The 57,120-nt window shown below is 68.9% G+C and carries 47 protein-coding genes and 3 pseudogenes (1 of these 50 only partly in view); 21 read left to right on the top strand and 29 right to left on the bottom strand.

What is annotated here, in order from left to right:
* The 3 genes from ASC76_RS04790 to ASC76_RS04780 all read left to right on the top strand — a co-directional run.
* Positions 1–76, top strand: partial view of a D-glycerate dehydrogenase gene (locus ASC76_RS04790; protein ID WP_056466868.1) — the 3' end only. 914 nt of this gene lie to the left of the window's left edge; only the last 76 of its 990 coding nucleotides appear in the window; the start codon falls outside the window, past its left edge; the stop codon is at positions 74–76.
* Positions 77–144: 68 nt separating this feature from the next.
* Positions 145–2,271, top strand: coding sequence for an AsmA family protein (locus ASC76_RS04785; RefSeq protein ID WP_056463357.1), 2,127 nt, complete (start codon positions 145–147; stop codon positions 2,269–2,271).
* Between the two features lie 108 nt (positions 2,272–2,379).
* A complete protein-coding gene (locus tag ASC76_RS04780; RefSeq protein WP_056463354.1) occupies positions 2,380–2,931 on the top strand; it encodes a hypothetical protein in 552 nt (183 codons plus the stop codon).
* A 77-nt stretch (positions 2,932–3,008) separates the two neighbouring features.
* On the opposite strand, the gene ASC76_RS04775 is transcribed toward ASC76_RS04780, so the two are convergent.
* Positions 3,009–3,245, bottom strand: coding sequence for a hypothetical protein (locus tag ASC76_RS04775; protein ID WP_056463351.1), 237 nt, complete (start codon positions 3,243–3,245; stop codon positions 3,009–3,011).
* Between the two features lie 128 nt (positions 3,246–3,373).
* On the opposite strand from ASC76_RS04775, the gene ASC76_RS04770 reads away from it, so the two are divergent.
* The 4 genes from ASC76_RS04770 (at position 3,374) to ASC76_RS04755 (ending at position 5,369) form a co-directional block, all read left to right on the top strand.
* Positions 3,374–4,111, top strand: a complete 738-nt coding sequence (locus tag ASC76_RS04770; protein ID WP_157615312.1) for a Crp/Fnr family transcriptional regulator — start codon at positions 3,374–3,376, stop codon at positions 4,109–4,111.
* Between the two features lie 148 nt (positions 4,112–4,259).
* Positions 4,260–4,460: a hypothetical protein gene (locus ASC76_RS04765; protein ID WP_056463348.1), complete on the top strand. Its 201-nt coding sequence runs from the start codon at positions 4,260–4,262 to the stop codon at positions 4,458–4,460.
* 28 nt (positions 4,461–4,488) lie between these two features.
* Entirely contained in the window at positions 4,489–5,106 is a 618-nt protein-coding gene (locus ASC76_RS04760; RefSeq protein WP_056463344.1) for a hypothetical protein, read from the top strand.
* Positions 5,107–5,129: 23 nt separating this feature from the next.
* The gene (locus ASC76_RS04755) at positions 5,130–5,369 is read left to right on the top strand and encodes a hypothetical protein (protein WP_056463341.1); all 240 of its coding nucleotides are present in this window, start codon (positions 5,130–5,132) and stop codon (positions 5,367–5,369) included.
* A 44-nt stretch (positions 5,370–5,413) separates the two neighbouring features.
* Here the strand turns inward: ASC76_RS04755 and ASC76_RS04750 are convergent, their stop codons facing one another.
* From ASC76_RS04750 to ASC76_RS04730, 6 genes are all read right to left on the bottom strand, one after another.
* Positions 5,414–6,631 carry an AI-2E family transporter gene (locus ASC76_RS04750; protein WP_056463338.1) on the bottom strand — a complete coding sequence of 406 codons (1,218 nt, stop codon included), beginning with the start codon at positions 6,629–6,631 and terminating at the stop codon, positions 5,414–5,416.
* A 111-nt stretch (positions 6,632–6,742) separates the two neighbouring features.
* Positions 6,743–7,057 carry a BON domain-containing protein gene (locus ASC76_RS04745; protein WP_056463335.1) on the bottom strand — a complete coding sequence of 105 codons (315 nt, stop codon included), beginning with the start codon at positions 7,055–7,057 and terminating at the stop codon, positions 6,743–6,745.
* A gap of 72 nt (positions 7,058–7,129) precedes the next feature.
* Positions 7,130–7,702 (bottom strand): bacterioferritin, encoded by a 573-nt coding sequence (locus tag ASC76_RS04740; protein WP_056463333.1) that lies wholly within the window; start codon positions 7,700–7,702, stop codon positions 7,130–7,132.
* Positions 7,703–7,730: 28 nt separating this feature from the next.
* Positions 7,731–7,904 carry a DUF1328 family protein gene (locus tag ASC76_RS24300; protein WP_082548777.1) on the bottom strand — a complete coding sequence of 58 codons (174 nt, stop codon included), beginning with the start codon at positions 7,902–7,904 and terminating at the stop codon, positions 7,731–7,733.
* A gap of 155 nt (positions 7,905–8,059) precedes the next feature.
* The gene (locus ASC76_RS04735) at positions 8,060–8,434 is read right to left on the bottom strand and encodes a VOC family protein (RefSeq protein WP_056463330.1); all 375 of its coding nucleotides are present in this window, start codon (positions 8,432–8,434) and stop codon (positions 8,060–8,062) included.
* Between the two features lie 3 nt (positions 8,435–8,437).
* Positions 8,438–9,109: a DUF4256 domain-containing protein gene (locus ASC76_RS04730; protein ID WP_235580357.1), complete on the bottom strand. Its 672-nt coding sequence runs from the start codon at positions 9,107–9,109 to the stop codon at positions 8,438–8,440.
* A gap of 104 nt (positions 9,110–9,213) precedes the next feature.
* Between ASC76_RS04730 and ASC76_RS04725 the strand changes: the two genes are divergently transcribed.
* Positions 9,214–9,465, top strand: coding sequence for an Arc family DNA-binding protein (locus ASC76_RS04725; RefSeq protein WP_200947108.1), 252 nt, complete (start codon positions 9,214–9,216; stop codon positions 9,463–9,465).
* 5 nt (positions 9,466–9,470) lie between these two features.
* On the top strand, positions 9,471–9,857 hold the full coding sequence (locus ASC76_RS04720; RefSeq protein WP_200947107.1) for a type II toxin-antitoxin system VapC family toxin: 387 nt from the start codon (positions 9,471–9,473) through the stop codon (positions 9,855–9,857).
* 254 nt (positions 9,858–10,111) lie between these two features.
* Here ASC76_RS04720 and ASC76_RS25065 read toward each other — a convergent pair whose 3' ends face one another.
* Complete coding sequence (locus ASC76_RS25065) at positions 10,112–10,540, bottom strand: hypothetical protein (protein ID WP_157615310.1); 429 nt, start codon at positions 10,538–10,540, stop codon at positions 10,112–10,114.
* 120 nt (positions 10,541–10,660) lie between these two features.
* Between ASC76_RS25065 and ASC76_RS04715 the strand changes: the two are divergent.
* Positions 10,661–10,959, top strand: a pseudogene (locus ASC76_RS04715) (IS110 family transposase); the annotation flags it as partial.
* Between the two features lie 335 nt (positions 10,960–11,294).
* Here ASC76_RS04715 and ASC76_RS24295 read toward each other — a convergent pair.
* The 8 genes from ASC76_RS24295 to ASC76_RS04685 form a co-directional block, all read right to left on the bottom strand.
* On the bottom strand, positions 11,295–11,657 hold the full coding sequence (locus ASC76_RS24295; RefSeq protein ID WP_162247057.1) for a transposase: 363 nt from the start codon (positions 11,655–11,657) through the stop codon (positions 11,295–11,297).
* Positions 11,658–12,008: 351 nt separating this feature from the next.
* Entirely contained in the window at positions 12,009–20,546 is an 8,538-nt protein-coding gene (locus ASC76_RS26035; protein WP_056463316.1) for a GH36-type glycosyl hydrolase domain-containing protein, read from the bottom strand.
* A gap of 10 nt (positions 20,547–20,556) precedes the next feature.
* A complete protein-coding gene (locus ASC76_RS25060) occupies positions 20,557–20,799 on the bottom strand; it encodes a hypothetical protein (RefSeq protein ID WP_157615307.1) in 243 nt (80 codons plus the stop codon).
* A gap of 204 nt (positions 20,800–21,003) precedes the next feature.
* Positions 21,004–21,543, bottom strand: a complete 540-nt coding sequence (locus ASC76_RS04700) for a hypothetical protein (protein WP_056463311.1) — start codon at positions 21,541–21,543, stop codon at positions 21,004–21,006.
* Complete coding sequence (locus ASC76_RS04695; protein WP_056463309.1) at positions 21,540–21,920, bottom strand: hypothetical protein; 381 nt, start codon at positions 21,918–21,920, stop codon at positions 21,540–21,542. The genes ASC76_RS04700 and ASC76_RS04695 overlap by 4 nt, the downstream gene beginning before the upstream one ends.
* Positions 21,921–21,955: 35 nt before the next feature.
* A complete protein-coding gene (locus ASC76_RS04690; protein ID WP_056463306.1) occupies positions 21,956–22,348 on the bottom strand; it encodes a hypothetical protein in 393 nt (130 codons plus the stop codon).
* Between the two features lie 53 nt (positions 22,349–22,401).
* Positions 22,402–22,566, bottom strand: a complete 165-nt coding sequence (locus tag ASC76_RS24285) for a DUF1328 domain-containing protein (protein ID WP_082548774.1) — start codon at positions 22,564–22,566, stop codon at positions 22,402–22,404.
* 186 nt (positions 22,567–22,752) lie between these two features.
* Positions 22,753–24,096 (bottom strand): CHASE3 domain-containing protein, encoded by a 1,344-nt coding sequence (locus tag ASC76_RS04685; RefSeq protein ID WP_056463303.1) that lies wholly within the window; start codon positions 24,094–24,096, stop codon positions 22,753–22,755.
* A 65-nt stretch (positions 24,097–24,161) separates the two neighbouring features.
* Here ASC76_RS04685 and ASC76_RS04680 point away from each other — a divergent pair, with 65 nt between their 5' ends.
* On the top strand, positions 24,162–24,794 hold the full coding sequence (locus ASC76_RS04680; protein WP_056463301.1) for a response regulator transcription factor: 633 nt from the start codon (positions 24,162–24,164) through the stop codon (positions 24,792–24,794).
* Between the two features lie 10 nt (positions 24,795–24,804).
* On the opposite strand, the gene ASC76_RS04675 is transcribed toward ASC76_RS04680, so the two are convergent.
* Positions 24,805–25,212 carry a response regulator transcription factor gene (locus tag ASC76_RS04675; RefSeq protein WP_056463298.1) on the bottom strand — a complete coding sequence of 136 codons (408 nt, stop codon included), beginning with the start codon at positions 25,210–25,212 and terminating at the stop codon, positions 24,805–24,807.
* Positions 25,213–25,402: 190 nt separating this feature from the next.
* Between ASC76_RS04675 and ASC76_RS04670 the strand changes: the two genes are divergently transcribed.
* Genes ASC76_RS04670 through ASC76_RS04660 form a run of 3 tightly spaced genes read left to right on the top strand, consistent with a single transcriptional unit; the run spans position 25,403 to position 29,539 of the window.
* Complete coding sequence (locus tag ASC76_RS04670; protein WP_235580356.1) at positions 25,403–26,902, top strand: glycine betaine ABC transporter substrate-binding protein; 1,500 nt, start codon at positions 25,403–25,405, stop codon at positions 26,900–26,902.
* Positions 26,903–26,937: 35 nt separating this feature from the next.
* A complete protein-coding gene (gene rmuC, locus ASC76_RS04665) occupies positions 26,938–28,317 on the top strand; it encodes a DNA recombination protein RmuC (protein ID WP_056463295.1) in 1,380 nt (459 codons plus the stop codon).
* Positions 28,310–29,539: an MFS transporter gene (locus ASC76_RS04660; protein ID WP_235580355.1), complete on the top strand. Its 1,230-nt coding sequence runs from the start codon at positions 28,310–28,312 to the stop codon at positions 29,537–29,539. Before rmuC ends, ASC76_RS04660 begins: the two co-directional genes overlap by 8 nt.
* Positions 29,540–29,621: 82 nt before the next feature.
* Here ASC76_RS04660 and ASC76_RS04655 read toward each other — a convergent pair whose 3' ends face one another.
* The 5 genes from ASC76_RS04655 to ASC76_RS04635 form a co-directional block, all read right to left on the bottom strand.
* Positions 29,622–30,263, bottom strand: a complete 642-nt coding sequence (locus ASC76_RS04655) for a glutaredoxin family protein (RefSeq protein WP_056463292.1) — start codon at positions 30,261–30,263, stop codon at positions 29,622–29,624.
* Positions 30,264–30,372: 109 nt separating this feature from the next.
* On the bottom strand, positions 30,373–32,427 hold the full coding sequence (locus ASC76_RS04650; protein ID WP_056466850.1) for a M3 family metallopeptidase: 2,055 nt from the start codon (positions 32,425–32,427) through the stop codon (positions 30,373–30,375).
* Positions 32,428–32,451: 24 nt separating this feature from the next.
* Positions 32,452–33,306: a bifunctional methylenetetrahydrofolate dehydrogenase/methenyltetrahydrofolate cyclohydrolase gene (locus ASC76_RS04645; RefSeq protein WP_056463289.1), complete on the bottom strand. Its 855-nt coding sequence runs from the start codon at positions 33,304–33,306 to the stop codon at positions 32,452–32,454.
* Positions 33,307–33,367: 61 nt separating this feature from the next.
* Positions 33,368–33,991: a response regulator transcription factor gene (locus ASC76_RS04640; protein WP_056463286.1), complete on the bottom strand. Its 624-nt coding sequence runs from the start codon at positions 33,989–33,991 to the stop codon at positions 33,368–33,370.
* Complete coding sequence (locus tag ASC76_RS04635; protein WP_056463284.1) at positions 33,988–36,537, bottom strand: PAS domain-containing sensor histidine kinase; 2,550 nt, start codon at positions 36,535–36,537, stop codon at positions 33,988–33,990. Before ASC76_RS04635 ends, ASC76_RS04640 begins: the two co-directional genes overlap by 4 nt.
* Positions 36,538–36,712: 175 nt before the next feature.
* Here ASC76_RS04635 and aceE point away from each other — a divergent pair, with 175 nt between their 5' ends.
* The 4 genes from aceE to lpdA are packed head-to-tail and all read left to right on the top strand — an operon-like array spanning position 36,713 to position 43,480.
* Positions 36,713–39,421, top strand: a complete 2,709-nt coding sequence (gene aceE, locus ASC76_RS04630) for a pyruvate dehydrogenase (acetyl-transferring), homodimeric type (RefSeq protein ID WP_056463281.1) — start codon at positions 36,713–36,715, stop codon at positions 39,419–39,421.
* Between the two features lie 21 nt (positions 39,422–39,442).
* On the top strand, positions 39,443–41,116 hold the full coding sequence (gene aceF, locus ASC76_RS04625) for a dihydrolipoyllysine-residue acetyltransferase (RefSeq protein WP_056463278.1): 1,674 nt from the start codon (positions 39,443–39,445) through the stop codon (positions 41,114–41,116).
* A gap of 7 nt (positions 41,117–41,123) precedes the next feature.
* Positions 41,124–41,696, top strand: coding sequence for a hypothetical protein (locus tag ASC76_RS04620; RefSeq protein WP_056463275.1), 573 nt, complete (start codon positions 41,124–41,126; stop codon positions 41,694–41,696).
* A gap of 2 nt (positions 41,697–41,698) precedes the next feature.
* Positions 41,699–43,480: a dihydrolipoyl dehydrogenase gene (gene lpdA, locus ASC76_RS04615; protein WP_056463272.1), complete on the top strand. Its 1,782-nt coding sequence runs from the start codon at positions 41,699–41,701 to the stop codon at positions 43,478–43,480.
* Between the two features lie 81 nt (positions 43,481–43,561).
* On the opposite strand, the gene ASC76_RS04610 is transcribed toward lpdA, so the two are convergent.
* Complete coding sequence (locus tag ASC76_RS04610) at positions 43,562–45,052, bottom strand: TolC family outer membrane protein (RefSeq protein ID WP_082548771.1); 1,491 nt, start codon at positions 45,050–45,052, stop codon at positions 43,562–43,564.
* A gap of 389 nt (positions 45,053–45,441) precedes the next feature.
* On the opposite strand from ASC76_RS04610, the gene ASC76_RS04605 reads away from it, so the two are divergent.
* Both ASC76_RS04605 and ASC76_RS04600 read left to right on the top strand, forming a co-directional pair.
* Positions 45,442–46,077: a transglutaminase-like cysteine peptidase gene (locus ASC76_RS04605; RefSeq protein WP_235580354.1), complete on the top strand. Its 636-nt coding sequence runs from the start codon at positions 45,442–45,444 to the stop codon at positions 46,075–46,077.
* Between the two features lie 21 nt (positions 46,078–46,098).
* Positions 46,099–48,030, top strand: a complete 1,932-nt coding sequence (locus tag ASC76_RS04600; protein ID WP_056463265.1) for an EAL domain-containing protein — start codon at positions 46,099–46,101, stop codon at positions 48,028–48,030.
* Positions 48,031–48,039: 9 nt separating this feature from the next.
* Here the strand turns inward: ASC76_RS04600 and ASC76_RS04595 are convergent, their stop codons facing one another.
* Complete coding sequence (locus ASC76_RS04595; protein ID WP_371262122.1) at positions 48,040–50,364, bottom strand: type I secretion C-terminal target domain-containing protein; 2,325 nt, start codon at positions 50,362–50,364, stop codon at positions 48,040–48,042.
* A complete protein-coding gene (locus ASC76_RS04590; RefSeq protein WP_235580433.1) occupies positions 50,330–51,166 on the bottom strand; it encodes a Calx-beta domain-containing protein in 837 nt (278 codons plus the stop codon). Before ASC76_RS04590 ends, ASC76_RS04595 begins: the two co-directional genes overlap by 35 nt.
* Before the next feature lie 83 nt (positions 51,167–51,249).
* Between ASC76_RS04590 and ASC76_RS26415 the strand changes: the two genes are divergently transcribed.
* Positions 51,250–51,549: a hypothetical protein gene (locus ASC76_RS26415; protein ID WP_056463257.1), complete on the top strand. Its 300-nt coding sequence runs from the start codon at positions 51,250–51,252 to the stop codon at positions 51,547–51,549.
* Positions 51,550–51,794: 245 nt separating this feature from the next.
* On the opposite strand, the pseudogene ASC76_RS26030 reads toward ASC76_RS26415, so the two are convergent.
* The 4 genes and pseudogenes from ASC76_RS26030 to ASC76_RS26495 form a co-directional block, all read right to left on the bottom strand.
* Positions 51,795–52,931, bottom strand: a pseudogene (locus ASC76_RS26030) (Calx-beta domain-containing protein); the annotation flags it as partial.
* Between the two features lie 301 nt (positions 52,932–53,232).
* Positions 53,233–56,193: pseudogene (locus ASC76_RS26505) on the bottom strand (VCBS domain-containing protein); the annotation flags it as partial.
* Between the two features lie 14 nt (positions 56,194–56,207).
* A partial coding sequence (locus ASC76_RS26500) for a VCBS domain-containing protein (RefSeq protein ID WP_371262121.1) occupies positions 56,208–56,606 on the bottom strand: 399 nt, incomplete at its 3' end.
* A 10-nt stretch (positions 56,607–56,616) separates the two neighbouring features.
* A partial coding sequence (locus tag ASC76_RS26495) for a VCBS domain-containing protein (protein ID WP_371262120.1) occupies positions 56,617–57,107 on the bottom strand: 491 nt, incomplete at its 3' end.
* Between the last annotated feature and the right edge of the window lie 13 nt (positions 57,108–57,120).

Here is a 57,120-nt window from a genome sequence, read left to right as displayed (position 1 = left end):
CAACCTGATCGCCGCGCTCGGCTTCGGCCCGCACGCCGGTCACCCGCCGACCGCGCTGAATCCCGAAGCGCTGTAGGAGCATCCCCACAGCCGGAGGCGCGCCTTCCCGATGAGCGCGCCGGCGCCCTCATGCGAGCATGGGACATGAATGAAGCGACCGTCAGGCCTGCACGCTGGGGCCGCATCGCGGGTGCCGCGGTGCTGGTGCTGGTCGTGGCCATCGGCGTCTGTGAAGCACTCGGCTGGCCCTTCCTGGCGGGGCCGATGCAGCAATGGCTGGGCAGCGCGCTGCAACGCCGGGTGAGCCTGAGCGCCGATCCGGCCACCGCACCGCGCGTCAAGATCCACCTGCTCGGCAGCGTCGACCTGAACGCGGCGTTCATCGAGATCGGCGCGCCGGCCTGGAGTGCCGAACCTTACATGCTGCGGGCCCGCGACGCGCGCATGAAGCTCGGGTACGGCGACTTGTGGCGGGCGCGTGGCGGCGAGCCGCTGCGCATCCGCGAATTGCGCGCGGCCGAACTGGACAGCCACATCGAGCGTCGGGCCGACGGCCGGGCCTCGTGGCAGTTCGGCAATCAGACCGACACGCCCGACACCGCCGACACACCGCAGCGCCTGCCGGTGTTCGGCCGGTTGCAGGTCGACGCAGGCCGCCTGAGCTACCGCGACGCGCTGATCGTCGCGGACCTCGATGCGAACTATTCGCTGGTCGAAGGCGAGAGGGTCTCGGCCGCCGGCGTGCAAGGCAGGGCGACCGGGCTGCAGTTCGTCGGCAAGGGCTCGTACCAGAAGCAACCGGTCCGCATCGAGCTCAAGACCAACGGCGTGCTGCCGGTGATCGCCGAGGACGCCGCCCAGATCGCGCTGCCGGTCATGCTGGACGCGCGCATCGGCGGCGCGGCGCTGAGCTTCAACGGCACCGCAACCGATGCCTTGCACCTGACCGCGCTGAAAGGGCGCTTCAGCGTCCGCGGTCCGTCGCTGGCCTCGCTCGGCGATCCCCTGAACGTGACGCTGCCGACGACGCCGCCGTTCCGCGCCCAGGGCCTGGTCGCGAAGGAGGGCGTGGTGTGGAACGCGGTGTTCGAGCAGGCGACGATCGGATCCAGCCGTCTCGCCGGTGCCTTCACCTACGACCCGCGTCCTGCGCGCCCGGTGCTGGCAGGTCGGCTCAGCGGCACCAAGCTGCTGCTGGCCGACCTCGGGCCGAGCGTGGGCGCGCCCGCGAAGAAGTCGCCTGCGGTGCCGGAGGTGACGCCGACCGCCGCGGCGCAGCGCGACACCGCCGCACCCGGCCACGTGCTGCCGAACCGCGAGTTCGACCTGCCGTCGCTGCGCGCGATGGATGCCAACGTGCTGGTCGACATCGACAACCTGGACCTGGGCAGCACTTTCCTCGAGCCGCTGAAGCCCTTGCGCACCCACCTCGTGCTGATCGACGGTGTGCTGACGTTGCGCGAGCTCGAAGCGCGCACCGGGCAGGGGCGCCTGTTCGGCAGCGTCGGGCTGGACGGGCGCGCTGCCGTCGCCAAGTGGACCGCCGATCTGCGCTGGAGCGGCGTCCGGCTGGAGAGCTGGATCCGCCAGGCAAGAGCCGACAACGGCCCGCCGTGGGCCACGGGCCGACTCGAAGGCCAGGCGCGCGTCGCCGGGGAGGGCAAGTCGACTGCCGCGATCCTCGGCAGTCTGCGCGGTGGTGTGCGGATGCAGGTGAAGGACGGCACCGTCTCGCACCTGGCGGTCGAGGCGGTCGGCCTGGACATCGCGCAGGGCCTGGGCATGCTGATCAAGGGCGACGACGCCTTGCCCGTGCAGTGCTCGGTCGTCGACCTGGTGGCCGATCGGGGCCTGCTGAAGCCGCGCGCGCTGGTGGTCGACACGCGCGATTCGACGCTCTGGGCCGACGGCTCGCTGTCGCTCGCGAACGAGTCGATGGACCTGCGTGTCGTGGCCAGCCCGAAGGACTTCAGCCCGCTCGCCCTGCGCACGCCGGTGCACATCCAGGGCACATTCGCCAAGCCGTCGTTCTCGCTCGAGAAAGGCCCGCTGGCCAAGCGGGTGGGCGCGGCGGCGCTGCTGGCACTGCTGAGTCCGATGGCGGCGATCCTGCCGCTGATCGACACCGGCAGCAGCGACGACGCGAAGCAGGGCGCCGACACCTGTCGCGCGCTGTCCCAGCGCATCGCCGCACGCCCCGCGCTGGGTGCGCCGCCGCCGCCGAAGGCCCCGGCGAGGGCCGCGCCCAAACCCGCGGCGCCGTTGCGGTAGGACAAGAACTACGGGGGCCTGCGGCAGCGTCCGCTGGCTCGTGACGGGGGCTGTTTCGATACTTCGTTCACCGCGGGAACACGCCGCAAAAACGAAAGGGACAACTCCATGATCACGCTCCAGCACTGCAAGACCGGCCTGGCCATTGCCGCCATGCTCGCCGCCGGCGGCTCGTTCGCCGCCACCGGCAACCGCGCCGACTACACGGCGGCGAAGGACCGCATCGGCGCCGAGTACAAGGCCGACAAGGCGGCGTGCGACTCGCGCTCGGGCAACCAGAAGGACATCTGCATGGAGCAGGCCAAAGGCAAGGAAAAGGTGGCCCTGGCCGAAGCCGAGTACAACTACACCGGCAAGCCGGCCGATGCCAACAAGATCGCGGTCGAGAAGGCCGACGCCGGCTATGCCGTCGCGAAGGAAATGTGCGACGAGAAGGGCGGCAACGCGAAGGATGTCTGCGTGGCCGAGGCCAAGGCCGAGCACAAGAAGGCGCTCGCCGATGCCAAGATGAGCAAGAAGGTCGGCGAGGCGCGCAACGACGCGATCGAAGACAAGCGCGAGGCCGACTACAAGGTCGCGACCGAGAAATGTGACAGCCTGGCCGGCGACGCGAAATCGGCGTGCATCAGCGCTGCCAAGTCGAAGTACGGCAAGACTTGAGCCGCTTCGGCGTCCGCATGAACAAAAGCCGGCAGATGCCGGCTTTTGTCGCTGAGGGCGGGCCCGACGGGCTCGACCTATGGCTTGCGGGCGTCCGGCGGCGCAGCCCGGTCCTCGCCCTTCGAGTGCGATTTGCCGATCTCTTCGGCGCGCTTCATCTCCTCGGCTTCGGCCGCATTCTCGGGCGCGGCTGCCGCGGCGGCGTCGTCGACGCTGCCCGATTCGACGAACTCGCGTACCGACTTGTCGTAGCGCCGGGTCGCGTCGTAGTTGCCCTCGCCTTGGAGGTCCTTGTCGCGGGGTGGGTGGGCCATCGTCGTCTCCTGGGATTGCGGTGGTCCGACAATAGAAACTCCGCCGCCGTCCCGCGAGCGGGCGACACCGCTCGCCGCGGTAGGTCGAGTCCGACAGCCGCGCTCGCGCGCCGAGTCCTGGAGGAGCCATGAAAGTCGTGCCCTGCGCCACCTGCCCGCTGCGGCCGATGCCGTTGTTCATCGCGCAGACGGATGCCGAGAACGCGCTGATCGAGACCCTGAAGCGCGACCAGGTCGTGGTGCTCGCCGACCGCACGCTGATCCACGAAGGGCAGGCCGATGCGCCGCTCTACACCGTGCTGAGCGGCTGGGCGTTCCGCTTCAAGACCTTGAGCGACGGGCGCCGCCAGATCCTGAATTTCCTGCTGCCCGGCGACTTCATCGGCGTGCAGCAGAAGATGGGCGATGCCGCGGCACACGGCGTGCACACGTTGACCGACACCGTGCTGTGCGTGTTCCAGCGCGACGCGCTGTGGGAACTGCACCGCTCGGCCCCATCGCTCGGCTTCGCCGTGACGTGGCTGACGGCGCACGAGGAATCGGTGGTCGACGACACGCTGCTGTCGGTCGGCCGACGCAATGCCGAGGAACGCATCGCGACGCTGCTGATCCTGCTGTACAAGCGCGCCGCCGCGCTGCTGCCGGATGCGGACATCAACGGCGTGCCGTTCCCGCTGACGCAGCAGCACATTGCCGACGGGCTCGGGCTCTCGCTGGTGCACACCAACAAGACCCTGCGCAAGCTCGAGCGCCGCGGGCTGCACCGCATCGAGGACGGCCGGCTGCACCTGCTGGACGTGAACGCGCTGGCACGCATCGCGGACCTGTACGGCGACGGCAAGCCCGCGCCGCGTCCGCTCATCTGACGCGCTCGGCGCACGCGCGACGCGTTCCCGTCCTACGCGGCTTTCGGTGCGCTCCGACCGAACGCTCACGCGCGCCTGGATACGCTTGCAGCATGGTCAGGCGCACGGAGGGGCCGCAGCGCCGCCAGATCCCTCGTAGGAGTGCCACATGCACCGCGATCGCCAGCACCAGGCCGGGTTCAAGTCGGAACGTCATCCGGGCCGCCGCGAATGGGAACCCGCCGAGCAGGACGTCCACCAGCTCGAGGCGCGCGAGCATGCCCGCCAGCACGACAAGGGCCACAAGACCCACGCGCTGCGCTCGGCCGAAGCGGAGCGCCAGATCCGCGAACTGCGCAGCCGTTACTGAACCGGATCGCCGGCCGGAGACAGGCACCATGCAGCGCACCGCTCCCCTGATCGCCCTCGTCGCGGCGCTGGCGCTGGCGGGCGGGGCGCGGGCCGACGACGATGTCGAGGGCAGCGCCGCGTCCCTGCGCAGCGTGGCCGCGCTCACCGGTGCGGCCGGTGCGGGGCAGAACGACTCGCCTCGCTTCGTTCGGGACGACGCGGTGCCCGAGCCGTTGCGGACCGCACCGAACTTCCGTGGCGAGGCGACCGAAGTCGGCTACCGCTTGTGGATCTCTCGCGGCCGCGCGGACCTGGGGCTGGGGCTCGGCACGCTGGCGTATTCCGTGCGGCCGATCACCGGCGCCGCCGGGCTGCTGCCGGAGGCGCCGGCCAATGTCGTGGGCTCCGGCACCGTGCTGACGCTGGGCATGCGCTACCGGACCTCGGACCGTTCGTCGCTGTTCGCCGACGCAGCGAGCTGGCGCGGTGCCGGCATCGGCGGCGGCGACGCCGTCGCCGGCAAGGTCGGCATCGAATTCAAATCGGCGCAATCGCGCTTCAACATCGCGTACGGCGGCCTCGGCCTGAAGCTGGCCGGCGATGCCCGCATGACGCTGCGGATGCGCCGCGGCGGCCTCGCGCTGTTCATGCGCAGCACGTTCTGATCCCCATCACTCCGAAAGCCCCGATGAACCTGCCCGCACAGCGCAAGCCGCGCCGTTCGCCACCGAGCGTCGACCTCGTCGATCCCGGCGATTCGACCAACCCGCACATGCCGCACGACCGCGACGAGCGCGTCGGCATGACCGACGGGAAGCCCAGCGAGGCGATCAAGAAGGCGCACGACGACGTGGAGCGCGGCGTGAAGGACACCACCCGCGCCCCCGAGGCGGACGCCGCCTACAAGAAGCTCAAGACCGGTCGCTGAGCGACCACGCCAGCGGCGCGTCACCCTTGCGCGCCAGCGGCGCGTCACCCCTGCATCAGGTGCGCGAGCCGCTGTCCCGGTCGGGTGTGTTCGGCCACGACCTTCAGCAGCACGACCAGCGCCGGGCCGAGCAACAGGCCCCAGATGCCCCAGATCGCGCCCCAGAAGACCACGCCGATGAAGACCGCGGCCGGGTTCATCTTGGCGGCCCGGCCCTGCAGCCAGGCCGTCACGACGGTGCCGATCAGCGTCGAGAGCACCACCACGAAGCCGGCCATGCCGAGCGCCGCGCTCAGCGTGCCGTGGGCCAGAAACGCCTCGGCGGCACCGAGGCCCGTCAGCAGCGCCATGCCGAGATAGGGCACCACGTGCAGGATCGCCGCGGTGAGCCCCCAGCCGCCGGCATCGGGGAGCCCGGCGAGCATGAACGCGGCCCAGACGGCCAGGCCGACGACCGTGTTCGTCACCAGCAGCACGCCGCCGTAGATGTGGATCTGGCGCACGCACTCGCCGGCCGCATGCTCGGCGCGCAGGCGCAGGCCCGGCCGCTCATCCCACAGGTCGAGCACGCGCGTGGCCAGCGGCTCGCCGCCCACCAGCACGAAGAACGCGATGAAGAAGATGATGGTCAGGTCGGCCGCCAGCTTGAACAGCACGCCGGAGCCGCTGACGGCACTGTCGCGCAACGCCACCGTCGCGGTCTGGGAGATGGACACCGCGGGCTCCGAGGCCGCCGATGCCGTCGCAGCGGCGCTCGCAGCGGCTGCCGCGGCGGCACTCGCAGCGGCCGCCTGGCGTGAAATGGCGGCCTTGCTGCGCACTGGCGATGTCGTGATCGGCCTCGGCCGCGCGCCCGCCAGGCGATCGGCTGCGCGGTCCAGATCGCGGAATGCTTCGCGGGCGCGCTTGAGCACCGACTCGGCGCCCGGCTCCGTCTCGGCCACCTGCTGGGCCACGAGCGTGATCATGTCCGGCACGCGGCCGGCAACGCGGGCCAGCTGTTCGCCGAAGGCCGCGCCTGCCATGCCGATGGCGCCCATCACGATCGCCAGCGTGACCGTCACCGCGATGATGCGCAGCCGCACGATGCGCGTCAGCAGCGCGGTCAGCGGCATCACCAGCAGCGCCAGCATCAGACCGGCGGTCAGCGGGATCAGGAACGACCGTCCGAACCACAGCGTCGCGACGATCGCCAGTGTCGCGATGACGGTCGCGGCGACGCTGGAGTTCGGTCTGGTGGTCTCGGCGGGCACAGCGCTCATGGCGGTCCTGGTGGGGGTCGGTCGGGCAAATGAAAGCCCCGCGATTCGCGCTGAATCCGGGGCTCGTTGTCGGGCCGACTTGCTGCCGGCCCCTGGATCGCTGCGCGCGAATTATGGGCGCACGGCAACCGAGTTCTTGACGCTCTTGACGCCCTTGACCTTCATCGCGATGTCTTCGGCCATGTTGCGCTCGGCCGAGTTCTTCGCGAAGCCGGACAGCATCACGGTCCCGTTCAGCGTCTCGACCTTGATCGACGCCGCGTCGACCGTCTTGTCCTCGACGAACTTGGCCTTGACCGCGGTCGTGATCGCCGCGTCGTCGACATAGGCGCCGACGGTTTCCTGGCCGCGCGTGACGGCGCAGCCCGAGGCCGTGATCAGCGCGAAGACGCAAAGGGCCGAAGCGAGGGTGGTGCGTGCTTGCATGGTGTGTTCTCCTGATTGTTGAGCAGAGTTATGACGTGTGAGGTGGCTGGGGCCCGCCACCGTGGGCGAACGCTAGTTGTCGGTCATCCAGTCGCTGAGTTCGTCGGCGTGTTCCTGCTCCTGACTCAGGATCCCTTCGAGCATGCGGCGCGTCGTCGAGTCCTTGTCGCCGATCAGGTGGATCATCTGGGTGTACGCCTCGATCGCCACGCGCTCGGCGATCAGGTTGGCCTTGATCATGGCCTTGAGGTCGGTCGAATCGTCGTAGTCCGCGTGGCTGCGCGAGAGCAGGGTGGCCGGCGAGAAATCGGGCTCGCCGCCGAGCTGCACGATGCGCTCGGCGATCTGGTCGCCGTGCGCCGTTTCCTCTTGCGCGTGGACCAGGAACTCCTCGGCGATCTTGGGCGACGACAGCCCCTTGGCCGTGAAGTGGTGGCGCTTGTACCGCATGATGCAGACGATCTCGGTGGCGAGTGCGTCGTTCAGCAGCTTGATGATGTCCTCGCGCCAGGGCCCGTAGCTCGGCACCACCGCGCCTTGATCCAGCGAGCGCTTGGCAGCGTCGAGGCCGGCTTCGTCGAGCGCCAGGCGCTCGACGCTGGTGGGCAGTGTGGTGACGTTGCCGGTTTCGGTGTTCGCACTCATGAAGACTCCTGGAGAAATGTGAGGTGGCTCAGCTGACGGCGCCGATGCCGAGCAGCGCCAGCAGCACCACGACGACAAACAGCACCAGGAACACGACGAACAGGATCTTCGCGATGCCGGCCGCACCGGCCGCAATGCCGGTGAATCCGAACAGGCCCGCCACGATCGCGATCACCGCGAAGATCAGCGCCCACTTCAGCATCACATCCTCCTGCGCACGAACCCTGGCAATACGCCCGAGCTCGCCTTGTTATCGATGCTGAACTGTAAGAAGGCGTGGCGCTGCAGCCCATCGGAGCGCCACGCGGGGCGCTGTAGGACGGAACCGCGGAACGCGGCGGCCGTGCCGCGAGGCCCTCAGCCCTCGGGCGTGTGGCAGACCGCCTCGAGGTTGTGACCGTCGGGACCGATCACGAAGGCCGCGTAGTAGTGCGCGTGATAGTGAGGCCGCAGTCCGGGCGCACCGTTGTCCCGGCCGCCGGCCGCGAGCGCCGCGCGGTGGAACGCATCGACCTGCTGTCGCGTGGCGGCGCTGAAGGCCAGATGCAGATGCGCGGGCTTCTCGTCGGTCTGGAACAGGCACAGCGAGGTCGGGCCTGCCGCGCAGAGTTCGACACCATAGGCCGGCTCGCCCTCGGCAACGATTGCCACGCCCAGCGGTTCGAGCGCGCGCGCGTAGAACGCCTTGCTCGCCGCGAAGTCGCTGACGCCGAACTTGACGTGGTCAAACATTCGTCACACCCGCAGCAGACCGCGGAAGCCGCGCGCGGCGTAATAGGACTGCACGCCGTTGTGATAGACGAACACCCTGCCGTAGCGCCGATCGCAGAACAGCGCACCGCCCAGCTCGCGCACCTCGGCGGGCGTGGCGATCCAGCTCGACGCCTTCAAGTCGAACTCGCCCAAGGTTTGCAATGCACGGTACTGCGCCTCGTCGAGCAGCTCGATGCCCATCGCCGCCGCCGCATCGACCGCATTGCCTGCCGGCTTGTTCTCCTTGCGCGCGTCCAGCGCCTCGCGGTCGAAGCACAGGCTGCGGCGGCCGGGCGGGCTCTCGGCGGCGCAATCGTAGAAGAGGAATTGGCCGGTGGCCTCGTCGCAGCCGATCACGTCGGGCTCGCCGCCCGACGCTTCCATCGCCTGCAGCGTCGCCAACGCTGCTGCACTCTTCGCGAGCCGGGCTTGCACCTTCGCCCAGTCGAGACCCCGATGCCGGTGCATGTGCTTCTCGAACCGGTTCTGAAGCAGGCGCAGGAACGTATCTTTCTCGGTGGAATTCATCAGCGGACCAACCCAGTCGAAGTGGCGCAGCGGGTGCAACTGTAGCGCGGGGACTGGCGTGCAACGGGCGTGCAACCTGCGTCGAAGGCTTTCGACCACAGCGCGGCGCCGCGTGGCAGGCCACACGGAGCTTGTTTCCATCGGGGTCTCTGAAGTAGGCGCCCTGGTAGTGCGACCACGGTTTGACGCAGTGACTGGTTGGAACCATAATGGTTCCATAATGGTTGGAGATGGAAATGCCCACGACACTGACTCTGAAGAACATTCCGGATGACGTGTACGCGCGACTGAAGGCTTCGGCAGAAGCGCACCGACGAAGCATGAACAGCGAGGCGCTCGTGTGCCTCGAGGCAATGCTGCTGCCGGCCAATATGTCACCCACGGAGCGCCTAGCGCGCGCGCGCGCGCTGCGCGATACCTTGCCGCAAGGGAAGTTTCGCGCGCGCGACATTGATGCGCTCAAGAGGGATGGTCGCCCGTGATAGTGGTGGACTCCAACATCTTGGCCTATCTGTACTTGCCGGGTGACAGGACTGCGGCCGCCGAAGCACTGCTCGAGCAAAATCCAGAATGGGCTGCGCCGGTGCTCTGGCGAAGTGAATTTCGCAACATCCTTGCCGGTTACATGAGGCGAAAGACGATCACCCTTGGCCAAGCGTGCAGCTTGCAAAGCGAAGCCGAAAGCCTGCTTGCAGGGGCGGAATTCGAGGTGGACTCCAGTTCCGTGCTTGAGCTTGTGCGTGACAGCGACTGCTCGGCGTATGACTGTGAATTCATTGCACTCGCGATCAAGCTCAACACCAAACTTGTGACGATGGACAAGAAGCTACTTCGGGAGTTCCCGACACGGACCGTTGTTCTTGCTGCGGGCTAACGTTTGAGTTCACCCGCGCGCGCAGGCCGCGTGGGCAAGGCCAGCCTGTGCGGCATCACCAAGCGCGGCGACACCTACCTGCGCACGCCGCCGATCAGAGTGGCAGTCTGTTCTCTGTCTCGACAGCAACATCCACCGACGAACTGGCGAGTCACGAAAAGGTCAAATTCGGCTTTGCAATATAAAGGAGGCGAAAGAGTGCTGACTTCAACGAAAGTCCATTTAAGACGTTCGGCCTCGCCGTCCCGGTGCATTCAGTCTTTGAGCTCTGTCTCCAACGCCGCTGAGTGTTCCGGAAACCACTTGTTGGTGCGTTGCTCACAGTACGCTCTGGCCGCGCCACCAACCCATTGCTCGTAGTCCGAGGTCTTAATCGTTGCGAAGTGGGTCCACTTCGCTTGAGAACCAGCCCCACTCTTGAACGACCCACAGAGCAGGTAGACACTCTTTCCAGACTCGGTGAAGAAGCCGATGCGTGCGCCACGGATGTCCGTTGGGCGGTTGGCACCTGAGGCTTTGAAGTCCTTGGCTGAAGACTCCACCAGGAACTTGACGACGGCGGGGTCGGGGCTTGGCGGGGAATTTGCCTTGGCACCCGCCGCAGAAACTGCCAAAGCCGACAGCGCTAGTGCGAGAGAGGTCAGTGCGTTCAGGAGAACTGGTATGAATCGCGGTGTGTTCATGCGAGGCCTAACGAATGGAAGGGACTTCCCCGTCCCGAATTGGCCGCGTAGTGGCGACCGGCACCGAAGTGCCAAGATGGGAAGTGCGGTTTCTCATCAACTCATTCGGAAGGGGAAGTCATGAGCATTTTGTATGTCAGCATCGATCTCGCCAAGAGTATGTTTTTGCGGTCTACGATGTGAACGCCTTGCGTGTTGCCGAGTTGCGCCAGCCGAAGGTCGCGCGCGCCGAGTTGCTCACGTTGATCGCGTCCCTGCCGCCGTGCGGCATCGGCATGGAAGCCCGCTCCGGCGCGCACCACTGGGCGCGCCTGTTCCAGACCCGTGGCCACACCGTGCGCCTGACGGCACCGAAGCTCGTCGCGCCGTATCGGATGAGCGGCAAGCAGGGCAAGAACGACGCCGCCGATGCGGCGGCCACCGCATGACGCAGCGCCGTCAGCGTGACCGCACGCTGGCTGTTGACGATGCTCGCGAAGAACCCGTGCTGCCTCACCCGTGATCGACGATAGAGCCTGGCACTGCGCCCCTGTAGCCGGGCCAGGCGCATCAAGCGAGCCACCTTGCGCTGTCCCACGTTCACGCCCTGCTGGCAGCTTGCGCTCGACGCGTGGGCTGCCGTAGAAGCCACGGCTGGCGCGGTGAGCGCGAGCGACATGTTCTGTCAGTTCGGCATCGCCAAGCGAGCGAGCACTCGGCTTGCGAGCTTGCCATGCGTAGAAGCCGCCGCGGGTCACGCCGTACACCGCGCACATCATCTTGACCGAGTAGGTTTGCCGGTTTGCTTGGCTGAAGGCAAAGAGTTCTGCTTTCGATCGGAGGCAAACCGGATCGTTTTTTTGAGCAGGTCATGCTCCTGCTGCAGTCGCTTGTACTGCTGCTCGACTTCGCGCTGGCGTCGCAGTTCCGTGACGGCCGACTGTTCGATCGGCGCAGGCTTGCCGATCAACTCGCGGTCGCGCACTTGCTTGCGCCACTTCGACAACGTGAACGAATGAATGCACAGCGACTCGGCAACGTCTTTGACCAAGACGCCGGGCTGGCTGCTCATCTGCACGGCCTTGAGTTTGAAGTCGATGCCGTATCGGTTGATCCTCTGTGGTCGTGGTGTACCCATTGAACACTTCCATTGTTTTCGACCGAGAAGCTGCCTTCGGCGAACACAGGCAAGGTGGTGTACGAGTAGCACGGCCTGGCAACAAGTATTTGCCGTTTGACTGAAGCGCTTCGATAAGCCATGGCAGAACCCATTCATTGACTTGCTCACCTGCGAGATTGGCGATGAAGTCTGCCTCCGACTCGGCTATCTGTTCGAGACTACCTGTGGCAGTGCTCAACCCACGGCCTGCCGTGGGGTGGCATGAGGACTCTCGAATTGCTCATTGCCCAACGTAGAGCCAAGCGGCAGACCACGGCCAGCCGTGGGATGTCCGCTTGAGCGCCGGGGCGCGGCCCGGCGCGCCGGGATCTAGGCGGCGGCGACCGTGGGCACGAGCTGCACGCGCGCAGTGGCGTCGCCCGCCAGCGCATCCCAGCGCAGCATCTGCCCCGGCGCCAGCCTCACCATCGCGGCATCGGACGCCCCCTCGGCGCGCCGGCTGAAGACCACGCGCAGGCTGCGTCCGCCGCGCTTCAGCGTCAGCTCCGCCTCGTCCCAGTGCGATGGCAGGCACGGCACGAAGCCGATCTCGTCGCCGCGCTGGCGCAGACCGAAAAGATGCTCGATCGCCGCGCGGTGCATCCAGGCGGCCGAGCCGGTGTACCAGCTCCAGCCGCCGCGGCCGACGTAGGGGGGCTCGGTGTACACGTCGCCGGCCATCACGTAGGGCTCGATCGCGTAGGGTTGTGCCTGCGTCGCGTGGGCCGAGCGGTGCGCGGGGCTCAGGTAGGTGAAGTAGCGGTAGGCGGTGTCGCCGTCGCCGCGCATCGCCTGCGCGATCAGCGCCCAGACGCCTGCGTGCGAGTACTGGCCGCCGTTCTCGCGCACGCCTGGCGGGTAGGCCTGGATGTAGCCGGCGCTGGGTTGCTGGTGTTGCAATGCGGGGGTCAGCAGCTTGATCAGGCCGGCGTCGGTGTCGACGAGGTGGCGGTCGAGCGCCTGCATCGCGGTCTGTTGCGATGCCGCCGGCGCCGCGCCCGAGATCACGGCCCACGATTGCGCGATCAGGTCGATGCGGCACTCGGCGTTGGTGTGCGAGCCGAGCGGCGTGCCGTCGTCGAAGAACGCGCGCTTGTACCACTGGCCGTCCCAGGCCTGCGTCTCCAGCGCGCCGCGCCATGCGGCGGCGGCGTCCTGCCAGCGTCGGGCGCGCGCCGTCTCGCCGCGCGCGTGGGCGAGCGGCGCGTACACGTCGACGATCTGGCACAGGAACCACGCGAGCCACACCGATTCGCCGCGGCCTTCGGCGCCGACGCGGTTCATGCCGTCGTTCCAGTCGCCGGTGCCCATCAGCGGCAGGCCGTGGGTGCCAGACGTGAGGCTGCGATCGAGCGCGCGCGCGCCGTGCTCGAACACGCTGGCGGATTCTGCGGCAGCGGTCGGCACGTAGTACGCGTCCTCGGCGCCCGGCGGGATCGGGCCGCCCTCGATGAAGCCGACGGTCTCGTCGAGCAGCGAGGTGTCGCCGGTGCACTCGACGTAGTGGGCACAGGCATGCGGCAACCACAGCAGGTCGTCCGAGAAATGGGTGCGCACGCCGGCGCCGGTGGGCGCGTGCCACCAGTGCTGCACGTCGCCCTCGGCGAACTGGCGCGAGGCGTTCAGCACGATCTGCGCGCGCAGCAGCGCCGGGTCGGCCCAGGCCAGCGCCATCGCGTCCTGCAACTGGTCGCGGTAGCCGAACGCGCCGCCCGCCTGGTAGAAGCCGGCCTTGGCCCACAGCCGGCATGCGACGGTCTGGCAGAGCAGCCAGCGGTTCACCATCGCGTCGAACAGCGGGTCGGGCGTCTTGACGGTGGTGGCGCCTAGCAGCGTGTCCCAGCGCGTGCGGACGGTCTCGAAGCGCTGCTTCGATGGCAGCGCGGCTGCCGTGGTCGCGAGGTGTCGCGCCTCGCTCGGGGTGGCGCCGAAGCCGAGCAGGAACACGCATTCAACCGTCTCGCCGGCCGGGATCGTCAGCGCCGTCGAGAGCGCCGCGCACGGGTCGAGCCCGGCGCCGCTGCGCATGCCGAACGCATCGGGCACGGCGAGCCGGCCGCGGGCGTCGAAGCATTCGCGGCGATCGCAGGTCCAGTCGGGTGCATCGCTGGCCGCATTCGACGTCACGCCGAAGAACGCCGTGCCGTCGCCGAAGCCGGCCGCGCGGTCGCGCTGGGTGCAGGTGAGGGCGGTCAGGCGCGGGCCGCCGTCCGGCCCGGGCAGCCGCTGGGTGAACGACGCGGTGTCGGTGCTCAGGCGGTCGCTGCGGTTCGCGCCCATGACCCATTCGGCGATCCCGATCGCGCGCAAGCGCTGCGTGCGGTGGCCGCGGTTGACGATGCGGATGCGGACCTGCTTGACCGCCGCGTCCGCATCCACGCACCACGCCACGTTGACCTCCAGGTCGCCGCGCCGATGGCTGACGACGCTGTAGCCCTGGCCGTGCGCGACGCGGTAGGTGGCCGCCGGATCGGCCCAGGCCGACGGGCTCACGCTCCACAGCTCGTGGGTGCGACGGTCCTGCAGCAGGAACCACTCGCCCGGCGGGTCGCCGAGCGGGTCGTTCGACCACGGCGTCAGCTGGTTCAGGCGGCTGTTGAGCGCCCAGGTGTAGCCGCCGCCGGCCTCGGAAATGTGGGCGCCGAACAGCGGGTTCGCGAGCACGTTGACCCACGGCCGCGCCGGCCGCTGGAAAACGCTCACATCGAAGCGGAATTCGCCGCCCTCGGGCATGAACCGCCCCTGCGAGACGCGCGGCTGCGCGCCGGCGCCGGCGGCCACCGGGAGCGCGCTGACCGCGCCGGTCTGGCGCTCCTCGAGCGCGGCCTCGTGCAGCTCGGTCCACTCCTGCATGTGGTGGGTCAGCGGCCGACCGTCGGCGTTGAAGTGGACGCGTGCCAGCGTGCGCAGCGTGCCCAGCTCGGCGGCGCTGAGGTCGTCGGCGCGGAGGAGGTGGAACGCCACGCTGGGGCCGGCGTTCTGCGCGGCGAACTGGTCGCGCAGCGACGCGGCGTCACGCTGAAGTGCCATCAGGTAGGACGCCGGTTCCGCATTCACGACGACGAGGTCGCAGCCCACGCCGGCCCAGCCCCAGACGCGCAGCGCCTGCGCCAGCGTGCGCAGCAGCCCCATGCCTTGCGGCGTGCCGGCGGAGACCAGCAGGACCGGCCGGTCGCCGGAGATGCCGAAGCGCCAGAGCAGCTTGCGGTCGCAGGTGTCGGCCGCCTCTCGCTCGGCACCCGCATCGGCCACGCGGGTGCGCGCCAGCGTCATCACGATGGCGCTGGTCAGCGTCTGGATCGCGGCCAGATTCTCGGGCGCGATCGCAAGCTCGCGCAGCCGGATGCCGGCCAGCGTCGCGGACATCAGCGAGGCGCGCTCGATCGGGCCGCGCTGGCGGTGCTTGTCGATCACCGCGTCGAGCGTGGCACGCTGGTCGGACGCCGCGGTGCAGAAGGTCAGGCGGATCTTGCCGCCGGGCGGCAACTGCAGGCGGACCGACATCGCGCAGACCGGATCGAGCCCCGTGTCGAGCGCGGTCTCGTCGCCGTCGTTCGCGCCGCCGCGGGGCTCGACGAAGGAGGCCAGCGGCTGGCTCGCGTCGCGGTTGCGACCGAGCCAGTGGAGCCGATCGGTCTGGACGCGCAGCGACTGGACTGCCGCGTCGCCTTCGGCGAGGAAGTGCGCCGCGTGCAGCGCCGGCTCGGTCGGCAGGCGCGGCTTGCGTTCGAAGCGCAGCGCCTGCTGCGCCGGCTGCCAGGTCGAGCGCAGGAACAGGTTGGAGAACGCCGGGTGCGCCTCGTCCGCGCTCGGCGCCGCGAGCGTGATCTCGAAGGCCGAGATCAGCTCCAGATCGAGCACGCGCTCGCCGAGGTTGCGCAGCTCGACCTGGCGGAACTCGATGTCGTCCTCCGGCCCGACCCAGACGGTGGTCTGCGCCGCGATCTCGCGCCACGTGGCGTTGAAGGACACGCGGTCGGCGTGGTACGTCGCCTGATAGTGCGCGGCCGGGTCGGGGGCGGGATGCTGGGTCAGCGAGACGGCCTGCGGCTGGCGGTCCCAGCGCAGGTAGAAGAAGCTGCCGTGCAGGTCGCGCAGCGCATCGTCCCGCCAGCGCGACAGGCCGACATGTCCCCACCGGCTCCAGCCCGCGCCGTTGCTGCGCAACGCGACGCTGTAGCGGCCGTTCGACAGCAGCTGCGTCGGCGACACGGCGGTCAGCCCCGGCACGACTTCGCGCAGCAGCCCCGGCGTGCGGCGCTGGCGCGCGTCGGCCGACGGGCCGGGCGGCGGCGCGAGCAGCACCGAGACCTCGCGCGGCGCGCGTTCGTGCAGCAGCGACGAGACCGCCTGCACATGCCGGTTCGCCATCAACCACTGGCGCGGCGCGCCGTCGAGCAGCACGTTGGCGATCGCGACCAGGCTCATGCCCTGGTGGTGCGCCATGAACGTGTCGACGCGGGCGAAGCCGTCGGTGTCGTTCTGGCGGCCGGGGCTGAAGTCGAGCGCCTCGATGAAGCCGTAGCGCGCGCGCGGTGTCAGCGCATCGAGCCGCTGCAGGTTCTCGACGGCCAGGTGCGGCGTCAGCTGCACCGCGAGCGCGCTGGCGTAGGGCGCGATCACCAGTTCGTCGGGGGGCGTGCGCCGCAGCGCGAGGCGCGGCACGCCCTGCGGGGCGTACTGGTAGGCCAGCGTGTGGTCGCTCGCCGCGTAGGCCGATTCGGAGATGCCCCAGGGCACCTTCTGCTCGCGGCCGAAGGCCACCTGCTCGCAGATGGCGGCATGGCCGGCGTCGCGCAGCACGCTGCCGTGCGGCTCTTCCAGCACCAGCGTGGGCATCAGGTACTCGAACATCGAGCCCGACCACGAGCGCAGCCCGGCCAGCGCGCCGACCGCGTAGAACGGTCGGCCGAGCGCGGCCCAGTGGTCGACCGGCGCGTCGCCCTTGGCGATCGCGAGCAGGCTGGTCAGGCGCGACTCGGACGCGAGCAGGTCGTAGAAGCTCGCGTCCAGCTGCTGTTCGGCGACGCGGTAGCCGATGTGGAACAAGTGCCGCTTGCGGTGGTACAGGAACGCGAAGTCGGGTGCCCAGGCCAGCGCCTCGCAGCGCGCGGCGATGGCGCACAGGCGCTGCGCCGTGTTCGCGGTGTGCGCAGCGTCGAGCAGTGCACTTTGCAGCGTGGCCAGGTGATCGGCGGCGCGCCACGCGAACTCGTCGAGCGCGTCGGGGCGCAGGGCCGCGTCGTCGCCGGGCAGCACCTGGGCGAGTTCGTCGGTCGCGCCGCGCAGCAGCGGGTCGAATTCGTCCGGTCGCGCCGCGGCGTCGTGCAGCGGATCGGGCAGCTGGATCAACTGCATCAGCGGCCCGTCCTGCAGCATCGGCTCGCCGACTCCGCGCGCCGCCAGCAGGCGCTCGCGCGACGCGGCCAGCGCCGCGCGTGCCGCGCTGTCACCGGGCGGCGCCGCGGCCAGCTCGGTGCAGGCCTGGGCGACCGCGAGCAGGTGGCCGCTGAAGTTGCCGCTGTCGACCGTGGACACGTACATCGGCAGCAGCGCGGCGCGGCTCTCGGTGTCGTACCAGTTCAGGAAGTGGCCGCGGTAGCGCGGCAGCGTGTCGAGCGCGTCCAGCGTCGCTTCCAGCCGCGTCGCGAGGTCCACGCTGCCGATCCAGCCGAAGCGGCGCGCACAGGCCGCGCTGAGCAGGTACAGGCCGATGTTGGTCGGCGAGGTGCGGTGCGCGACGAGCGTCTGCGGCGTCAGCTGCAGGTTGTCCGGCGGCAGGTGGTTGTCGCCCGGGCCGACGCAGCGCTCGAACAGCCGCCAGGTGTCGCGCGCGGTGTCGGCGAGGTAGGCGCGATCGGCCGGTGGCAGCGTGGCGTCGCGGCGCGGCGGGTTCGGCCGGCTGACCCACCAGGTCCACAGCGGCGAGGCGGCCCAGGCCAGGCACAGCAGCGTCGCGAGCCCCGGCGACGCAGTGCCCGCGCCGAGCAGCGCGAGCCACAGCACCAGCGCCACCGCCGGCACCGCGCGATGCCGGCGCAGGATGTCGCCCAGCCGCGTCGAGGCCGAGGCCTGGGCCGCCGCGGCGGTCGTCCATTCGAGCAGGTGCCGGCGGCTGACCGCCATGCGCCACAGCGCGCGCGCCAGCGCGTCGAGGTTCAGCATCGCCAGCTGCAGCAACTGGCCGAGCAGCCACAGGCCGCTGCAGACCGCGCGGCGCAGGTCGGCGGCAGCCTGGCGGTAGAAGTGCAGCTTGGCGATGCCGTCCCGGCTCGGCGCGAAGCCCGCGACGGCGCCCATCAGCGGCCCGGCGACCAGCGCCGCCAGCACCAGCACGAGTGCCGGCACGGGGGCGACGACGCTGCTGCCGAGCGCCAGCACCAGCAGTGCGAGCGACATCGGCGCGACCAGCGATCGGCGCAGGTTGTCGATCATCTTCCAGCGGTTGATCGCGCGCATCGGGTAGCGTGCGGGCCGCAGCAGAAACGGCAGCAACTGCCAGTCCCCGCGGATCCAGCGGTGCATGCGCGAGGCGGCGACGTCGGCGTGGAACGGCGCGTCCTCGATGACGGTGATGTCGCTGACGCTGGCGCAGCGCGCGAGCGCGCCTTCGAGCAGGTCGTGGCTGAGCACGCGGCCGTCGGGCAGGCGCTGCGACAACACCGCGTGCATCGCGGCCACGTTGAGCAGCCCCTTGCCGGTGAAGGTGCCTTCGTCGAACACGTCCTGGTAGACCTCGGAGCTGGCGGCGCTGTACGGGTCGATCCCGCACTGGCCGGCGAACAGCCAGTGGTACAGCGTGAAGTCCTTGCGTGCCGGCAGCGGCGTCACGACGCGCGGCTGCAGGATGCCGTAGCCGTGGCGCACGGTGCGCGTCGCGGGGTCGACATGCGGCTGGTTGTGCGGGTGCGCGGCCACGCCGACCAGTTCGCGCAGGCGGCCGGGCGGGAGCTGGGTGTCGCCGTCGAGCGTCACGACGTAGCGCGTGTCGAGCGCAACGCGCGAGAGATCGCCCAGCTCGATGAACGCCCCGACGCCGTCGGCCGGCGGCTCGGCCAGCAGCGTGATCAGCGCTTCGAGCTTGCCGCGCTTGCGCTCCCAGCCGATGTAGGCGCCTTCGGTGGTGCACAGCTCGCGGTGGCGGTGCAGCACGAGGAAGCGCGGCGGCTGGCCTTCGGCGATTGCGTGGCGCGCGTTCAACGCGGTGATGCGGGCGATGGCAGCGTCGAGCAGGGGCGCGTCGGTCGGCAGCGTCGCGGTCGGCGCATCGGCCCAGTCGGTCAGCAGCGCGAACTGCGCGTTGCGCTCGGGGTTCGCGAGGTAGTGCAGCTCCAGGCGCTGCGCGAGTTCGTCGACCGCCGTCGCGCCGGTCAGCATGCCCGGGATCACGACCATCACGCGATGCGCCGGCGGGATCCCGTGCGCGAGCGCCAGCCGCGGCAGATGGGTGGGACGGATCGATTCGCTGATCAGCCGGTTGATCACCGCCACCACCGCCTCGGAGGCGGGGAACAGCATCAGCGTCGCGGCCAGCAGTGCGATCCACGGCGGCACCTGCGGGCCGGGCAGCGCGTGACTGTGCCGGACCAGCATCCAGGCGACGAGCGCGGCGCTCGCGCCGGCCAGCGCGACGAGGTAGAGCGGCAGCGCCAGGCGCCGGCGCCAGACCTGCCACGCCTCGACGGGCCCGGGCTTCAGCCCGAGACGGTGCAGCAGTTCGACGCGGCCCGGGCCGCGCAGCCAGTCGCTCGCAGAGGCGTACGTCCGATCGCGGCTGTCGCGCATCAGTTCGACGAGGGTCTGGGCCACGTCGGCCTCGGCGCGACCGCTGCGCCGTGCGAGTTGTTCGATCTCGTGCAGCGTCGCGTCGCGCGTGTCGGAGCGTTCGGCTTCGAAGGCCGGCGCGCTCAGCAGGCGCTGCATCGTCGTGCTGACCTCGTTGACCAGCTCCGGCCAGTCGGCGTTGCCGATCAGGCGCAGCGAGCGGATCGCGTTGCTGACGCTGAGGTTGTCGGCGGCCTGCTCGGCAGGCTGCTGCACCTGCGCGGCGGCCAGGTCGGGCAGGCGTGCGAGCAGCCAGTCGTGGTACGCGCTGACGCCGGTGGCATGGTGGTCCTGCAGGCGCTGCGCGATCTGCACGAGGAAGGTGCGGCCGACGCCACGCCGGTTCAGCAGCTCGACGATCGCGTCGAGCCGCGCGAGCGGGTAGGTCTCGATGCGGTCGCCGACGAGGTTCGCGATCTCGCGCGCCGCCTTGTTCGTCGCCAGCCGCTCGGCGAGTCGCCGCAGGTTCTCGACCAGGACCACCCGCAGCGTCGTCGGCAACGCCCAGAGTTCGCCGAGCGACAGTTCGCGCACCTGCTGGTACGCGCCAAGGAAGTGGCACAGCAGTGCGTCGTCGAACGCGCCGTCGGTGTGGGCGACGAAGGCCCAGGCAACGCTGTAGATGCGCGGCAGGCCGCGCAGCGGCTCGTCGATCAGTACCGGCAGGTCGCGGAAATACCGCCGGGGCAGCCCGTCGTGGATCTCGGCGAGCTGGCTTTCGATCAGGTGGAAGTTGTCGAGCAGCCATTCCGCGGCCGGGCTGACCTGGTACCCGGTGCGTGCTTGCGCCCCGATGTACTGCTGCGCCTCGCGCAGCACGCGGATGTTGTCGGCCAGCCGCGGAAAGAACAGTCCGGCGCCGCGCGCGGACGCGTCCGCGCGGTGCGTCTCCGCGAGACTGCGACCATGCTGCGCGAAGCGCTCGAAACCGAAGATTTCCGACCGGTTGGGCGGCTCGACGGCGCCACGCGCGCCATCGAGGATGTCGATCAGGGATTCAGGCGCATCGGGTACCAGGGTCTGCAGCCCGGCGGAACCGCTCATGCCGCATGCTTCACAGCGCCAGCGCCGTCAGCCCGATCACCGCGCTCGCAACGCACAGGGTGGTGACGAAGCGCGGCGCGACGAAATCGTGCACCGCATCGGCCGCGCAGCGCAACGCGAACCAGCGGCCGCGGCAGCCGTTGCAGCGGTTGATGTGGGCGCCGAGCTCGCGCAACTCCATCGGTGCAGTCGCGCTCGCGTCGGCGATCGAGGCGGTGGTCCAGCGCGGGGCGGCTACAACATCAGCAGGCATCGGAGTTCTCCATCAAGTCAAACATCGTATGGAACCGTGACCCTCGCGTCTGTCAGCTCGACGCGTCGGGCCACGTAGGACGATTCCTAGCGCCCGATGGGACAAAAAAGAAGCGCGCCGGAGCGCGCTTTCAAGACCCCACGGGGGGAGACCGGCCTGTAGCTGCGGTAAACCGCAACCGGCGAAGGGGTCGTTGGAGGTGATCTACGGGACCGACGCTTCCGCGAACGCGGGCGCGGCGGCCTCAGCTGGGGGTCCCGCCGTCGCCCGCGCGGCGGGCGGCGACGCATTCGGCGTGGTCGCGCGGCGACGCGGTGGCGTCGACATCATCGCGCCGACCGTCGTCATCCAGGATTCGATCGGCAGGCTGCTGGCGACCCGCGACGCGAGCTGCGGGACGAGCCCGGCGAACAGCGTCGAGCGCAACAGCCAGCGCCATGGACGGCCCCAGGCGAGTGCACCGCCCACGGCCGCTGCGCCGAGCACGAGCAGCCACGGGTGGCGCAGTGCGACCGGGCGTGCGACGGCGTCCGCCGCCTCTCCGGCCACCACACCGACTGGCCGCAACGGATGGACCGACCACCAGTGGCGGACCGACTCCAGCACGTCGTGCAACAGCGGCCAGGCCAGAACGCGGTCGAGCAGCGGGCGTTCGGTCCGCGGTGCGGCCGGTGCCGGCGGCGGGTCCATTGCCAGACGCATCCGTTCGCGCGACAGCTCGATGCGTGCGGTGGCCGCGCTCATGACGCGTTCACCTCACGCAGCATCGCCAGGTCGGCGGCGAGTTGCTGCTTCAGATCGCTAAATCCCGGCTCGGGTGCCCGGCGGCTCGCGACCAGGCAGGCGATGCCCACCAACGCCGGAATGCCGGGCGCCGCGAACAGCGCCCACGGCGCGAGGATGCGTGCGTCTGGCGTGACCGCCCACAGCATCAGCGCGACGCCGGCGAGGACCAGCGCCACGCACAGCAGCACGAGGGCGATGGCCCCCATCAGTGCGCGCGTCTTCCACGCCGAGGCGGTCTTGCCGATCTCCTCGCCCACGAGCCCCGCGTACGCTTCGGCGTGGTCGGCCAGCAACTGCGGTTGGGTGGCGACCAGCTTGAGCAACGGATGGATCATGGTGGATGCGTGCGCAGGATGGAGGGAGCGGCGGATCAGTAGTCGCGGCCCGAGCGGCTCATCATGCTGACGAGCGCCATCAGCGCGGCGCCGGTCGCTGCGGCGATGAGCATCGACTTGACCGGCTCGTCCTTGATGTAGCCGACGGTCGTGTCCTGGGCGCGCAGGGCCTTGTCGCGCAGCTGGGCCGACGTTTCCTTGACCACGTCGGCACCGCGGCGGGCCGCGGCCTCGGCTTGGCTGGCCATGCGGTTGATCAGCGGCGCGGCCTGTTCACGAGCCGTGTCGACCTTGTCGCTGAGACGATCGAAGGCGGCGTTCGCGACGTTCTGGGTCGAGCGGATCGCGCCCGACGCGGTGTCGGCGGCATGCTCGGCGAAGTCGGAGGCTTCCTGGCCCATGGGCTTGGCGGTGTAGGTGGTGTTCATGTCGGTTCCTTTTGAAGCAGGTGGATCGGATGTGCGCGGCCCGCGGCCGCGCGTCAGTTCTTCTTGATCAGGCCGAACAGGAAGCTGGCGACAGCCAGGATCGCGAACAGCACGAACAGCAGCTTGGCGATGCCCGCGGCGCCGGCAGCAATCCCGCCGAAGCCGAACAACGCGGCGATCAGTGCAATCACGAAGAAGACGACGGCGTAATGCAGCATGGCGAGACTCCTGGTTCTGTGGCGCGTGGGCGCGCTTTGTTGATGGGTTCGCAGCGGGATCGATGCGATGGAGAGAGTCTGGGCCGCGGCCCTCGAACGCACGATAGGGAACGTCGCCGCCTGCCTGTCGGGGGAGGGTCTCACGGCGTGTAGGAGCGCGCCGACGCGGTCGCGTCGGCGGCGGGGTCAGCTGCTCTCGGGCAGGCGGGCGCGGACGACCGTTCCGGCGCCCGGCGCGGACTCGAGCGTGAGCTGGCCGCCCTCGGTCTCGAGGCGGTAGCGCATGCCGAGCAGGCCGTGCGCGCTGCTGCGCGGTTGCGCGGTGTCGAAGCCGACGCCGTCGTCGCGCACCGAGACCTGCACCACGCCTTCGAGGGCACCGACGCGCACCTCGACGTTCTTCGCCTTCGCGTACTTCGTGATGTTGGTGAGCGCCTCCTGGACGAGGCGGTACACCGTCAGTTCGCCGGCCGGGCGCAGGCGCACCGGCTCGATCTCGGCGTCGGCGCGAACCTCGCTGCGCTGCGCCCATTCGCGCACCAGGATGTCGAGCGCGGCAACCAGGCCCAGGTTGCTCAGCGAGGACGGCCGCAGGTCCTCGATGATGCGGCGCTTCAGTGCGATGCCGCTGTTCAGGCCGTCGCTCAGATGTTGCAGGCGTTCGGCGACTTCGGGCGTCACGGTGCCCAGGCGCGACTTGAGCCGCGCGACGTCGAGCTTGGCCGCGGTGAGCAACGCGCCGAGTTCGTCGTGCAGCTCGCGGGCGAGCCGGTGGCGTTCGTCCTCGCGCACGGTCTGGAGGTGGCGCGCCAGGTCGGTCAGCTGCTCGGTGCGGACCAGCACCTCGCCCTCGAACTGGTCGCGCTCGGACTGCACCAGCCGGCGTTGCTCCTCGCGCTGACGCACCAGCGCGGTGGTCTGCCGCAGGTACATGTAGAGGGCCAGCAGGCTCAGCGCCGTCATCGCACTGACGCCGATCCGGTTCAGCAGCAGCGTCTGCGCCAGGCTGCGGCGCGCGACCTCGACCTTGGCGGATTCGCGCTCGAGAAGCCGCTCGCTCAGCGTACGCACGGTATCCATCTGCTCCTTGCCGATGTTGCTCAGCATCAGGTTACGCCAGGCGTCGTCCTTGTGCTCGTCGTACAGCTTCATGGTCTCCGCGAGCTCGGACAGCTTGGCGCGGGAGGCTTGCACCACCTGCTTCATCAGCGCGTCGTTCTCCGGCTCCTGGGTGTAGTAGCCGGTCAACCAGTCCAGCGTGCTGACGACCTGTCCCTGCGCCTCGACATACGGGCGCAGGTACTCGGGTCGGCCGGTGATCAGGTAGCCGCGCTGGCCGGTCTCCGCGTCGGTCAGGCTGCGCCACAACACCTGGATGTTGGTGCGTGCCTCGGACTGCGTGCCGAGCGCGACGAACGTCGTCGTCGCCTGCTGGTACGAGCTCTCGCTGATCAGGAACATCGCGAGCGCCGCCAGGGCCGCAAGCGGGAAGGCGAACGGGCTGCCGCGCAGCAGCGGAAGCAACTTCATTGGCGTCTGCATCGCGAGCACCTTAAACTCCGTGAATTCGTCACCACCACGGACCACGAACGACCATGATTCGAATCGCCATCATCGACGACCACGCAATCGTGCGGGCGGGCCTGCGCCAGTTCTTCTCCGAGCAGGTCGACCTGACCGTGGTCGCCGAAGCGTCGAGCGGCAAGGAAGCGATCGACATCGTGCGCAAAGGGCAGGTCGATGTGATCGTGATGGACCTGTCGATGCCCGACCAAAGCGGTGTCGACGCGCTCGCCGCGATCAAGGCCCGCGCCCCGGATTTGCCTGTGCTGATCCTCTCCGGCTTCCCCGAGGAGCACTACGCCACCACGCTGCTGCGGCAGGGCGCCAGCGGCTACCTCAACAAGGAATGCGACCCGGAGGAGATCGTCAAGGCGATCCGCACCGTCTACCGCGGCCGCAAGTACATCACTGCCGGCGTGGCCGAGCTGCTCGCCGACGGGCTGGGCGGTGCCGGCGACAAGCCGGCGCACGAACAGCTCTCCGAACGCGAATTCCAGGTTTTCCTGCGGCTGGCCAAGGGCGAGACGATCGGCCACATGGCCGACAGCATGTCGCTGAGCGTCAAGACCGTCAGCACCTACCGCACCCGCGTGATGGAGAAGATGAGCCTCGCGTCGAACAGCGACCTGACCTACTACGCACTCAAGAACGGCCTGATCCAGTAAGGCCGCCACGTCACGTGGGCGCCAGCTCGCCGAAGCCGGTGGCGCCTTCGGCGAGGCGCGCGCAGTAGAGGATCAGCGCGTCGATCTCGTTCGACTTGTCGAACACGCGATTGGCGCCCAGTTCCATGCACTTGCGGCGCATGTCCGGCGTCGCGTAGTTGCTCAGCACCACGAGACTCATCGGGCGGCGCAGTTCGCTCGCCGAACGCAGCACGCCCAGTCCCGAGCCGCGCTTGAGGAAGATGTCGATGATGACGAGGTCGCAGGAATGTGCCGCTTCGGAGAGCCAGCCGATCGCGGCGGGCTCGTCTTCGGCCGAGCCGACGACCTGCACCGGAGCCAGTTCCTCGAGCGCGGCCGTCAGGTTCTCCCGGATCACCGGACTGTCTTCGACGATAAAAGCTTTGAGGGCAGGCATGTCCTGGCGAGAAGCGTTGTCCGGAATACTGCAGGAAAGAAGCGTCGATTTCCGAACCGCAATCGTTGCCCCGCAGCTCGAGGGATGTCCTCGAACAGGCCTCCCATTGTTTCTCAAAAAGCGCAGTCGTACCAACCCGCAACGGCCCGAGGGGCCGTCGGAAACGTCCTACACGGGAGCGGGTGCGAATGTGATAAGGCAAAGCCGGCGCGCGTTCGTCGCGGCACTGGCACTGTCGATCGGCAGCATCGCCGTGGCGGCGCCGCTGGTCGTCGGATCCAAGCGCTTCACCGAGTCGTACGTGCTCGGCGAGATCGTCAAGCAGACGCTCGTCGCCCAGGGCATCGCGGCCGAGCACAAGCAGGGCCTGGGCAACACCGGCATCCTGGAGCAGGCGTTGTCCAGCGGCGCGGTCGACCTCTATCCCGAGTACACCGGCACGATCGTGCGTGAACTGCTGAAGCGGCCCCAGGCCGGCGGCAACCCCTCGCTCGCGGAACTCAACGAATGGCTTGCGCCGCGCGGGCTGAAGGCCGCCGTGCCGTTCGGCTTCAACAACACCTACGCCCTCGCGATGACCGAGGCGCGCGCGGCCGAACTCGGCATCGTGCGCGTGTCCGACCTGCTCGGGCCGAAAGCGCAGGGCCTTCGGCTCGGCCTCTCGCACGAGTTCCTGGAGCGCGGCGACGGCTGGCCGGCGCTCAAGGCCGCGTACCGCTTGCCGCAGACCGCGGCGGCGGGCCTGGACCACGGACTCGCCTATGACGCGGTGCGTGCCGGCACCGTCGACGTGATCGACGTGTACTCGACCGACGCCAAGATCGGCCGCTACGCGCTGCGCGTGCTGCAGGACGATCGCGGCTTCTTTCCGGCCTACGACGCGGTCCTGCTGATGCGCAGCGCCGTCGACGTGCGACCGCTGGCGCGGCTCGAGGGGCGCATCGACGCAGCGACGATGATCGCGTTGAACGCGCAGGTCGAACTCGACGGGCGCAGCTTTTCCGAGGTGGCGCAGCGCTTCGTGCAGGGCAGCGGCACGCCAGCGACCGCGGCGCCGGCGCGCGGGTTCTGGCAGCGCCTGTTCGCGCCGGACTTCGCGCGGCTCGCCGGCCAGCACCTGCTGCTGGTGTTCGGTTCGGTGCTGGCCGCGATCCTGATCGGCGTGCCGCTCGGCGTGGCGGCATGGCGCTGGCCGCGCAGTTCGGCGTGGCTGCTCGGCGCCGTCGCGGTGCTGCAGACGGTGCCGTCGCTGGCGCTGCTCGCGTTCCTGATCGCGGTGCTCGGCAGCATCGGACTCGTGCCCGCGCTGATCGCGCTGTTCCTCTATGCGTTGCTTCCGATCGTGCGCAACACCCACGCGGGCCTGCAGGGCGTGCCGGCCGGCCTGGCGCAAGCCGCGCTGTCGCTCGGCCTCACGTCGGCGCAGAGCCTGCGCGAGGTGCAACTGCCGCTCGCGCTGCCGACGCTGATCGCGGGCATCCAGACCGCGGCGGTCATCAACGTGGGCACCGCGACGATGGCCGCCTTCATCGGCGCCGGGGGATTCGGCGAACGCATCGTCGCGGGCCTGGCCGTCAACGACAACGCCGCGCTGCTGGCCGGCGCGCTGCCCGCCGCGGCGCTCGCGCTGCTCGTGCAGGGGGCATTCAACCTGATCGAGCGCTGGCTGGTGCGTGGTCCGAGGGCCTGACCCGCTCAGCGCCCGGACCGGGCGACAATCACCGCATGCCCCTCGACTGGATTTCCCTCGCGCTGCTGGCGCTCCTCGTTCTGCTCGTGCTGCTGACCCTCTGGCTCGCGCTGCGCCGCCCCGACGCGGGGCCGATCCTGCAACTCGAGCGCAGCCTGCGCGACGAGGTGGCGCGCAGCGCCGGCGGCACGCGCAGCGAGCTGGCGCAGACGCTCGCCACGTTCCAGCAGACGCTGTTGACCCAGCAGGGCGACGTGGCGCGCACGCAGAACGAGCAGATCGACAGCTTCCGTACCCAACTCGCCGCGACCCAGCAGCATCAGGCCGATACGCTCGGCCGTTCGGGCGAACAGCAGGCCCAGTCGCTGCAGCGTTTTGCCGAGACGCTGACCGAACAGCTGCGCTCGCTGGCGTTGTCGAACGACCAGCGCATGGCCGAGGTGCGCGCCACCGTCGAACAGAAGCTCACGGCGATCCAGCTCGACAACGAGAAGAAGCTCGAGCAGGTGCGGATGACGGTCGACGAGAAGCTGCACGCGACGCTCGAACAGCGCCTCGGCCAGAGCTTCAAGCAGGTGGCCGACCGGCTCGAGCAGGTGCACCGCGGCCTCGGCGAGATGCAGCTGCTCGCGAAGGACGTGGGTTCGCTCAGCCGAGTGCTCAGCAACGTCAAGACCCGCGGCAATTTCGGCGAGGTGCAGCTCGCGAGCCTGCTGGAGGAGGTGTTCACCGCCGACCAGTTCGCGCGCAACGTCGAGACCATTCCGGGCAGCAACGCCCGCGTCGACTTCGCGCTGCGTCTGCCAGGCCGGCGCGACGACGGTGCGCCCTTGTGGCTGCCGATCGACGCCAAGTTCCCGCGCGAGGACTACGAGCGCCTGCTCGATGCGCAGGAGCGCGCCGACCCGGTCGCCGCCGAGATCGCCGCCAAGGCGGTCGAGATGCGCCTGCGCAACGAGGCCCGCACGATCCGCGAGAAGTACATCGCTGCGCCGCACACCACCGATTTCGGCATCCTCTTCGTGCCGACCGAGGGCCTGTACGCCGAGGCGCTGCGCCGGCCGGGGCTGGTCGAGTCGCTGCAGCGCGAGCACAAGATCATGCTGGCCGGGCCGACGACCCTGCTGGCCACGCTGAACAGCCTGCAGATGGGCTTTCGCACGCTGGCGCTGGAAAAGCGCAGCGCCGAAGTCTGGGAGGTGCTGGGCGCCGTCAAGACCGAGTTCGCGAAGTTCGGCGAGGTGCTCGCCAAGACCAAGAAGAAGCTCGACGAGGCCAGCAGCAGCATCGAGATGGCCGAGCGCCGCACCCGCGTGATGGCGCGCGAGCTGAAGTCGGTCGAGGCGCTGTCCGATACGCGCGCGCAGCTGTTGCTGCCCGGAACCGAAGAGTTCGCCGAAGACGACAGTGCCTGAGCCCGATCCGTCGACGGCGGCGCCCGTCGCCCCGGGCGAGCGCGCCGCCTCGCTCACCACCGTGCTGGTCGCGTTGATCGTCGGCCAGATCTGCCTGCACTCGACGATGGCCGGCATCCGCATGGCTGCGCCGTTGTGGGTGCTGCGGCAGAGCCACGCGGAGTGGGCGGTCGGCGTGCTGGTGGGCTTGTTCGCGGTGGCGCCGATCGCGCTGGCGCTGCAGGCCGGGCGGCTCGCGGACCGGCACGGCTACCATCGGCCGCTGCAGGTGGCCGTGGCGCTCACGGTGGCCGGCGGCTCGTTCGCGGTCCTCTCGACGTGGTGGACGGCGCACGACTTCATGCTGCTGTGCCTGGCCGCCGTCTTTGCCGGCGCGGGTGCGAACTACGGTCTCATCGCGATCCAGCGCACCGCCGGCCGCAGCGCGCGCAATGCCACCGAACTGAAGCGCGTGTTCAGCTGGCTCGGCCTCGCGCCGGCGCTGTCGAACGTGACCGGGCCGGTGCTGGCTGGCGCGTTGATCGACCTGGGCGGCTTCCGGATGGCCTTCACGGCGCTCGCACTGCTGCCGCTGCTGGGGCTCTGGTCGGCGCGGCGCGTGCCGGTCGAGGTGCCGCCGCCGCAGCCGCCGCGCGCTGCCGCGCACAGCTCGTGGGCGCTGTTGCGCACGCCGGGGCTGCGCCGGCTGCTGCTGATCAACTGGCTGGTATCGGCGAGCTGGGACGTGCACACCTTCGCGATCCCGATCCTCGGCCACGAGCGCGGGTTCAGCGCGTCGGCGATCGGCCTGGTGCTCGGCGTGTTCGCCGGCGCGGTGGCGCTGGTGCGGCTGGCCATTCCCGTGCTGGCGCACCGGCTGCGCGAATCGCAGGTGCTGGCCGGCGCGATGCTCGGCACCGGCGCGGTCTTCGCGGTTTACCCGCTGGTGCACTCGGCCTGGACGATGGCGGCGTGCGCGGTGTTTCTCGGCCTCGCGCTCGGCTCGGTGCAGCCGATGATCATGACGACGCTGCACCAGCTCACGCCGCACGACCGCCACGGCGAGGCGATCGCGCTGCGCTCGATGACGATCAACTTCTCGAGCGCGGTGATGCCGCTGGCGTTCGGCGTCGCCGGCGCCGCAGTCGGCGTCGCGTCGCTGTTCTGGGTGATGGGGGCCCTGGTCGCCGCCGGCAGCACCCAGGCGCGCCGGATCAGATCGAGCGCGACCGTGCCGCGCTGAGGCGCCCCTGAGCGCCGGGCCGCCCCAAGCCAGGGGCGACACCCTCGGGGGGTGGCTGCGTACCCGCAGCCGGAGGCTTCATTCAGAACTTGATGCCGGAAGGATTGGCCGGCGCGGGGGCGGCCGGCGCCTCGGCGGCCGGCGCGGACGCCTCGGCCGCGGGCGCCTTGACCTCGCGGCGCTCGACGATCGGCGTGGCCGCCGCGTACTGGTAGCTGGCCGGCAGGCGCGATTCGCGCGGGTAGCCGGCGGCGTCGAGGTACGAGCCCCAGACCTCGGGCGCCAGGCCGCGCATCATCTGCGTGCCGATCGCCAGCGCCGGCACGTCGCGCGAGCCGACCAGCCGTTCCAGCGCCGCGGCGTCGTCGGCGCTCTGCACCTGCTTCTCGGCGTACGGCACGCCGCGCTGGCGCAGCAGCTGGCGCGCGGCGTCGCAGGGGCTGCAGGCGCCGGTCATCGTGTAGAGGGTGACCGGGTAGCGCGCCGCAGGTTGACGCAGTTCGAGCGGCAGCGCGACATCGACCGCGCCGCCGCCGGTGCTGCGGCTGCCAATCGCGGTGACCTTGCCGCCCGCTGTGGCGGGCGGCCGATCGGTGTACGTGATCTTGCCGTCGGGGCCGACGACCTTGTACTGCGCCTGGGCCGGCGCGACCGCGATCAGCGCGACCAGCGGGGCCCAGCACAGCCAGGCGAGCCGGTTCGTGGAGACGCGGTCTTCGTTCATGGAAACTCCGGGCAACAATTGATGGGCGAATCTACCGCACGCGCCCGGGCGCTTCAAGGGCGCGACACCCCCGAGTGCCGGGGTGGTGCGACACAGGTCGCGGATCGCGTCAATCCAGGCCCTGGTGCCGCAGCAAGGCGTCGATGCGCGGCTCGCGGCCGCGGAAGGCCTTGAAGCTGTCGAGCGTGCTGCGGCTGCCGCCGGTCTCGAGCACCGCCTCGCGCAAGCGGCGGCCGGTGGCCACGTCGAGCACGTCGGGCGCTTCCTCGAAGGCGCTCCAGGCGTCGGCCGAGAGCACCTCGGCCCACTTGTAGCTGTAGTAGCCGGCTGCGTAGCCGCCGTCGAAGACGTGGGTGAAGGTGTTGAGCGAGCGGCTGAACGGCGGCGGGGTCAGCACCGCGATGTCGGCGCGCACCGCATCGACGATCGAGGCCACCTGCGTCGGCGCCGACGCATCGGTGTGCAGCCGCATGTCGATCAGCGACAGCTCGACCTGGCGCAGCGTCTCCAGCCCGCTGTGGAAGTTCTTGGCGGCGAGCATGCGGTCGAACAGCGCGCGCGGCAGCGGCGCGCCGGTGTCGACGTGGGCCGTGAGGCGCTTGACGACGTCCCATTCCCAGCAGAAGTTCTCCATGAACTGGCTCGGCAGCTCGACCGCGTCCCACTCGACGCCGGAGATGCCCGACACGCCGATGTCGTCGATCTGCGTCAGCATCAGCTGCAGGCCGTGGCCGAACTCGTGGAACAGCGTCGTGACGTCGTCGTGCGTGAGAAGCGCCGGTCGCGCGACGCCATCGACGACGACCGGCGGCGCGAAGTTGCAGATCAGGTTGGCGACCGGCGTCTGCAGGTGGCCTTCGGGGCGCAGCCAGCGGTCGCGCACGTCGTCCATCCAGGCGCCCGGGCGCTTGCCGGCTCGTGCGAACAGGTCGAGGTAGAACTGGCCGACCACGCGCGGCGTGCCGTCGACCGCGCCCGGGTCGTCGCGCTCGATGCGGAAGAAGCGCACGCTCGGGTGCCACACCGGCGCGGTGTCGGGACGGATGCGCACCTCGAACACGGTCTCGACGATGTGGAACAGCCCTTCGAGCACCTTCGGCTCGGTGAAGTACTGCTTCACCTCCTGTTCGCTGAACGCGTAACGCTGCTCCTTGAGCTTCTGGCTCGCAAAGGCGAGGTCCCAGGCCTGCAGCTCGGACAGGCCGAGTTCGTCGCGCGCGAAATCGCGCAACTCCGCGAGGTCGCGCAGCGCGCCCGGACGGGCGCGGTGCCCCAGGTCTTCGAGGAAGCCGATCACCTGCGCCGGGGACGTCGCCATCTTCGGCACCAGCGACAGGTCGGCCGGGCTCGCGTAGCCGAGCAACTGCGCCTCTTCCTGGCGCAACTCGAGCAACTGGCGGATCAGCGGGCCGTTGTCGAGCGCGGCCGGGCCGAACTCGCTGGCGCGCGTGGTGTTCGCGCGGTACAGGCGCTCGCGCAACGCGCGGTCGCGGGCGTACTGCATCACCGGCAGGTAGCGCGGGTACTGCAGCGTCAGCTTGTAGCCCGGCTGGCCGTCGGCCTCGGCGGCCTGGCGGGCGGCCTGCAGCACGTCGTCGGGCATGCCGTCGACCTCGGCGGCACTGGCGTAGTACGCGTAGCCGTCGGTCGCATCCAGCACGTGTTCGGAGAACTTCTGGCCGATCTCGGCCTGCAGGTCCTGCAGCTCGGCGTAGCGCTCGCGGGCCGCGCCTTCGAGCTCGGCGCCGGAAAGCTTGAAGTCGCGCAGCGCGTTGGTCAGCGCGCGCAGCCGCGGTGCCGGCAGCTGCGCCGAGCGCGGGTCGGCGAGCACTGCCTTGTACTTGGCGAACAGCCGCTGGTCGGCGCCCATGCGGGTGTAGAGGTCGACGACCTTGGGCATGTTGGCGTTGTACGCGTCGCGCAGCGCGGGCGAATCGGCGACGGCATTCAGGTGGCCGATGGCGCCCCAGGCGCGCCCGAGCCGCTCGGTCGCGACATCGAGCACGGCGGACAGCGCGTCGTAGTCGGCCGGCGTCGCGTCGCTGGTCGCGAGGTCGAGTGCGGCATCGGCAGCGGCGAGCAGCTGGTCCATCGCCGGTGTGATGTGTTCGGGGCGGATCGCGTCGAAGCGGGGCAGGCCGTCGGTGCTGAGCAGGGGATTCATGTCCATTCGATCGTTCCGAAGTGATTAGCGCGCGGCCGCCCGCTCGGCGGATTCCAGCGTGTTGACGAGCAGCATCGCCCGCGTCATCGGGCCGACGCCGCCGGGCACCGGCGTGATCCAGCCGGCGACCTGCGAGACGCCGGCGAAGTCGACATCGCCGCACAGCTTGCCGTCGTCGTTGCGGTTCATGCCCACGTCGATCACGACGGCGCCGGGCTTGACCATCGCCGCCGTCAGCACGTTGCGCTTGCCGACCGCGGCGACGACGACGTCGGCCTCGCGGGTCAGCGCGCCGATGTCCCTGGTTCCGCTGTGGCAGATGGAGACGGTGGCGTTGGCTTGCAAGAGCAGCAGCGCCATCGGCTTGCCGACCGTGTTGCTGCGGCCGATCACGACCGCGTGCTTGCCGCGCAGGTCGATGCCGGTGGTCTCGATCAGCTTCATGCAGCCGTACGGCGTGCAGGGGCGGAAGCCGGGCAGGCCGGTCATCAGCTCGCCGGCACTCAGCGTGGAGAAGCCGTCGACGTCCTTCGCGACCGAGATCGCCTCGATCACGCGGTGCGGGTTGATGTGCCGGGGCAGCGGCATCTGCACCAAAATGCCGTGGATCGTCGGATCGGCATTGAGCGCCGCGATGCGCGCCAGCAGCGCGGCTTCGGCGTAGTCGGCCGGGTAGGTCTCGAGCACCGAGCGGATGCCGGCGCCCGCGCAGTCGTTGACCTTGTGCTTCACATAGACCTGCGAGGCCGGGTCGTCGCCGACCAGGATCACCGCCAGGCCGGGCTGGTGGCCGCGGGCGGTCAGCGCCGCGGCGCGCTCGCCGATCTCGGCTCGGATGGATTTGGCAAGCGCGTTGCCGTCGATCAGTTGTGCGGCCATCACGGGTTCCTTGAATGCAAAAGGCCGCTGGTGAAGCGGCCTTTGGAATGACGCGGTATGGTCAAGCCTTCGCTTGGGCCCCCAGCGCGATCTTCAGCAGATCGGCCACGGTGTTGGCGTTGAGCTTTTCCATGATGTTGGCGCGGTGCGCCTCGACCGTCTTGATGCTGATGCCGAGGTCGTCGGCGATCTGCTTGTTCAGGCGCCCGGCGACGATGCGCTCCAGCACCTGTGCCTCGCGGGTCGTCAGGCGCGACAGCAGCGCGTCGCGGCTGGCCGCCTCCTGGTGCTTGGAGAAGTCGACGCGGGCACGGTCGAGCATCTTCTCGACCAGCGCGACGAGCTCTTCCTCCTTGAACGGCTTCTCGATGAAGTCCTCGGCGCCCTTCTTCATGGTCGTCACGGCCATCGGCACGTCGCCGTGGCCGGTGATGAAGGTGACGGGCAGCGGCGAGCGGCGTTCGAGCAGGCGGTCCTGCAACTCGAGGCCGCTCATGCCGTCCATGCGGATGTCGGCGATGAGGCAGGCCACTTCGCGCGGATCGAAGCGCGACAGAAAGGACTCGGCGGAATCGAAGCACTTGACCCGGTAGTCCTTGCCTTCCAGCAGCCACTGCAAGGAGTCGCGCACCGCCTCGTCGTCGTCGACGACATAGACCGTGCCCTTTTTCGGAATCAAGCTCATGAATTGACAGTCGCCTTGGAGATTGAGAAGGGCTCGGAAGACGAGCTCTGGACCGGCAGCGTGAACGAGAAACGGCAGCCCACTGCGGTCTCGCCATTGTAGAGGTTCTGCGCCTTGATCCGGCCGCGGTGGCTCTCGATGATCGAGCGGCACAGCGACAGGCCGATGCCCAGGCCCTCGACCTTGGTCGAGAAGAACGCCTCGTACATGCGCGCGATCACTTCGGGCGCCAGGCCGGGGCCCATGTCGGTGACGCTGAACTCGATCACTTCGCCTTCGTCCGGCGTGTGGCGCGGCACCACGCGCAACTCGATGTTGCGGCGCGCCGGCGGCAGCTTGGCGTTGTCGATCGCCTCGGCGGCGTTCTTCAGCAGGTTCAGCACCACCTGTTCGATCAGGATCGGATCGACCAGCAGCACCGGCAGCCGCTGCGCCACGTAGGTGTGGATCGCGACGTTGCGGCGACGCAGTTCGATGCCGGCAAGCTCGACCGCGTCCTCGACGATGCTGGTCGCCTGCGACGGCTGGCGCTGCGGCTCGCTGCGCTTCACGAACGAGCGGATGCGGTGGATGATCTGGCCGGCGCGCTGCGCCTGCTTGGAGGTCTTCTCGAGCGCGGCGATCAGGTCTTCCTTGGCGATCGCGTTGTTATTGACGCGCGTGATGATGCCGTTGCAGTAGTTGGTGATCGCGGTCAGCGGCTGGTTCAGCTCGTGCGCGACCGACGACGCCATCTCGCCCATCGTCACCAGACGGCTCGTCACCTGTGCCTTGTCGGCCTGGCTCTGCGCCAGCGCCTCGGCGCTGCGGCGCGCGGTGATGTCGGTGGCGATCAGCATCTGCGCGAGGCGGCCGTCGGTCCACTGCAGGTAGCGCGCGCGCACCTCGAACCATTTGGCGAGCGGCTCGATGTAGACCTCGCGCGAGTCGGAGCCGGCCTCGGTCAGCTCCTGCGTGGGCAGGCCGCCGAAGTTGTCGACCGAGTCGTCCATCTCCGCCGCGAGGTAGGGCACGCCGGCCTCCGCGCCGGCGAGCAGCGCATGGCCCTGCGATTCGGCGCCGAACCAGAGCCGGTACGAGCGGTTCGCGAACAGCAGTTCGCCCTGTTGTACCGACAGCACCGAGACTGCCGCGTCCAACCCTTCGAGCACGGTCGTGAAGCGCTCGTGCGAGGCCGACAGCTGATCGCGGATCCGCTTGGCCTCGGTGATGTTGGTCATCGAGGTCATCCAGCCGGTCTGCACGCCCTTCGGGTCGATCAGCGGCGAGACGTACATGCGCGAGTCGAACAGCGAGCCGTCCTTGCGCATGATCTTCACCTCGATGCCGCCGGCCGGGCTGCGGCCCTGGAGTTCCTGCTGCAGCAGGCGCGCGTTCTCTTCGAGGCGATCGGGCGGCCAGTGCGGGAAGGGCGGGGTGCGGCCGACCAGCTCCGACTCGAAGAAGCCGGTCATCGCGCAGAAGGCCGGGTTCACATAGGTAATGCGGCCTTCCAGGTCCATCGCGCGCATGCCGGTCAGCATGGAGTTCTCCATCGCGCGGCGGAAGTTGGTCTCCGAGACCAGCGCGCCCTGCATCTGCAGGCGGCGGCGCATGTGGCGCCAGGTGCCCAGCAGCATCCACACCGTCAGCACCGACAGCGCAGCCACCATCCAGAACAGGGTGTTGCTGATCAGGCCGATCGAGGTGCGGTAGCCGTGCACGCGCAGGATGAGGCCGTTCGCGGCCGGCGCCAGCGGCAGCTGGTAGACGATGGACGGCTTCGGCGGCTTGGCGCCCGGCATCGGCGTGACGGTGCTGGCGTAAACATGCTCGCTCGCGTCGGTCAGCGTGATGGTGTGGCGGCGCGAGACCTCGGGGGGGAGGTTGCGGCGCATCAGCGCCTCGATCGAGTATTCGGCGATCAGCGCGCCAGCGAACGCGCTGCGTTCGAGCAGCGGCACTTGGACCTGGAACACCGCGTTGCCGAACGAATCGACGAACGGCCGGGTGTAGACCGGCTGGCGCTGCGCGCGGGCGGCGGCGAAGGCGGCCTCGGTCGGCGAGTCGCTCCCCTCGACCGGCAATGCCGCCGGCGTGTCGTCCGGCGTGGCACCGGCCTCGGCCGGAAAGCTCGTCGCCGAATAGCTGGCGCGCGGGACGCGCGCCGCATTGACCCAGACCAGGTTGGTGATCTCGGGCCGCTCGCGCGTGAAGCTGCCCGCTTGTGCAAGGAACTGGTCGTGGTCGATCGCGCGGGTAACGATCTCGCGCGCGATCCGCACCAGCTGTTCCTGGTTCTCGATCAGGCGCAGGCGGATCTGGGTCTGCGCGATCTCGGCATCGCGCTTGACCGATTCCTGGCCCCGCTCGAATTCCTCATTGCGCAGATACCAGAACGCCAAGATGATGGCTGCGAGAAAGAGGAGCACCGAGACCAGCGGGCCCAGCGTCGCGTACCGATCCTGCCGGGCGGCCGACTGGCGCCGCCACCAGCGCCCGAACAGCTTTTCGGGCCAGGTTCGGGCGGGGCGCGGTTTGGTGAGGGCCTCGAGGGCAGGTTGCATGGCGGAATTATCAAGGGTGGCGCGACAAGCCCCGAACCGATGGAGGTAAGAAGCCCGATCAACGGGCCTTCGGACGCAGAAATTCACAATATGAAATCGCTTCGCACCATTTGGAACTTCGCGGGAGTTGTGAGAGACTTCCGCGCACCCGACAAATTCGACCAAGGAGACAAGCATGTCAGCACAGCCTGATTCATTCCTCGGAGCCGCCGCCAATGACGCAGACGCTCAGGAAACCCGCGAATGGTTAGACGCACTTTCGGCCGTGATCGGCGCGGAAGGCGGTGAGCGCGCGCACTTCCTGCTCGAGACGCTGATCGACCACGCGCGCCAGGCCGGCATCGACGTGCCGTTCTCGGCCAACACCGCCTACGTCAACACGATTCCGGCCGACCAGGAAGAGCGCACGCCCGGCAACATCGAGATCGAGGAACGGCTGCGCACCTACATGCGCTGGAACGCGATGGCGATGGTCGTGAAGGCGAATCGCCTGCACCCCGCCGACGGCGGCGACCTGGGCGGCCACATCTCGAGCTTCGCGTCGCTGGCGACCATGTTCGGCACCGGCTTCAACCACTTCTGGCACGCCGAGAGCGAAGGCCACGGCGGCGACCTGCTCTACATCCAGGGCCATTCGTCGCCCGGCGTCTATGCGCGTGCCTTCATGGAAGGCCGCCTGAGCGAGGAGCAGTTGCTCAACTTCCGCCAGGAAGTCGACGGCAAGGGCATCTCCAGTTACCCGCACCCGAAGCTGATGCCGGACTTCTGGCAGTTCCCGACGGTGTCGATGGGTCTGGGCCCGCTGATGGCGATCTACCAGGCGCGGTTCCTGAAGTACCTGCACGCCCGCGGCATCGCCGACACCAGCAACCGGAAGGTCTGGGTGTTTTGCGGCGACGGCGAAATGGACGAGCCCGAATCGCTCGGCGCGATCGGCCTGGCCGCGCGCGAGAAGCTGGACAACCTGATCTTCGTCATCAACTGCAACCTGCAGCGCCTGGACGGCCCGGTGCGCGGCAACGGCAAGATCATCCAGGAGCTCGAAGGCGAGTTCCGCGGCTCGGGCTGGAACGTCATCAAGCTGCTCTGGGGCAGCTACTGGGACCCGCTCCTCGCGCGCGACAAGGACGAGATCCTGCGCAAGGTGATGATGGACACGGTCGACGGCGACTACCAGGCGATGAAGGCCAACGACGGCGCCTTCGTGCGCAAGAACTTCTTCGGCCAGCACCCGAAGCTGCTCGAGATGGTCGCGAAGATGAGCGACGACGACATCTGGCGCCTGAACCGCGGCGGCCACGACCCGCAGAAGGTCTATGCCGCGTTCCACAAGGCCGTCAACACCAAGGGCCAGCCGACCGTGCTGCTGATCAAGACGGTCAAGGGCTTCGGCATGGGCAAGAGCGGCGAGGGCAAGAACACCGCGCACCAGACCAAGAAGCTGCTCGACGAGGATCTGAAGGTCTTCCGCGACCGCTTCAACATCCCGCTGACCGACGAGCAGCTCGCCGACATCCCCTTCATCAAGCCGGCCGACGACACGCCGGAGATGAAATATCTGCACGAGCGCCGCAAGGCCCTCGGCGGCTACCTGCCGCACCGCCGCCAGAAGGCCGACGAGAAGCTGAACGTGCCGCCGCTCGAGACCTTCAAGGCCGTGCTCGACGCGACTGCCGAGGGCCGCGAGATCAGCACCACGCAGGCGTTCGTGCGCTTCCTGACCCAGCTGCTGCGCGACAAGGAACTGGGCCCGCGCGCGGTGCCGATCCTGGTCGACGAGGCGCGCACCTTCGGCATGGAGGGCCTGTTCCGCCAGATCGGCATCTACAACCCCGCGGGCCAGAACTACACGCCGGTCGACAAGGACCAGGTGATGTACTACCGCGAGGACAAGTCCGGCCAGGTGCTGCAGGAAGGCATCAACGAGCCCGGCGGCATGAGCTCGTGGATCGCGGCGGCGACGTCGTACTCGACGAACAACCGGATCATGATCCCGTTCTTCGTCTATTACTCGATGTTCGGCTTCCAGCGCATCGGCGACCTGGCCTGGGCCGCCGGCGACATGCAGGCGCGCGGCTTCCTGCTCGGCGGCACCTCGGGCCGCACGACACTCAACGGCGAAGGCCTGCAGCACGAGGACGGCCACAGCCACATCCTGGCCAGCACCATTCCGAACTGCATCAGCTACGACCCGACCTTCGCGCACGAGGTCGGCGTGATCCTGCACCACGGTCTGAAGCGCATGGTCGAGGACCAGGAGAACGTCTATTTCTACCTGACGCTGCTGAACGAGAACTACCCGATGCCGGGCCTGAAGGCCGGCACCGAGGAGCAGATCATCAAGGGCATGTACCTGCTCGAGGAAGGCGCCAAGAAGACCCCGCGCGTCAACCTGCTGGGCAGCGGCACGATCCTGCTCGAAAGCGTGGCCGCGAAGAAGCTGCTGGAAGAAGAGTGGGGCGTCGCCGCGAACGTCTGGAGCTGCCCGAGCTTCAATCAGCTCGCGCGCGACGGCCAGGATGCCGACCGCTGGAACCTGCTGCACCCGACCGAGAAGAAGCAGCGCGTGCCGTTCGTGACCGAGCTGCTCGACAGGCAGCCCGGCCCGGTGATCGCCTCGACCGACTACATGAAGAACTACGCCGAGCAGATCCGCGCGTTCATCCCGAAGGGCCGCACCTACCGCGTGCTCGGCACCGACGGCTTCGGCCGCAGCGACTTCCGCAGCAAGCTGCGCGAGCACTTCGAGGTCAACCGCCACTACATCGTGGTCGCCGCGCTGAAGGCGCTGGCCGACGACGGCTCGGTGCCGGTGGCCAAGGTCGCCGAGGCGATCAAGAAGTACGGCATCAACGCCGACAAGATCAACCCGCTGTACGCATAACAAGATCGCGGAGACAAGAACATGGCACTGGTTGAAGTCAAGGTCCCGGACATCGGCGACTTCGAGGAGGTCGAGGTCATCGAGCTGCTGGTCAAGCCCGGCGACACGGTGAAGGCCGAGCAATCGCTGATCACGGTCGAGAGCGACAAGGCGTCGATGGAAATCCCGTCGTCGCATGCCGGCGTCGTGAAGGAGCTGAAGGTCAAGCTCGGCGACAAGGTCAAGGAAGGGTCGCTGGTGCTGATGATCGAGGCAGCGGGTGACGCCGCCTCCGCCGCGCCTGCCCCTGCGCCCGCCGCCGCGGCGCCTGCTCCTGCGGCTGCGCCCGCGCCGGTCGCTGCGCCTGCTCCCGCACCGGCCGCGAGCGCCGGACCCGTGGATGTGCTGGTCCCCGACATCGGCGATTTCGACGAAGTCACCGTCATCGAGGTGATGGTCAAGGCCGGCGACACGATCAAGGTCGAGCAGAGCCTGATCACCGTCGAGAGCGACAAGGCGTCGATGGAGATCCCGTCGTCGCATGCCGGCGTGGTCCAGGACGTCAAGGTCAAGGTGGGCGACAAGGTCAAGATGGGCAGCCTGGTGGCCGTGATCCAGGCGGCCGGCGGGGCGGCTGCGCCGGTACCCGCAGCGGCGGCTGCCGCGGCTCCGGCGCCTGCGACCGCTTCCGCGCCCGCGCCCGCGGCCGCCCCGACCGGCGAGAAGGCCGTGCCCACGGCTGCGCTGCCCGCCCACGAGCCCACCGCGCCGAAGGGCAATCTGCCGCACGCGTCGCCGACGATCCGCAAGCTCGCGCGCGAACTGGGCGTGCCGCTCGAGGAAGTTCAGGGCAGCGGTCCCAAGGGCCGCATCACCCAGGACGACGTCCACCGGTTCGTCAAGGGCGTGATGGCCGGCAGCGTGCAGACGGCGGCGCAGAAGTCGGCGGCACCGGCTGCGGCCGCTGCGGCCGGTGGCGGCATCCCCGGTCTGCTGGCCTGGCCGAAGGTCGACTTCACGAAGTTCGGCGCGGTCGAGCGCAAGGACCTGTCGCGCATCAAGAAGCTCAGCGGCGCGAACCTGCACCGCAACTGGGTGCTGATCCCGCACGTCACGAACAACGACGACGCGGACATCACCGAACTGGAGGCGTTCCGCGTCTCGACCAACAAGGAGAACGAGAAGTCGGGCGTCAAGGTCACGATGCTCGCCTTCGTGATCAAGGCGGTCGTCGCGGCGCTGAAGAAGTTCCCGGAGTTCAACACCTCGCTCGATGGCGACCAACTGGTCTACAAGCAGTACTTCCACATCGGCTTCGCGGCCGACACGCCGAACGGCCTGGTGGTGCCGGTGCTGCGCGACGCCGACAAGAAGGGCATCCTGCAGATCAGCACCGAGATGGGTGAACTCGCCAAGAAAGCGCGCGACGGCAAGCTCGGGCCTGCCGACATGACCGGCGGCTGCTTCTCGATCAGCTCGCTCGGCGGCATCGGCGGCACGCACTTCACGCCGATCATCAACGCACCGGAAGTGGCGATCCTCGGCCTGTCGAAGAGCGCGATGAAGCCGGTCTGGGACGGCAAGCAGTTCGTGCCGCGCCTGACGCTGCCGCTCTCGCTCTCCTACGACCACCGGGTGATCGACGGGGCGCTGGCGGCGCGCTTCAATGCCTACCTCGGGCAGGTCTTGGCCGACTTCCGCCGCGTGCTTCTCTGAGTCGCGCATGACGACGGTAGTGGTGGCCCGCAAGGGCAACACCGTGGCCATCGCGGCCGACACGCTGGTCACCTTCGGCGACACGCGTCTCGGTCACGGCTACGAAGCGAACCTGAAGATGTTCAAGGTCGGCGATTCGTGGATCGGCATGGCCGGCACGACCGCGCACTTCCCGGTCGTGCGGCGGGCGCTGGCGTCGTTGCCGCCCGAAGAACTCAAGCTGCATTCGCGTGACGAGGTGTTCGAAACCTTCCTGAAGCTGCACCCGAAGCTGAAGGAGAACTTCTTCCTCAACAGCAAGGAGGAGGACGCCGACCCGTATGAGAGCTCGCAGTTCACCGCGCTGATCGCCAACCACGCCGGCATCTTCGGCATCTACTCGTACCGCGAGGTGTTCGAGTTCGACCGCTTCTGGGGCATCGGCACCGGGCGCGCGTTCGCGCTCGGGGCGATGTACGCGAGCTACGACAAGGCCAAGACGGCGCGCGAGGTCGCCGAGACCGGCGTGCGCGCCGGCTGCGAATTCGACAAGAACTCCAGTGGACCGTTCCACGTCCACACCCTCAAACTGAAAGGCTGAACATGGCCATCATCGACATCAAGGTGCCGGACATCGGCGATTTCAAGGACGTGGCGGTGATCGAGGTGCTGGTCAAGCCCGGCGACACCATCAAGGTCGAGCAGTCGCTGCTGACCGTGGAGAGCGACAAGGCGTCGATGGAGATCCCGTCGTCGCACGCCGGGGTCGTGAAGGAGGTCAAGGTCAAGGTCGGGGACACGGTCAACGAAGGCTCGGTGATCGTGTCGCTCGACGCGGAGGGCGCGGCAGCTGCGGCTGCGCCTGTCGCAGCGCCGGCCGCTTCGGCCCCTGCGCCCGCCGCGGCACCGGTGGCCGCCGCGACCCCGGCGCCGGTCGCGTCCACCTACGCCGGCGGTGCCGACGTCGAATGCGATCTGGTCGTGCTGGGCGCCGGCCCGGGCGGCTACTCGGCCGCGTTCCGCGCCGCCGACCTCGGCATGAAGGTCGTGCTGGTCGAGCGCTATGCGACGCTCGGTGGCGTGTGCCTGAACGTCGGCTGCATCCCGTCGAAGGCGCTGCTGCACGTCGCCGCGGTGATGGACGAGGTCAAGCACTTCGACAGCTACGGCATCACCTTCCAGCCGCCGGCGATCGACCTGGCGAAGCTGAAGACGCACAAGGAAAAGGTCGTCGGCAAGCTGACCGGAGGCCTGGCCGCGATGGCGAAGATGCGCAAGGTCACGGTGGTACAGGGCACCGCGGCGTTCCTCGATCCGTTTCACCTCGCCGTCGATTTGGCGAAGGGCGGCAAGCAGACGATCAAGTTCAAGCAGGCCATCATCGCCGCGGGCTCCGAGGCCGTGAAGCTGCCGTTCCTGCCGAAGGACGATCCGCGCGTCGTGACCTCGACCGGCGCACTCGAACTGCGCCAGAACCCGAAGCGCATGCTCATCGTCGGCGGCGGCATCATCGGCCTGGAAATGGGCACGGTCTACTCGACGCTCGGCGCGCGCCTGGACGTGGTCGAGATGCTCGATGGGCTGATGCAGGGCGCCGACCGCGACCTGGTCAAGGTCTGGCAGAAGATGAACGCGCCGCGCTTCGACAACATCATGCTGAAGACCAAGACGGTGGGCGCCGAGGCGACGAAGGACGGCATCCTGGTCAAGTTCGAGAACGCCGACGGTTCGCCGGCGGCGGTCAGGGAACAGCTCTACGACCTGGTGCTGCAGGCCGTTGGCCGCGTGCCGAACGGCAAGCGCATCGGCGCCGACAACGCCGGCGTCGCGGTCACCGACCGTGGCTTCATCCCGGTCGACATCCAGATGCGCACCAACGTGCCGCACATCTTCGCGATCGGCGACATCATCGGCCAGCCGATGCTCGCGCACAAGGCGGTCCACGAGGCGCATGTGGCGGCCGAGGTGGCGGCCGGCGACACCAAGGCGGCGTTCGATGCGCGCGTGATCCCGAGCGTGGCCTACACCGACCCCGAGGTCGCGTGGGTCGGCGTGACCGAGGACGAAGCCAAGGCCAAGGGCATGAAGGTCAAGAAGGGGCTGTTCCCGTGGAATGCCTCGGGCCGCGCGATCGCGAACGGCCGGGACGAGGGCTTCACCAAGCTGATCTTCAGCGAGGAGACCCACCAGATCGTCGGCGGCGGCATCGTCGGCACGCACGCCGGCGACATGATCGGCGAGCTCGCGCTGGCGATCGAGATGGGCGCGGACGCGTTCGACATCGGCAAGACGATCCACCCGCACCCGACGCTGGGCGAGAGCATCGGCCTGGCCGCCGAAGCGTTCGAAGGCGCGTGCACCGACCTGCCGCCGGTCAAGCGCTAGTCGGTAGAACGGCGCGCCAAGCAGAAAGGGGCCTCGCGGCCCCTTTCGTTCTTTTGCCGACGTGCTCGGCGCCGTGCGCGATCAGGGCTTGCGCACCGGCGCGGTGGCGTCGACGGGGCGTGGCATCGGCGGGACGCCAGCCGCCATCTTCTGCGCCCGCGCATCCAGCTCGCTGCGGTCCACGACGTTCGCCAGCTCGGCGACGATCGCCGGGCAACGCGTCGGCGCGTCGTCGCTCTGGTCCCAGCCCGAGGCGTCGTCGGCGACGTTCGACGTGCGGCTGATGCCGAGCGTGCGGCCCAGCTGGTCCATCGCCGCGTGGGCGCGCGCATAGGCCAGCCCCAGGTCGTGCTCGGCGTTCGCATACGCACGGCGGGCGGTGTAGACCTCGTTCTCGGCGTTGAGCAGGTCCAGCAAGCTGCGCTGGCCGATGTCGAACTGCTGGCGGTAGGCGTCCCGGGCCTTCTCGATCGCGAGCGTGTTGCGTTCGAGATAGACCAACTGATCGACCAGCTTGCGTGTGTCGTTATAGGCGATCGAGGCGGTCTGACGCACGTCGCGGCAGGTCTTGTCGCGCAGGTCGGTGGCCTGGCTGAGCAGGTTGGCCTGCTGGCGCACGCGGGCCATGTCGGCGCCGCCGTTGTACAGGTTCCAGTTCAGCACGATCTCGGCAGTCGCGTTGCGCGTCTGGTCCAGCAGGCTGTCGACGTTGCGGCCGGCGGCGCCCCGCACCCGCGCCTCGACGCGCGGCTGGAAAGCCGAGCGGCGGCCGTCGGCCAGTGCGCGCGCGGCGCGCAAGGCTTCGATGCTCGCGCTGACGGCGGCGCTCTGGCGCACGGCGAGCGTCATCGCCTCGGCCGGCGAGGCCGGCAGCCCGGCCTTCAGCATCGCGATCGTCGGCAGGTCCTTCGGCGGCGCGCTGCCGACGATGCGCTGGTAGCGCTGGGTCACGTCGTGCAGGTTCGCGACTTCGGTCGTCAGGTTCGATTCGGCCAGCGCCACCCGCGCGCCGGCCTGCTCGAGGTCGACGCCGCGGCCGACGCCGGCCTTGAAGCGCGATTGGATCTGCAGGTACGCGGAGCGATGCTGCACGTAGTTGTCCTCGGCGAGTTGCACCAGGCGGCGGTAGCGCTGCACGTCGAAGTGGGCGCGCGCGGCCTCCAGCGCCGTCTGCTCGGTGGCGTCGATCAGCTCGAAGTAGCGCGCCAGGCGGTCGTGGCCGTAGCGGGCGACGTCGTTGCTCGTGCCCAGGCCGTCCCACAGCAACTGCGTCAGGTTCAGGCCGACCTGGCGGCGCGTCAGCGTTTGCCCCTCTTCGGGCAAGCGGCCGGTGAAACGGTCGTAGTCGCGCGCGACGCTGGCGTTCAGGTCCACACGGGGCAGGTAGGCGGCGCGGGCCACGTCGACGGCGTCGACCGAGGCGCGGTAGGCGTTGAAACGCGCCGTCACTTCGGGATTCGTGTTGACGGCCTGTTCGACGGTCTGGCGCAAGGGGTCGCGCGTTTGCGCCAGGCTCGTGCCGGCCGCCAGCAACAGCGTCAGGGCGCCGAGCGTCAATCGATTCGTCTTCATGGTCCTCCGGACTGGGTTGTGCGGCGCCTTGATCGACGCGCATTGGGGCCCGACGCCCCGCCGGAATTTTCGACGCGCGCGCCCGAATGGAACGCGCAGTGATGCGTGCCAATGACGCCTGGCGGCGCACTTTGTCACGCCAGGTGCCGTGTCATCGTCCTATAAGCCACGCCGTCGGCAGCCTGCTGCGCTGATTCGCGGCCCGCCCGGTCGATGTGGCGCTCAAGTCGCGCGCCGCGCGGACGAGAACGATGGGGACGAACCAAGCCTGCGACGTGACCTTTCCCGCGACAGTCCTCCCCGCCGCCTCGCCCGGCACCCTCTGCGCGAGACCGGCGCGGCGCGCATCCGCGCGCGTTTTACGGGCAGGGCGGCGCACGATCGTGGGGGTGCTTGCAGGGATCGCGCTGCTCGTCGGCATGGGCGCCGCGCGGGCGTTCGATGTCGAGGCGATGCTGCGTGCGTCGCAGGCGCGCGGGGCCCAGGCCCACGCCGGCGCGCGCGCGTTGCAGGGCCTGCTGGCCAGCCTGGACGGGCAGGACGAGTCGGCGCGGCTGGTCGCGATCAACCAGTTCTTCAACCGCCGCATCCAGTTCGCACCCGACACGGAGGTCTGGGGTCAGATCGACTACTGGGCCAGTCCGCTCGAGACGCTGGCGCAGGGCCGCGGCGATTGCGAGGACTATGTCATCGCGAAGTACTACGGCCTGCTTGCCGCGGGCGTGCCGGTGGCGCACCTGCGCCTGGTCTACGTGCGCGCGACGCTCGGCGGGCCCGGCGGCGAGGTCCTTCCGCACATGGTGCTCGCGCACTACGCGACGCCGGGCGCCGAGCCGTCGATTCTGGACAATCTCGTGGGCGATATCCGCCCCGCGTCGCGCCGGCGCGACCTGGAGCCCGTCTTCAGCTTCAACGGCGACGGCTTGTGGCAAGGTGTCGGGGCGAACCGCGCCGGCGACCCCGCGGCGCGCTTGTCGCGCTGGCGCGAGGTGCAGGTGAAGGCGCGTGCCGAGGGTTTCGATTGATGATTGAAGAGTGAGTCACCGATGTCGCTGATCCGTCAGATCTGGTTGTTGTTGCTGGGCACCCTGTTGCTGGCGTTCGTCGCGGGCGTGACGGTCAACGTGACGGGCGCGCGCGACGCGCTGCAGACCCAGCTGAGCCTGCAGAACAGCGACAACGCAACCGCGCTGGCGCAGGTCATGACACAGCAGAAGGGCCAGCGCGAGCTCATGGAGCTGGCCGCCACGGCGCAATTCGACACCGGCTACTACCAGCGCATCCGGCTCACCGGGGTGGACGGGAAGCCGATGTTCCTGCGCGAGGCCGCCAGCAAGCCGCTGCGCGCGCCGGCCTGGTTCGCCATGCTGGTGCCGATCGCCTCCGTGCCGGGTACCGCCCAGGTCTCGGACGGCTGGCGCGCGATCGGCACGCTCGAGGTCGTCAGCCAGGTCGCGTACGCGCATGACCAGCTGTGGCGCAGCAGCGTGCGCTCGGCGCTGGCGCTCGCGCTGGTCGGCCTGGTGGCGGGCGCGCTGGCGCACGTGGGCGTGCAGCGCATCCGCAGGCCGCTGAGCGCGACGGTGGCGCAGGCAGAGTCGTTGCAGCGCGGCGAGTACCTGCGGGTGCCGGAACCGAGCGTGCCGGAACTGCGCCGGTTGACCGTGGCGATGAACTCGATGGTGGACCGGCTGCGCAGCGTGTTCGAGTCGCAGGCGGAACAGGTCGAGGCGCTGCGCCGGCAGGCCGGCGGCGATGCGCTGACCGGCCTGGCCAACCGCGCGCACTTCCTCGCGCAGCTGAACGCGTCGCTGCAGCGCGAGGACGGCAGCGTCGCCGGCGGTCTGGTGCTGCTGCGCGTGCTCGACCTGACCGAACTGAACCGGCGGCTGGGCCGCCCCGGCGCCGACCGCCTGATCGCCGCCATCGCGCAGACGCTGCACACCTACACCGAACGCGTGCGCGGCGCGTTCGCCGGCCGCCTGAACGGCTCCGATTTCGCGCTGGCCTTGCCGCTCGGCGGTGTCGCTGCCGAGAGCGCGCGCGCGGTCGTCGAACTGTTGCGCTCGGCTCTGCCAGGGCTCGACGCCGGGGCAGCCGTGGCGGCGGGGGCGATCGAGACGCGCCACCGGGCGGTGCTGGCCGAATTGATGGCCACGGCCGACCTGGCGCTTGCCCGCGCCGAAAGCGCCGGCCCGTTTTCCGTCGAGGCCGGCGACGCCGCCGACGCGCCCTGGCTGCTGCTCGGCGAGCGCGGCTGGCGCGAGCGCGTCCGCGAGGCACTCGTCGCGGGCCGCGTGCGGTTGGCGCCATACCCGGTCGTCGACGCCCAGGGCCGCCTGATCCACCTGGAATGCCCGCTGCGGATGCAGCTCGAGGAAGACGGCCGGTTCGAGGCAGCGGCCTACTGGCTGCCGCTGGCGATGCGCAGCCGCCTGACCAGCGAGGTCGACGAGCGTGCGCTCGCGCTCGCGCTCGAGGACATCGCCCACGACGGCCAGCCGCGCTCGATCAACCTGTCGCCCGCGTCGCTGGCGGACAGCGGTTTCGCCGCCCGCCTGCGCGCCGCGCTGCAGGCCATGCCGCGCGAAGCCCGGTTGGTCTGGATCGAGATCACCGAGGCCGCCGCGGTCGAGCACTTCGATCTGGTGCGCGAACTCGGTCGTCAGCTGCGGCCGACCGGCGCGCGCTTCGGGCTGGAGCACGCCGGCGAACATCTTGGCGAGATCGAGCGCCTGTTCGAGGCGGGGCTCGATTACGTGAAGCTCGACGCAGCCGTGGCCCACGGCGTCGCGCTCGACGCCACCCGCGCCGGCTTCGTCAAGAGCCTGGTCACGCTGCTGCACAGCCTCGCGATCCAGGTGTACGTGGAAGGCGTCAACGACGAGCGCGACGCCCTGGCGCTGCATGCGCTGGGTGTCGATGGCCTCACCGGCCCGGGGGTCGAGACGCCGGCCGGCGCGCCGGCCCGTGTCTGACCCGCCGGTTCAATCGACCACCAGCTTGCCCTTGCTCAGCAGGTCCTGAATGATCAGTTGATCGGTGTTCAGGGCGCCGCCGTTGGTCAGATCGACGCCGGTCAGCACGATCTTCTCGTCCGCGCTGCTCGTGCCGACGCCGTGCGATTTCACTTCGATCGTCGTGGTTCCGGCGCTCGTGGTGAAGTGCAGGAAGTCGGTCAGGTTTCCGTTGGGCTGGAAGGCGTTGTGATACTCGCCGATCAACAAGTCGCGCAGATCGAGCACGTCGCCCCCGGAGGAAGCCGCCGCCTTGTTGAAGTCGGTGATCGTGTCGACCGCCAACGTCGACGTGGTGCCCTGATCGCCGAACGCCCACGCGAAGGTGTTGCTCGCCGTGTCGGTGCCCGTGCCGGTGCCACCGGTCAGGGTGTCGTTGCCGGCGCGTCCGTAGAGCACGTCGCTGCCCGCGCCGCCGACCAGCACGTCGGCGCCGGCGCCGCCGTCGAGCACGTCGTTGCCGCCCAGGCCGTTCAGCGTGTCAATGCCGCCCGAGGCGGAGATGACGTCCGCGCCGGCGGTGCCATTGAGGGTCTCCGCGCTGCTCGTGCCGATGATGCCGCCCGTCGTGGTTTCGGTCAGCGTGAGCGTGGCGGTGCTGTAGCCGCCGTGCTCGTCGGCGGTCGTGTAGGTGATGGCCGGCGCAGTACCGGTATACCCGGCCAGCGGCGTGAACTGATAGCTGCCGTCGGCCTCCATGCGGAAATACCCGACACCGGCGATCGTGACGTTGTCCGTCGTGTTGTCCGTGACGCCGACGCTGTCGTAGGTCGCGTAGTTGGTGCCATTCACCGTGAAGCCGGTGACATACAGGGTGTTGCCGTCGGCATCGGTGTCGTTGGTCAGCACGTTGCCGTGGACCACGACATCCCGAATCCCGGTTACCGTGTCGTTGGTCGCCACCGGCCCCGTATTGGGGGCAATCACGTTGACCGTCACCGGCGTGATCGTCGTCGCGGTCGAGCCGCCCACCGCCTCGGTCGACGTTGCCGTGTAGTTCAGCGTGAAGCTGCCCGTGTAGCCTGCCGGCGGCGTCACCGTGAGGGCCGAGTACGTCCAGCCCGTGATCGTTGCCACCTGATTGCCCGCGGTCGCAGTGAAGCTTCGGGTGCCGTCGCTGATGGTCGCGCCGATCGGAACGCCCGTGACCGTCAGGGCCAGCGTCTCCGAACCGTCGGTGTCCACAAGCGCGATCGTCGGCTGTGGCAACTGCGTGGTGGTGTTGCGCATCGTCGTGTTCTGCGACAGCTGCAGGGACAGGTTGTCCATCACACCGCCGAGCGAATTGGAATCCGTAGCCTGGAAGGTCAGACGGGTGGTGCCGGTGGTGGTGGCGGCCAGGTCGAGTTCGAAATGAGTCCAGGTGCTCGTGTCGGTGTTCAAGGTCGCTACCTTGACACCGCCCCAGTACACATCGATCTGCGCCGTCCCGTAGGCCGGGATGAGACCCTGGGACGCCATGCTCTGGTTGTTCAGGCGCTCGGCAAAATCCAGCGACAGGTGATAGACCTGACCGGCCTTGGTCGCGACATCGGTGTACAGATCCGCTGCGGCTCCTGTGTTGGACTCCAGTTCAATGACGCGATTGGAGCCGCCGTTCTGCAGGTATTCGCCATCGGCATAGACCTCGATCGTGCCGCCCGAGTTGCTGGTGCGCCAGGCGCCGCCGTTCATGTCGGTGGCATAGCGGGTCCAGGCGTTGGGGCCGCTCATCGCGGTCAATTCGTCGAGACTTGATGTCCGCAGGAAGCTGGCTGTCGTCAGGGACAACGTCGGCGCGTCGGCCACCGGGGCGATGTCGATCACAACCGTTGCCGGGTTGCTGTTGATGCCGTTGGCAATGACTTCGAAATTGAAGCTGGCATAGTCGTTCAGCTTGTTGCCAGTTCCCGCCGCACCGTATCCATCGATGCCTGACTGGTTGGCGTCAGGGACAAATTGAAGCTTTCCGGCGATGATGTCGGCATACGTGTAGGTACTGTTCAAGGCCACCGGCACGAGCGATACGCCATTGAAGTACATCAGATCGCCCAGCACGGGCAGGCTGGTGATCTTGACCGAATACGACGCAAGTGCCACGGCCTCGGTCGTCACACCGAAACTGCTCCAGGCCAATGTCAGTGCAGTGTCTTCAAGACCGCTTGCCAACCCGCCAGTCGCCTTGGGCTGATCGTTGTCCGTGATGACGCCTACGCCTTGCGAATCGGAGATCGTGGCGTTCGTCGGGCTGGTCAAGTTCACGACGAACTGTTCGGCCGGCTCAAAGAGGGTGTCGTTGGCGATCGCGACCGTGATGGTTTGCGTGAGGGGGCCGCCCGGGACGAAGGTGAGGGTGCCGCTGGTCGCGGTGTAGCACCGTGAAGGTGGCGGTGCCGGCGGCTTCGTTCACCGTGATGTCGTTGATCGACAGGCTCGGCGTCGGATCGTTGTCGGTGATGGTCGCGGTGCCGATGGCCGAGGCATTGCTGGTGGTGCCGGCGGTGGTGGTCGCGGTCAGCGTGAAGTTCTCGGCGGCCTCGTCGAGCGCGTCGTTGGTGATCGGCGTGCGCACCAGCACGCTGGTGGTCCCAGCCGCGATCGTGACACTGGTGGCGTCGATCCAGGTCGTGCCGCCGTCGGTCGAGACTTGTAGGTTGCCGGCACCCGCGGTGCCGTAGTCGACGCCTGCGCCCGCGGCCGTGCCGGCCGTGAGAGCCAGGCCGACGGTGGTGGGGGTGGCACTCTGGTTGGACAGGGTGACCGCGAACTGGGCGTAAGCGTCCGTTCCTTCGGTAACGCCCACGTTGGACACGGCCAGGCTCGGCGTGTCGTTGTCCGTGCCGCCGATGCCGGTGCCGTCGTCCTTGATGGTGCCCAGGCCGAGGTTGTCCGAGATCGTGGCGTTGGTCGGGGTGACCAGGTTGACGTTGAAGGTCTCGGAGCCCTCATAGGTTGTGTCGTTGGCGATCGTGACGGTGACGGTCTGCGTGAGGGGGCCGCCCGGGACGAAGGTGAGGGTGCCGCTGGTCGAGGTGTAATCCGCGCCGGCGGTGGCCGTGCCATTGCTGGTGTTGTAGCCGACCGAGACGTTCTGGCCCGACGCGGCCGACAGCGTCACCGTGAAGGTGGCGGTGCCGGCGGCTTCGTTCACCGTGATGTCGTTGCGAGACGTTCTGGCCCGACGCGGCCGACAGCGTCACCGTGAAGGTGGCGGTGCCGGCGGCTTCGTTCACCGTGATGTCGTTGATCGACAGGCTCGGCGTCGGATCGTTGTCGGTGATGGTCGCGGTGCCGACGGCCGAGGCATTGCTGGTGGTGCCGGCGGTGATGGTGGCGGTCAGCGTGAAGTTCTCGGCGGCCTCGTCGAGCGCGTCGTTGGTGATCGGCGTGCGCACCAGCACGCTGGTGGTACCGGCCGGGATGGTGACGCTGGTGGCATCGACCCAGGTCGTGCCGCCGTCGGTCGAGACCTGCAGGTTGCCGGCACCCGCGGTGCCGTAGTCGACGCCTGCGCCGGCTGCCGTACCGGCTGTCAATGCCAGGCTGACGGTGGTCGCGGTACTGCTCGGGTTCGACAGGGTGACAGCGAACTGAGCGTACGGGTCGGTGCCTTCGGTGAACGTCGGGCTGGAGACGGCCAGCGCCGGTGTGTCGTTGTCGGTACCACCGCTGCCGGTGCCGTCGTCCTTGATAGTGCCGACACCTTGCGGGTCGGCGATCAACGCATTGATCGAACCACTCAAATCAACGTTGAAGGTCTCGGAACCCTCGTAGATCGCGTCATTGACGATCGTGACGGTGACGGTCTGCGTGAGGGGTCCGCCCGGAACGAAGGTCAAGGTGCCGTTGGTGGCGGTGTAGTCGGCGCCCGCCAGTGCGCTGCCATTACTGGTCGCGTAATTGACGGAGACGTTCTGGCCCGATGCGGCCGAGAGAGAGACGGTGAAGGTCGCGGTGCCCGTCGCCTCGTTGACCGTCACGTCGTTGATCAGCAGGCTCGGTGCACCGTCGTTGTCGATGATGCTGGCGGTGCCGGTCGCGTTTGGGTTGCTGGTCGTGCCGACAAGAGTCGTTGCCACCAGGGTGAAGTTCTCGACGCTCTCGGAGAGCGCGTCGTCGGTGATAGGCGTACGCACCAGCACGCTGGTAGTGTTGGCCGGGATGGTGACGCTGGTCGCATCGACCCAGGTCGTGCCGCCATCGGTCGAGACCTGCAGGTTGCCGGCACCCGCGGTGCCGTAGTCGACGCCCACGCCGCTGGCCGATCCGGCCGTCACCGCCAGGCTGACGGTGGTGGGCGTGGCACTCTGGTTGGACAGGCTCACCGTGAACTGAGCGTACGGGTCGGTGCCTTCGGTGACGGTCGGGCTGGAGACAGCCAGCGCCGGCGTGTCGTTGTCGGTGCCGCCGATGCCGGTGCCGTCGTCCTTGATGGTGCCTAGGCCGAGGTTGTCGGAGACCGTTGCGTTGGTCGGAGTGACCAGGTTGACGTTGAAGGTCTCCGAACCTTCGTAGATGGCGTCGTTGGCGATCGCGACGGTGACGGTCTGCGTGAGGGGGCCGCCTGGGACGAAGGTCAGCGTGCCGCTGGTCGCGGTGTAGTCCGCGCCGGCGATGGCCGTGCCATTGCTGGTGTTGTAGCCGACAGAGACGTTCTGGCCCGACGCGGCCGACAGCGTCACCGTGAAGGTGGCGGTGCCGGCGGCTTCGTTGACCGTGATGTCGTTGATCGACAGGCTCGGGGTCGGATCGTTGTCGGTGATGGTCGCGGTGCCGACGGCCGAGGCATTGCTGGTGGTGCCGGCGGTGATGGTGGCGGTCAGCGTGAAGTTCTCGGCGGCGCACGCTGGTGGTATTGGCCGGGATGGTGACGCTGGTCGCATCGACCCAGGTCACACCGCCGTCGGTCGAGATTTGCAGGTTGCCTGCGCCCGCGGTGCCGAAGTCGACACCCGCGCCGCCTGCCGTGCCGGCGGTCAGCGCGAGGCTGACGGTGGTCGGAGTACTGCTCGGGTTGGACAGGTTGACAGTGAACTGAGCGTACGGGTCGGTGCCTTCGGTGACCGTCGGGCTGGAGACGGCCAGCGCCGGTGTGTCGTTGTCGGTACCACCGGTGCCGGTGCCGTCGTCCTTGATGGTGCCGACACCTTGCGCGTCACCGATCTGGGCATTGGTCGCGGTACTCAGATCGACGTTGAAGGTCTCGCTGCCCTCGTAGATCGCGTCGTTCAGGATGTCCACCGTGATGAACTTGGTGGTCTCGCCCGGAGCAAAGTTGAGGATGCCGCCGGTCGTGGCGTAGTCGGCACCCGCCAGTGCGCTGCCATTGCTGGTCGCGTAATTGACGGACACAGCCTGACCTGAGGCGGCCGACAGGGTCACCGTGAAGGTGGCCGTGCCCGCTGCTTCGTTGACCGTGATGTCGTTGATCAACAGGCTCGGTGCACCGTCGTTGTCGACGATGCTGGCGGTGCCGGTCCCGTTTGGGTTGCCGGTCGTGCCGGCCGTGGTCGTGGCGACAAGGGTGAAGTTCTCGACGCTCTCGGAGAGCGCGTCGTYGGTGATCGGGGTGCGCACCAGCACGCTGGTCGCGCCAGCCGGGATTGTGACGCTGGAGGCATCGACCCAGGTCGTGCCACCATCGGTCGAGACCTGCAGGTTGCCGGCACTCGCAGTGCCGTAGTCCACGCCCGCGCCCACAGCCGTGCCGGCCGTCAGCGCCAGGCTGACAGTGGTCGCCGTGCTCACCGTGTTGGACAGGCTGACGGTGAATTGAGCGTATGGGTCGGCGCCCTCGGTGACGATCGGGCTGGAAATGCTCAGGCTCGGGGTGTCGTCGACACCGGTGATGGTGACCGTGACTTGTGCGCTGGTGCCGTCCACCGTCTGTACGGTGAACACCTCTTCCGGCAGGCGTTCGCCCTGGACGAGGGCTTGCACCGCGGGGTCGGCGTTGTTCAGCGTGTACGTCCAGACGCCAGCCGCATCGATGTTGAAGCTGCCGTGGGCGCCTGTAATGTTGGTCTGTGGCAGGAAGCTGGCTTGACCCGCATCGGGATCGACCACGATCAGCGTGCCGCCGGTCGTCAAGATGGTGTCTTCGACGGTTGCGCCGGTGGCCACGCCGCCGATGACAGCCGTGTCGCTGGTGCCGTTGACCGTGACCGTGACGGTGGTGGTCGAGCCATCCGTGAGCGTGACCGTGATCGGCTCGGTGACGATCTGGCCTTGCAACAGCGGCTCGGCACGTGCATCCAGCCTGTAGGTCCATTGGCCGTTGGACTGCAGCACCAGCGAGCCGTAGCTGCCACTGATCGTGGCGGGCACGAAGGCCAGCGTCGGGTTATCGACGTCGGTGGCGGTCAGCGTGCCGCTGACGGTCGGCGAGGTGTTCTCGGTGACCGCACCGACGCCCGACGAGATGACCGGCGCATCGTCGGTGCCGGTGATCGTGACGGTGACCTGCGAGGTCGTGCCGTCCAGGCTCTGAACGGTGAAGACTTCGTTCGGCAGGGTCTGACCCGCGCTGAGCGCCTGCACGGCCGGGTCGGCGTTGTTGAGCGTGTAGGTCCACACGCCGGCAGCGTCGATGCTGAAGCTGCCGTGGGCACCGGCGATGCTGGTCTGCGGCTGGAAGGCGGACTGACCCACGTCGGCATCGGTCACGGTCAGCGTGCCGCCGGTGGTCAGGGTTGTGTCCTCGACGGTCGCGCCTGTGGCGACGCCGCCGATCACGGCCGTATCGTTGGTGCCGGTGATCGTGATCGTCACGGTCGTGGTCGAGCCGTCCGACAGTTGCACCGTGATGGGTTCGGCGACGACCTGGCCCTGTGCGAGCGGCTCGGCGCGGGTGTCGAGCGTGTAGGTCCATTGGCCATCGGACTGAAGCACCAGCGAGCCATAGCTGCCGCTGATCGTGGCGGGCACGAAGGCCAGCGTCGGGTTATCGACGTCGGTGGCGGTCAGCGTGCCGCTGACGGTCGGCGAGGTGTTCTCGGTGACCGCACCAACGCCCGACGAGATGACCGGCGCATCGTCGGTGCCGGTGATCGTGACGGTGACCTGCGAGGTCGTGCCGTCAAGGCTCTGAACGGTGAAGACTTCGTTCGGCAGGGTCTGGCCGGCGCCGAGCGCCTGCACGGCCGGGTCGGCGTTGTTCAGCGTGTAGGTCCACACGCCGGCAGCGTCGATGCTGAAGGTGCCGTGGGCGCCGGCGGTGCTGGTCTGCGGCTGGAAGGAAGATTGACCTGCGTCGGGATCGACAACGGTCAGCGCGCCACCTGTGGTCAGCGTCGTGTCTTCGACAGTCGCGCCGGTGGCACCGCCGCCGATGACGGCCGCATCGGGAACCGGGGTGACATTGACCGTCAGCGTGTTCGGCACGGTGTCGAAGGCGCCGGCGCTGTCCTGCACGCTGAAGGTGAAGTTCGCGTAGGGCGAGCCGTTGGCATCGGCGACGGGCTTGAAGACGAGCAGGCCCGCGGCGATGTCGGCGGCCGAGATGACGGCGCCGGCGGTCACGGCCACACCGTTGAGCAGCAGCGTGCCGGCCGCAGGCAGGGTGTCGATGCGCACACCGGCCAGGGTTTGACCCGCGTCGGCGTCGGCGAACGCGATGTCGGCCGTCGTCACCGTGTACGACCCGTCTTCGTCGATCGTGTGCGTGCTGTCGGCGCCGGTGGGCGGCGTGTTGCTGCCGACGTTGACCGTGACGGTGGCGGTGCTGGTGCCGCCCTGGCCGTCGCTGATCGTGTAGGAGATGACGACCGGGCCGGTGACGTTGGTGGCGGGCGCGAAGTTCAGCGTGCCATCGGGGTTGACCGTGACGCTGCCTTGGGTCGCGTCGACAGGGGTCGCACTGACCACAGTGAGCGGGTCGCCGTCGGGATCCGTGTCGTTGGGAAGGACCGGGATGTTGGTCACCGGCGTGTTGATCGGCGTCGAGGCGAGGTCGTTGGTGGCGACCGGCGCGTCGTTGGTGCCGGTGACGGTGATCGTCACGGTGGTGGTCGAGCCGTCCGTGAGCGTGACGGTGATCGGCTCGGAGACGACCTGACCTGGCGCGAGCGGCTCGGCGCGGGCGTCGAGCGTGTAGGTCCACTGGCCGTTGGACTGGAGAACCAGCGAGCCGTAGCTGCCGCTGATCGTGGCAGGGACGNGATGCCGGCCGAGCTCGGCCTGCTGCGCAGCGCGCTGAAGGTGACCGTGATCGTGACGGTCGTGGTCGACCCGTCGTTGAGCGTGACGGTGATCGGCTCGGACACGACCTGGCCCTGCGCGAGCGGCTCGGCGCGGGCGTCGAGCGTGTAGGTCCACTGGCCGTTGGACTGGAGAACCAGCGAGCCGTAGCTGCCGCTGATCGTGGCAGGGACGAAGGCCAACGACGGGTTGTCCACGTCCGTGGCGGTCAAGGTGCCGCTGGTGCTGGGCGAGGTGTTCTCGGTAACCGCACCAACGCCCGAAGAGATGACCGGCGCGTCGTCGGTGCCGGTGATCGTGACGGTGACCTGCGAGGTCGTGCCATCCAGGCTCTGAACGGTGAAGACTTCGTTCGGCAGCGTCTGGCCNACCGGCGCGTCGTCGGTGCCGGTGATCGTGACGGTGACCTGCGAGGTCGTGCCATCCAGGCTCTGAACGGTGAAGACTTCGTTCGGCAGCGTCTGGCCRGCGCCGAGCGCCTGCACGGCCGGGTCGGCGTTGTTCAGCGTGTAGGTCCACACGCCGGCAGCGTCGATGCTGAAGCTGCCGTGGGCACCCGCAATGGCGGTCTGCGGCTGGAAGCTCGACTGGCCCGCGTCGGGATCGATAACGGTCAGCGTGCCGCCCGTGGTCAGGGTCGTGTCTTCGACGGTCGCGCCGGTGGCCACGCCGCCGATCACGGCCGCGTCGTCGATGCCGGTGACCGTGATCGTGACGGTCGTGGTCGACCCGTCGTTGAGCGTGACGGTGATCGGCTCGGACACGACCTGGCCCTGCGCGAGCGGCTCGGCGCGGGCGTCGAGCGTGTAGGTCCACTGGCCGTTGGACTGGAGAACCAGCGAGCCGTAGCTGCCGCTGATCGTGGCAGGGACG

It is taken from the genome of Rhizobacter sp. Root404, assembly GCF_001425865.1.
GTDB lineage: Bacteria > Pseudomonadota > Gammaproteobacteria > Burkholderiales > Burkholderiaceae_C > LMDS01.
The sequence above is the reverse complement of the archived record's forward strand: the minus strand, read 5'-3'. Positions and strand labels throughout refer to the sequence as shown.

Coding starts and splice junctions, on each gene's coding strand:
- ASC76_RS04645 (WP_056463289.1), bottom strand. CDS start 33,306: ATGGCCGCACAACTGATCGACGGCAACGCGCTTGCCAAATCCATCCGA.
- ASC76_RS24285 (WP_082548774.1), bottom strand. CDS start 22,566: ATGCTGCATTACGCCGTCGTCTTCTTCGTGATTGCACTGATCGCCGCG.
- ASC76_RS04750 (WP_056463338.1), bottom strand. CDS start 6,631: ATGAGCGCTGTGCCCGCCGAGACCACCAGACCGAACTCCAGCGTCGCC.
- ASC76_RS25060 (WP_157615307.1), bottom strand. CDS start 20,799: ATGCCTGCTGATGTTGTAGCCGCCCCGCGCTGGACCACCGCCTCGATC.
- ASC76_RS04680 (WP_056463301.1), top strand. CDS start 24,162: ATGATTCGAATCGCCATCATCGACGACCACGCAATCGTGCGGGCGGGC.
- ASC76_RS04760 (WP_056463344.1), top strand. CDS start 4,489: ATGCAGCGCACCGCTCCCCTGATCGCCCTCGTCGCGGCGCTGGCGCTG.
- ASC76_RS04770 (WP_157615312.1), top strand. CDS start 3,374: ATGAAAGTCGTGCCCTGCGCCACCTGCCCGCTGCGGCCGATGCCGTTG.
- ASC76_RS04780 (WP_056463354.1), top strand. CDS start 2,380: ATGATCACGCTCCAGCACTGCAAGACCGGCCTGGCCATTGCCGCCATG.
- ASC76_RS04610 (WP_082548771.1), bottom strand. CDS start 45,052: ATGAAGACGAATCGATTGACGCTCGGCGCCCTGACGCTGTTGCTGGCG.
- rmuC (WP_056463295.1), top strand. CDS start 26,938: ATGCCCCTCGACTGGATTTCCCTCGCGCTGCTGGCGCTCCTCGTTCTG.
- ASC76_RS04785 (WP_056463357.1), top strand. CDS start 145: ATGAATGAAGCGACCGTCAGGCCTGCACGCTGGGGCCGCATCGCGGGT.
- ASC76_RS04600 (WP_056463265.1), top strand. CDS start 46,099: ATGTCGCTGATCCGTCAGATCTGGTTGTTGTTGCTGGGCACCCTGTTG.
- ASC76_RS04650 (WP_056466850.1), bottom strand. CDS start 32,427: ATGAATCCCCTGCTCAGCACCGACGGCCTGCCCCGCTTCGACGCGATC.
- ASC76_RS24295 (WP_162247057.1), bottom strand. CDS start 11,657: ATGGGTACACCACGACCACAGAGGATCAACCGATACGGCATCGACTTC.
- ASC76_RS04765 (WP_056463348.1), top strand. CDS start 4,260: ATGCACCGCGATCGCCAGCACCAGGCCGGGTTCAAGTCGGAACGTCAT.
- ASC76_RS04735 (WP_056463330.1), bottom strand. CDS start 8,434: ATGTTTGACCACGTCAAGTTCGGCGTCAGCGACTTCGCGGCGAGCAAG.
- ASC76_RS04695 (WP_056463309.1), bottom strand. CDS start 21,920: ATGATCCATCCGTTGCTCAAGCTGGTCGCCACCCAACCGCAGTTGCTG.
- lpdA (WP_056463272.1), top strand. CDS start 41,699: ATGGCCATCATCGACATCAAGGTGCCGGACATCGGCGATTTCAAGGAC.
- ASC76_RS04620 (WP_056463275.1), top strand. CDS start 41,124: ATGACGACGGTAGTGGTGGCCCGCAAGGGCAACACCGTGGCCATCGCG.
- ASC76_RS04675 (WP_056463298.1), bottom strand. CDS start 25,212: ATGCCTGCCCTCAAAGCTTTTATCGTCGAAGACAGTCCGGTGATCCGG.
- ASC76_RS04635 (WP_056463284.1), bottom strand. CDS start 36,537: ATGCAACCTGCCCTCGAGGCCCTCACCAAACCGCGCCCCGCCCGAACC.
- ASC76_RS04745 (WP_056463335.1), bottom strand. CDS start 7,057: ATGCAAGCACGCACCACCCTCGCTTCGGCCCTTTGCGTCTTCGCGCTG.
- ASC76_RS25065 (WP_157615310.1), bottom strand. CDS start 10,540: ATGAACACACCGCGATTCATACCAGTTCTCCTGAACGCACTGACCTCT.
- aceF (WP_056463278.1), top strand. CDS start 39,443: ATGGCACTGGTTGAAGTCAAGGTCCCGGACATCGGCGACTTCGAGGAG.
- ASC76_RS04725 (WP_200947108.1), top strand. CDS start 9,214: ATGGAAATGCCCACGACACTGACTCTGAAGAACATTCCGGATGACGTG.
- aceE (WP_056463281.1), top strand. CDS start 36,713: ATGTCAGCACAGCCTGATTCATTCCTCGGAGCCGCCGCCAATGACGCA.
- ASC76_RS04775 (WP_056463351.1), bottom strand. CDS start 3,245: ATGGCCCACCCACCCCGCGACAAGGACCTCCAAGGCGAGGGCAACTAC.
- ASC76_RS04700 (WP_056463311.1), bottom strand. CDS start 21,543: ATGAGCGCGGCCACCGCACGCATCGAGCTGTCGCGCGAACGGATGCGT.
- ASC76_RS04655 (WP_056463292.1), bottom strand. CDS start 30,263: ATGAACGAAGACCGCGTCTCCACGAACCGGCTCGCCTGGCTGTGCTGG.
- ASC76_RS04685 (WP_056463303.1), bottom strand. CDS start 24,096: ATGAAGTTGCTTCCGCTGCTGCGCGGCAGCCCGTTCGCCTTCCCGCTT.
- ASC76_RS04640 (WP_056463286.1), bottom strand. CDS start 33,991: ATGAGCTTGATTCCGAAAAAGGGCACGGTCTATGTCGTCGACGACGAC.
- ASC76_RS04690 (WP_056463306.1), bottom strand. CDS start 22,348: ATGAACACCACCTACACCGCCAAGCCCATGGGCCAGGAAGCCTCCGAC.
- ASC76_RS04740 (WP_056463333.1), bottom strand. CDS start 7,702: ATGAGTGCGAACACCGAAACCGGCAACGTCACCACACTGCCCACCAGC.
- ASC76_RS24300 (WP_082548777.1), bottom strand. CDS start 7,904: ATGCTGAAGTGGGCGCTGATCTTCGCGGTGATCGCGATCGTGGCGGGC.
- ASC76_RS04755 (WP_056463341.1), top strand. CDS start 5,130: ATGAACCTGCCCGCACAGCGCAAGCCGCGCCGTTCGCCACCGAGCGTC.
- ASC76_RS26035 (WP_056463316.1), bottom strand. CDS start 20,546: ATGAGCGGTTCCGCCGGGCTGCAGACCCTGGTACCCGATGCGCCTGAA.